This window comes from Paraburkholderia guartelaensis (assembly GCF_004353905.1).
Taxonomy (GTDB): domain Bacteria; phylum Pseudomonadota; class Gammaproteobacteria; order Burkholderiales; family Burkholderiaceae; genus Paraburkholderia; species Paraburkholderia guartelaensis.
Genome location: NZ_SMOD01000014.1, coordinates 170,293 through 226,709, shown reverse-complemented (window position 1 = coordinate 226,709; position 56,417 = coordinate 170,293). Strand labels below are relative to the sequence as shown.

Here is a 56,417-nt window from a genome sequence, read left to right as displayed (position 1 = left end):
CAGCTCTACGATTCCGCCGATTCGGTCATCCAGCAGCAGCTCTCGCAGGTGGACGGCGTGGGCCAGATCACGCTGGGCGGCGGCGCGCTGCCCTCGGTGCGCGTGGAGCTGGAGCCGGGCAAACTCAACAGCTACGGCATCGGCCTCGAAGACGTGCGCGCGTCGATCGGCGCGGCCAACGCGAACAGCGCGAAAGGCCATATCGACCAGGGCAACCAGCGCTACACGGTGCTCTCGAACGACCAGATCAGCAAGGCCGCGCCGTTTCGCGACGTCGTGATCGCCTACCGCAACGGCTCGCCCGTGTTGCTGCGAGACGTGGCTTCCGTCATCGACTCCAACGAAAACATCCGCAACGCGGGCCTCTACAACGGCAAGTCGTCCGTGCTCGTGATCGTCTATCCGATGCCCGGCAGCAACGTCGTGAAGACGGTGCAGCAGATCCGCGCTCGCCTGCCCTCCATCGAGGCCGCGCTGCCCGCCACGATCAAGGTGGACGTGGCGATCGACCGCTCCGAATCCGTGCGCGCCTCCGTGGCCGACACCGAGCGCACCCTCTTCATCGCCGTGCTGCTCGTGATCGGCGTGGTGTTTGTGTTCCTGCTCTCGCCGCGCGCCACGCTCATCCCCGCCGTGGCGCTGCCGCTTTCCATCGTGGGCACGTTCGGGCCCATGTACCTGCTCGGCTACAGCATCGACAATCTCTCGCTCATGGCGCTCACCATCGGCACGGGCTTCGTGGTGGACGACGCCGTGGTGGTGCTCGAGAACATCGTGCGCCACATCGAGGCCGGCATGGAGCCGAAGGAAGCGGCGCTCAAAGGCGCGGGCGAAGTGGGCTTCACGGTGCTGTCGATGAGCCTTTCGCTCATCGCCGTGTTCCTGCCGATTCTGCTCATGCCCGGCATCGTGGGCCTGCTCTTTCACGAGTTCGCGATGACGCTCTCCATCGCGATCCTCATCTCGCTCGTGATCTCGCTCACCGTCACGCCCACGATGTGCGCCTATGTACTCAAGCGCGAGGCGCTGCATCGCAAGCCCTCGCGCGCGGCCGTGTGGATCGACGCGCAGTTCGAGCGCTTCAAGCAGTTCTACTCGCGCACGCTCGACGTCGCGCTCAATCATGCGCGGCTCACGATCTTCATCCTGTTCGCGCTGCTGGTCGGCAACGTGTTTCTTGCGCGGCTGCTTTCCGGCACGTTCTTCCCCGAGCAGGACACCGGCATTCTGATCGGGCAGATCATCGCGGACCAGAGCATTTCGTTCACGGCGATGGAGAAGAAGCTCGCGCAGTTGCAGGCCATCGTGAAGGCCGATCCGGCCGTGCAATCGGTGGCGGGCTTCACGGGCGGCCGCGCGCTCAACACGGCCACCGTGTTCGTCGAACTGAAGCCGATTTCCGAGCGCCGCCTTTCGGCCACCGAGGTCGTGAACCGCCTGCGTCCCAAGCTCAATGCCGTTTCGGGCGCACGGCTTTTCATGCAGGCCCAGCAGGACCTGCAGATCGGCGGGCGGCAGTCGGCGGCCGAGTATCAGTACACGCTCACGAGCGACGACGCGGACGCCCTCTTCACCTGGGTGCCGCGCCTCGTGGACGAGCTGAACAAGCACCGCGGCCAGATGTCGGATGTGAACTCGGACCTGCAGCAAAACGGTCTGGAGGCCTACATGACGGTGCAGCGCACGACCGCCAAGCGCTACGGGTTCGACCCGAACCAGGTGGACAACGTGCTCTACGACGCCTTCGGCCAGCGCACCGTTTCGACCATCTACAACGCGATCAACCAGTACTTCGTCGTGATGGAAGTGGCGCCGCAATACTGGCAGTTTCCGCAGTCGTTCCAGGATATCTGGCTGAGCACGGCGGCGGGCAACGCCAGCGGCGCCGCGCAAACGCAGATGCCGTCGAGCGTCATCTCGGGCGTCACGCCCTTCACGGCCGTGACCACGGCCACCACGGCGAACGGCAACACCAACGAGCGCAACGCCAACGCTGTGGCCAACCAGCAGAACAACGCGATCGCGAACAGCAAGGGCGGCAGCTCCAGCGGCAGCGCGGACAGCACTGCCGCCGAAACCATGGTGCCGCTCATGGCGCTCATGGACTGGAAAACGCGCCATACGGCCACGCAGGTCAATCACCAGGGCACGGAAGTGGCGGGCACGATTTCGTTCAATCTGCCCAAGGGCGGCTCGCTTTCCGAGGCCGGCAAGATCATCGAGCAGGCCGAGCGCGACATCGGCATGCCCGCCTCCATCCACGGCGCGTTCGCGGGCGCGGCGCAGGCCTACGCGCAATCGATGGGCGTCGTGCCGCTGCTCATTCTCGCCGCGCTCGCCGTGGTCTATATCGTGCTGGGCGTGCTGTACGAAAACACCATCCACCCGCTCACGATCCTCTCCACGCTGCCTTCCGCCGGCATTGGCGCGATTCTCGCCATGCTGATCTTCGGCACGCCGTTCTCGGTGATCGCGATGATCGGCATTATCCTGCTCATTGGTATCGTGAAGAAGAACGGCATCATGATGGTCGACGTCGCCATCCAGTTGCAGCGCAACGAAGGCATGGAGGCGCGCCGCGCGATTCACGAAGCCGCCGTGGTGCGCCTGCGCCCGATCATGATGACGACCTTCGCGGCCGTGCTCGGCGCGCTGCCGCTCGCCATCGGCATTGGCCAGGGCGCTTCGCTGCGCCAGCCGCTCGGCGTGACGGTGATGGGCGGCCTGCTCCTGAGCCAGGTCTTTACCCTGTACACCACGCCGGTGATTTACCTGTTCCTCGACCGCCTGCGCGCCCGCCTCGCGCGCTGGGCCGCGCGCCTGCCGTGGAATCGCCAGGCCGATGAGAGCGCATCATGATGAACACACGCCTTAATCCATCGCTCATGCGAATGCTGATCTCCGCCGCCGCAAGCGCTGCCACGCGCGCGTTGCCGCTTGCGCCCCTCACCGCCGCGCTGCTGCTCGCGGGCTGCATGGTCGGGCCGGACTACCACCGGCCGCAGGTCACCGTGCCCGCCACGTGGAAAGAACTGCCCGGCTGGACCCAGGCCGAGCCCGAAGCTGCCCAGGGCCCCAAGGGCGAATGGTGGACCGCCTTCCAGGACCCGCTGCTCGATGAACTGGAACCGCTCGTCCAGGTATCGAACCAGACCGTGCGGCAGAGCTACGCGAACTACCAGCAAGCGCTCGCCGAAGTGCGCGTCGCGCGTGCGAGCCTCTTCCCGACCATCGGCATCACCGGCTCGCTCGCGCGCGAGCGCTCCTCCACGGGCACGCTCAGCAGCGTGAGCAGCATCACGTCCACGCCGAGCGGCGCGCGTATCGTCAACGGCGGCACGCTCGAAGCGAACGCGAGCTGGGACATCGACCTCTGGGGCCAGGTGCGCCGCCAGATCGAGGAACAGTCGGCCACGGCCCAGGCGAGCGAGGCGACGCTGGCGAACGCTACGCTCTCCGAACAAATCGCGCTGGCGAACGCCGTGATCGATCTACGCATCACCGATGCCGATATCGACCTGCTCACGCATACCGTCCAGGCGTACTCGGACTTTCTGCGCGTGGTGGCCAACCAGGACCAGGCGGGCACCGTGCCGCCTTCCGACCTGATTTCCGCGCGCACGCAGCTAGAATCCGCGCGTGCGAGCCTGATCGCCCTGGGCGTGGCGCGCGCGCAATACGAGCACGCCATCGCGGTGCTCGTGGGCCGCAACCCCGAAGAGGTCGATATCCCGCACAGTACGCAGCTTCCCGCGCTGCCCACTATTCCCGCGGGCGTGCCCTCCACGCTGCTGCAGCGGCGGCCCGACATTGCGACCGCCGAACGCCAGATGGCGTCGGCCAATGCGTCGATCGGCGTGGCGGTGGCCGCGTACTATCCGACGATCTCGCTCACCGCGCTCGACGGCTTCACGCAGTCGCCGCTTTCGGGCTTGCTGCACATGAGCAACTATGTGTGGTCGCTCGGCGCGAGCGCGACCCAGACGATCTTCGACGGCGGCCAGCGCAGCGGCCAGGTGGCAGCCGCGCGGGCGAGCTACGACGCGGCGGTGGCGAACTATCGCGGTACGGTGCTGACGGCGTTCCAGGGGGTGGAGAACGATCTCTCGGGACTGCGCATCCTCGCGCAGCAGGCCGACGTGCTCGACGGCGCCGTGCGCGACGCCATCCGCGGTGCGCAGATCGCGCAAAACGAATACGAGGCAGGCACGGTGGACTACACGACGGTGGCCACGGCGCTGGCCACGCAGGTGACCAATCAGCAGAGCGCGCTCAACGTGCATCAGCAGCGGCTGCTCGATACGGCTTCGCTGATCGGCGACCTGGGCGGCGGCTGGTCCGGGCAACTGCACGATGCGCAGGATCCGGCGCGTGCGGTGACGCCGGCTTCCGACGCCGCGGCGGCGGGCGCGAGCGCAAGCGGTCCGGCAAACGTGGAAGCGAGCAGGACGCAAGGCGCCGCCGCGAGCCCCTGACCGGGAGAAGCTGCGCTACGCGCGCGGCTCCCGTTCCGAAGCCGTCGTCACCGGCATGGCGGAGGCCGGCAGGCCGAACACGGCATCGAATATCAGGTTGTAGACGTAGTTGTAGACGAGAAAGAACACCGAGAGGCCGATATCCATCGCGAACGCCTCCATCAACGTCACTTGCAGCGTGAGCGCGATCATCGGCACGAGGAGCACCACGAGCCCGCCCTCGAAGCCGACCGCATGCGCAATACGGCGCGCGACACTGCGGCCGCGTTTCGTCTGGCGCGCTTCCCAGCGCTCGAACAGCAGGTTGTAGACGAAGTTCCAGCCCACCGCGATCAGCGATGAAAGCACCGCCGCCGCGCCCGCGCGGTTCATGCCGCTGCCCGAGAGCGAGGCGAAGCTCGTGCTGGTAATCAGGATCGCGATGCCTTCGAACAGCGTGACGTACACGATCCGGCGTTTGATGCCCTGCATGGACCCTTGCTCCTGATGCGGCTCCCGCGTCGCTTCGGGCCGCGTCAATCGCCGCGCTTGCTGCGAGCGCGGCGAAAACCTGCGCGAATCAACCGAGATCGGTGAATACCGAAGCTGCGGACAAACGCGACTTCGGCAGCTTCGCGTTGAAGTCGTCGGCGCTGCGGTAGCCGAGACCGACCACCACGAGCGCGGTGAGGCCCTGCTCGCGCAGGCCCAGCTCCTCGTCGAGCGCCTGTGCGTCGAAGCCTTCCATCGGGCAGGCGTCGATTTCGAGCGTCGACGCGCCGATCAGCAGCGTGCCGAGCGCGAGATACGCCTGTTTCTCCAGCCACGCCGGCAGGTCGTTGCGCTCGCGATGCAGGTTCACATAGAACGCGCGCGTCTTTTCCTGACCCGCCTTGGCCTCGGCATTGGCGAAGCGGCCGTCCGCTTCTTCCTGCGCGATCACTTCGGCGAGGTGCGCTTCGTCCATGTCGGTGCGCACGCACAGCACCACCACGTGCGAGGCGCGCGTGACCTTCGGCTCGTTGTACGCGAAACCTTCCATACCCCTGGCGATGCGGGCACGCGCAGCGTCGCTTTCGGCCACCACGAAATGCCACGGCTGCGAATTCACCGACGAGGGGCTGAAGCGGATCAGCTCCTTGAGTTCGTCGATGACGGCGGCGGGAATCTTGCGGGCGGGATCGAACGCCTTGGTGGCGTGGCGAGCTTTCGCGAAGCGGGTGAGGTTCAAGCGGTTTTCTCCTTCGTATGCGGTCAGCCGGGGCAGAACCCGGCAAGGCCGACATCGTACCAGCATCGTGCGCCGGCCGCGGGGGCGGTCTGCGCGCCCGCCGCGCCTGCGCTATGCTTGAAGGCTGAAATCGCCGCGACGGCTCAGCAGCCACGCGCCGCCGCCAGCAAGGAGACCGATCATGCGCCAGGCCATCCATCATCTGCCGGTGAGCACGCGCAAGCGCGGGCTCGTCGAAATCAGCCATGAGGTGCGCGCGTTCGTGCGCGAACAGCGCATCGCCACCGGCTTGCTCACCCTCTTTTGCCGCCACACTTCAGCGTCGCTCGTCATTCAGGAAAACGCCGACCCATCGGTACGCCGCGATCTCGAACGCTACTTCGAGCAGCTCGCGCCCGAAGATCCGCAGCGCTACGAGCACGACACCGAAGGCCCCGACGACATGCCCGCGCATTTGCGCACGGCGCTCACGCACACGCACCTCGCCATTCCGGTCGAGCACGGCAATCCCGTGCTGGGCACGTGGCAGGGCATCTATGTGTTCGAACATCGGCGCGCGGCGCACACACGCGACATCGTGTTGCATCTGATCGGCGAATGAGCAGGTCAGGCGCATACACGCAAATCCCGTACGCAAGCGCTATGCTTGCGTCTTTCGTTCAACCGACTCACCGAGGGTTGCCCCAAATGAAACAGTCCGCCGGATCCATGATTTCCTTCACCCGCCCTGACGGCCAGTCGCTCCAGGGTTATCTCGCCAAACCGGAAAAGACCGAAGGCGCGCCCGCCATCGTCGTGATCCAGGAATGGTGGGGCTTGAACGACCAGATCCGCGGCGTGGCCGACCGGCTCGCACAGGCTGGCTACTTCGCGCTCGTCCCCGACCTCTATCGCGGCAAGAGCACGGTCGAACAGGAAGAGGCCCACCATCTGATGACGGGCCTCGACTTCGCGGACGCGGCCTCGCAGGACGTGTACGGCGCGGTCACCTATCTGAAGACGCTCACGGACCGCGTGAGCGTGACGGGCTACTGCATGGGCGGCGCGCTCACGCTGCTCGCGGCCACCATGGTCCCGGGCCTTACGAGCGCCGTGGTGTGGTACGGCTTCCCGCCGCTCGAATACATCGACGCGAGCAAGATCACGGCGCCCATCCTCGGCCACTTCGCGACCCAGGACCAGGCGTTCAACATCGAAACCGTGGCGGAGCTCGAAACGAAGCTCAAGGGCGCCAACGTCGACGTCGAATTCCATCGCTATCTCGCCCACCACGCGTTTGCGAACGAGACCGCCGTGGGCCCGAACCGCATCCCCATCACGCAGTACGATCCGGTCTGGGCGCAGCTCGCGTGGGACCGCTCGCTGACGTTCTGGGGCCGCACGATGTGGGCGCAGCGCGCGGCGCGCTGAAGCGTCGGCAGCGGCCCGCGCCGCCGCGCGGAACTGTCGTAGAATCGGCGTCGCCCCGCCTCGCGCGGGCGACGCCGATTTGCATTGCAGCGCCTTCGTCCCTCTCACGCTTTTCGCGGAGACTCCATGACGCCGCTCATCCTCCAGCGCCCCGCGCTACTGTTCATCGTGCTGATCCTGGTGCTGCCGCTTGCCGCCGCACTCGGCGCAAACGTGCTGCACAGATACTTCCCGCTCGCCGAGGAGGCGCGCGAGAACTACAAGATCGTGCAGGGCGCGACGCTCACGCTGCTCGCGCTCCTGATCGGCTTTACGCTCTCGATGGCCGTGAGCCGCTACGACCAGCGCAAGAACCTGGAGGAGGAGGAAGCCAACGCGATCGGCACGGAGTATCTGCGCGCCGAGCTTCTTGGCGGCGAGGCGGCTGCCCAGACCAAGGCGCTGCTTGCGCGCTACCTTCAGGCGCGCATCCACTTCTACGTCGTGCACGAGCCCGGCGCGCTCGATCAGATCAACCGCGACACCGGCGAGCTCCAGACGCAGCTCTGGGCGAGCGTGCGCGATCCCGCGAAGGCGCAGCCGAATCCGGTGATGGCGCTCGTGGTCTCCGGAATGAACGACGTCATCAACACGCAGGGCTACACGCAGGCCGCGTGGATCAACCGCATTCCCGTTGCCGCGTGGGTGCTGATGATCATCATCGCCATCTTCAGCAACCTGATGCAGGGCTACGGCGCGCACGGCCAGGTCGGCCGGCGGGTGCTGTTGCTCATCCTGCCCATCACGGTGACGCTGTCGCTCACGCTCATCGCCGATATCGACAGCCCGCGCGGCGGCCTCATTCGCGTCGCGCCGCTCAATCTGATGAGTCTTGCGCAATCCATGCCTGCCAATCCCTGAACCCCGCTCCAAGGCGCCGCACGATCACGTCCAAGCCCGTACAGCCATGAAAGTCATCCGCTCGAAAGCCTTCACCGCCACCCGCCCCTGGGGCGCGCTCGACATCGCCAACATGAACGGCACCACCGTGCGCCTGCACTGGACCGACCAGCCGTACAAATGGCACGTCAACGATGGCGAGGAGGTATTCGCCGTGCTCGACGGCGTGGTCGACATGCATTACCGCGAAGACGGCGTGGAGCAGATCGCGGTGCTCGAAGCCGGCGATGTGTTCTTCGCGGGCGTGGGCTGCGAGCACGTCGCGCATCCGCGCGGCGAGGCGCGCATTCTCGTGGTCGAGCGCGAAGGTAGCGTGTAGCAGCGGGTAAGCCGCGCCTTGCGGCGAAAAGACGGCTCGCGCCATTTCCACTAAACTTGGCGGCCTGACTCCACTCCCGCCTGTCGATCAGGCCGCGGCGCGCCTTGCACGGCCTGCGCCGCGCCGCTGAATGCCTTCAAGGAACCGCATGAACGACCTTTCCGCATTTCCCATCACCCGCAAGTGGCCGGCGCTCCACCCCGAGCGCATCCAGCTCTATTCGCTGCCCACGCCCAATGGCGTCAAGGTCTCGATCATGCTGGAGGAAAGCGGCCTGCCCTACGAGCCGCATCTGGTGCGCTTCGACACGAACGACCAGATGTCGCCGGAATTCCTCTCGCTGAACCCCAACAACAAGATTCCCGCGATCCTCGATCCGAACGGCCCGGGCGGCGAGCCGCTCGCGCTCTTCGAATCGGGCGCGATCCTCATCTATCTCGCCGACAAGAGCGGCCGCTTCCTCGCCCGTGAAGGCGCGGCGCGCTACGAGACGATCCAGTGGGTCATGTTCCAGATGGGCGGCATTGGCCCGATGTTCGGCCAGGTGGGCTTCTTCCACAAGTTCGCGGGCAAGGAGTATGAGGACAAGCGTCCGCGCGACCGCTACGTCGCCGAGTCGCGTCGCCTGCTCGCCGTGCTCGACCAGCGCCTCGAAGGGCGCAAGTGGATCATGGGCGACGAGTACACCATCGCCGACATCGCCACGTTTGGTTGGGTGCGCAACCTCGTTGGCTTCTACGAAGCGGGTGATCTCGTCGGTTACGCCGATTTCAAAAACGTCGCGCGCGTGCTCGGAGCATTCGTCGCGCGCCCGGCAGTCGAGCGCGGGCTCAACATTCCGCCGCGCGGCTAAGGCGCGCCCGCGGCGTCATTGCGGCGCCGCTTTCACACGCGCCGCAACCGAGTCGGCCACTTCGGCCGCCGCGCGGTCCACGTTCTTGCGGTCATCGGCGCGCGCCAGCACGAATTTGGCTGCCGCCACATACGGATTGAGCGCGATGGCCGCGCCGGCGCCCGGCTTCGCGTGGCTCGACTGGCTGTCGATCACCTGATAAAGCGGCTGCGGCGCCTGGGTGGCGAGGTTGTCCACCGCCACCGCCAGCTCGATCTGGCTCGCGCCCGAGCCGAAACCCACCACCGCGCGCCGCATGCTGTTGCCTTCGTCCACGCTCAGGAAGACGCCGCGCACCAGCCAGCCCTGCGCGGGCAGCGGCGTGCCGCTGGGCAGGCGGCGCGCGTCGAGGCCCTTCTCGCGCAGGTCGTTCACCAGCGCATCGGCCATTTTCGTGACGACCTGATCGGCCTGCTGCTGCGGGTCGCGATGGCGCAATAGCGGTCGTGGCAGCAAGCCGCCCATGTGCTCGCGTGCATTCTCCACAGGATTCGAATCCTGCTTGACGTTGGCCGCGTCGAGTTCGAAGTCCGTCACGTAGACGAGCGGCGCGCCCGGTTGTTGAGCCGCGGCGAGCGGCGCGAACGCGCACAGGCAGAGTGTCGCGACCAGCTTCCAGTTCCATTGCATCTTCATCGCAAGCTCCCGTACGTTCGCCAGCCATCCATTCATTCACGCCGTGGCCGCGCGTGCGGCACGGCCATCAAGCGTCGATCAGCCCGAGCCGCGCCAGGTCGCTCGCGAGCGATTCGGCTTCGACGAAGTGGCACGCCTGCAACCCCGCGTCGAGCGCGCCCGTTACGTTCGCTTCGCTGTCGTCGATGAAGAGCGTTTCCTGTGGCTGCGCGCCGAGCTGTGCAACGCAGCCAAGGTAGGTCTGCGCGGCCGGCTTGACCGCGCCGAACGTCGCCGACGAATAGATCTGCGAGCCGAAAAGCCGCGCAACGGGCGGATTCAGATAGTCGAGGTGATGCGTGACGAGCGAGCAGTTATTGGTCAGCACAGCGATGCGGCATCGCACGGCCACACGCTGCGCCAGCGCGAGCGCCGCCTCGTTCGGCGTGATCGACGCGCGCCGCGACGCGAGCCACACGTCGCGGCCCACCTCGCAGCCGAGCATCGCGCCCAGTGCGCGCAGATAAGCTTCGGGGTCGATCTCGCCCGCGTCGGCGCGCGCTTCGAGACCCGAGCCCCAGATCGCGTGACGCACCGATTCGGGCGGCGCGCCGGTGGCGGCCGCGAGGCTCGCCACGCGCGCGTCGCGATCGTAGTGGGACAGCACGCCTTCCATGTCGAACATGGACTACGCCGATCGCCGCCATCTGCCGCTCCCGCCACGATATTTCGCACCGCGGTCCCGCCACATCCGCAGCCGATCATACCGCCGGCCCGCGCCGGGCGGCGCACGAATGGCACACGTGCGGCGCGCGCTGATCGCACCCCTAAAACCACCCATCGATTTTGGGTAAACTGGGACGCATGGACACCTGCCGTTACTGCGGAAAACTGCGCGACGAATGGGATTGCCACGGGCCAGCGTGCCGCCAGGCGATCGCGCAGGCGCTGCACCGCCAGCGCAAGGGGCTGCCGATGGTCGCGAACGTGATCCGCAACGAAATCCCCGCCGACGCCACCACCGGCCAGATCATCACCGTGCTTTCGCGCCAACGCCAGCGTGCGAGGCGCGGCAACGAGGAACGACGCGAGCGCAAGGCGCTCGATCTCCCCGAGAGCGAGTAAGGCACCCGCGGAACCCGGTCAGCGCCCGCTCTCGTCCTCGTTTGCAGGCGCGGAAATACCGATGCGCGCGAACGTTTCCTCCAGATGATTCACGCACACGCGCACTTTCGCCGACTGCGCGAGGCGCGCCGGGTACACGGCCCAGACATTGGCCGGCTGCGTCACGCCCGGCAGCACGCGCTGCAGGCGCCCGCTCTCCAGCAATGGCGCGACATCCCACATCGAGCGCAGCACGATGCCGCGGCCCGCCAGCGCCCACTGCACCGCCACCTCGCCGTGATTGGTCGAGAGCGGCCCGGCCACCTTCACCGAAACCGCTTCGCCGTGCGTGTTCAAGCGCCATACGCCGAACGGATGATCGCGCTCCTTGATCGCGAGACACGCGTGTTCGGCCAGATCGGCGACCTCCTGTGGGGCGCCGCGCCGCGCGAGATACGCAGGCGCGGCGCATAGCACGCGATAGTTCGTGGCGAGACGCCGCGCGATCAGATGGCCGGCGATCTCGTCGCCGATACGCACGTCGAGATCGAAGCCTTCGCCCGCCACGTCGACGAGCCGGTCGAACAGTTCGAGGCGCACGCTCAGTTGCGGATACCGCTCCGAAAGCCCCGCGAGCGCGGGCGCGACGAAATTGCGGCCAAAGCCGAAGCTGCTCGACACGCGCAACGTGCCGCGCGGAATGCGCCGCGTGGTGGAGACGTCGTCCACGAGGCGCTCGACGTCGTCGAGGATCTTGCCCGCCGACGCATAGACGCGCTCGCCCGCCTCGGTCATCGCGACGCGCCGCGTCGAGCGGTGCAACAGGCGCGTGCCGAGGCGCGCCTCGAGCACGCCCACGCGCTTGCTCACATAGGCCGGCGACGCCGAAAGCGCTTCGGCCGCGGCGCTGAAACTCGCCTTGCGCGCGACCATGCAGAACACGCGCAAGTCGTCGAGTTCCGGCGACGCGACGGATTTTGGCGCTTTCGGTTCGTCCGGCATGTCCGTTACAGCGCGGCGGCGACCGCTTCGCCCAGTTCCGTCGTGTTTGCCGTGCCGCCCATGTCGGGCGTGCGCGGGCCTTCCACCAGCACCTTCTCGATGGCCTGCATGATCGCGTCGTGCGCGGCCTTGTATTGCGCGTCGCCGTTGCCGAGGAAGTCGAGCATCATCGCGCCCGACCAGATCATCGCGATGGGGTTGGCGATCTTCTTGCCGAAGATGTCGGGCGCCGAGCCGTGCACCGGCTCGAACAGCGAGGGGAACTTGCGCTCGGGATTCAGGTTCGACGAAGCCGCCAGACCGATCGTGCCCGTGCATGCGGGGCCGAGGTCCGAAAGAATGTCGCCGAAGAGGTTCGAGGCGACGACCACGTCGAAGCGGTCCGGCTGCAGCACGAAGCGCGCGCACAGAATATCGATGTGCTGCTTGTCCCACTTCACGTCGGGATACGCCTCGCCCATCGCCGCCACGCGCTCGTCCCAGTACGGCATGCTGATCGAGATGCCGTTGGACTTCGTAGCCGCCGTGAGCTTCTTGCGGCCGCGCTGGTTCGCGAGTTCGAACGCGTACTTGAGAATGCGGTCCACGCCGTGGCGCGTGAACACCGACTCCTGCAACACGAACTCGCGGTCGGTGCCTTCGAACATCTTGCCGCCCACCGAGCTGTACTCGCCCTCGGTGTTCTCGCGCACCACGAGGAAGTCGATGTCGCCAGGCTTGCGGTTCGCAAGCGGGCACGGCACGCCGGGCAGCAGACGCACCGGGCGCAGGTTCACGTACTGGTCGAACTCGCGGCGGAACTTCAGGAGCGAGCCCCACAGCGAAATGTGATCGGGCACCTTGTCGGGCCAGCCGACCGCGCCGAAATAGATCGCATCGAAACCCTTGAGCGTGGCAAACCAGTCGTCGGGCATCATCTTGCCGTGCTGCAGGTAGTAATCGCAGCTTGCCCAGTCGAAATGCGTGATTTCGAGGTTCAGGCCGAACTTCGCGGCCGCCGCCTCGACCACGCGCACGCCCTCGGGCATCACTTCCTGGCCGATACCGTCGCCGGCGATGGCGGCGATTTTGAATGTCTTGCTCATGTCGCGTTCTCCGTTTCTGTGTTGATTCTGTGCTGATGCGCCAGCATGCCTGAAAACCCGCCAGCGACCAGCCCCGCAGGCGTGGATAGATTCAACACGAAACGTGAATAATCGCACGAGTGCGCGCTACGGTCCATGGACACGCCGTATTCAGCGCCCGGCGATTTCCTGCCGATAGCCGATCTCGCCTAAAATCTCGTTTGGCTCCACCGCGCCTTTCGCTGGAACGGCGCATATCCAGATCGACCGACTTATGTTCTCGCTTTCCGACACCCTTCCCTCCGACAAACCCGCCCTCTACGAATCGCTGGCCGCACAGGCGCGCTCGCTGATCGAAGGCGAAACCGACGTCATCGCGAACGCGGCGAACTTCGCTTCGCTCGTGTTTCATTCGCTCGAAGGCCTGAACTGGGCGGGCTTTTATTCGTTCGACGGCACCGAACTCGTGGTCGGTCCGTTCCAGGGCAAACCGGCGTGCGTGCGCATTCCCCTGGGCAAGGGCGTATGCGGCACGGCGGCGGCCACGCGGCAAACGCAGGTGGTGCCCGACGTGCACGCGTTCGCGGGCCACATTGCGTGCGATTCGGCTTCGCAGTCGGAAATCGTCGTGCCCCTCGTCACGCCGGACGGCGAGCTGATCGGCGTCTGGGACGTGGACAGCCCGCATCTCGCGCGCTTCGACGAAGAGGACGCGAAAGGCATGGAATTGCTGTGCCGCACGTTCATCGAGTATGGGATGAAGCGTCGCTGAGCGCTGTTACGCGCCCTTATACGGGGCGCTCGACGCGTACTCAGGATCCCGAATCGTCTTGCGCGTTCGCCTTGACGAAGTCGACGAACGCGCGCAGCGGCGCCGGCAGGTGCCGCCGCCCAGGGTAGTAGAGAAACGGCCCCGGAAACGACACGTCCCAGTCGTCGAGCAAGCGCACGAGCGCGCCGCTTCGGATATGCGGCAGCAACATCTCTTCGAACAGATACACGATGCCGACGCCATCGAGCGCCATGTCGATCAACAGATCGAGCGCGGCGCCGGGACGCACGACGAGCACCGTGGGCGGGTCGAGGCGCAGCACTTCGCCGTCGCGCTCGAAATGCCAGAGCGGCATCGCACCGCCCGCGAACTGCACGCGCAGGCAAGCGTGGCCGAGCAACTCGCGCGGGTCTTCAGGCCGCCCGCGCGCCGCGAGATACGCGGGCGAAGCGACCGTCGCGAAGCGCTCCACGCGCGGACCGATGGGAATCGCGATCATGTCCTGCTCCAGCCGCTCGTCGTAGCGGATACCGGCGTCGCAGCCGATCTGCAGCACGTCGACGAAGCCGTCCTCCACCACCACCTCGACGCGGATCTCGGGATACGCGCGGTGAAACGGCGCGAGCACGCCTGGCAGGATGGTGCGCGCCGCGCTCGCAGGCACGTTGAGCTTGAGCGTGCCCGCCGGCTTTTCGCGGTAGCCGTTGAGCACGTCGAGCGCCGCTTCCATCTCGCTGAAAAGCGGCGTGATCGATTCGAGCAGACGCTGCCCCGCCTCGGTCGGCGCGACGCTGCGCGTGGTGCGGTTCAACAGGCGCAGCCCGAGCTTCGCCTCCAGCCTGCGCACCGCGGCACTCAGGCTCGATGCCGAAACGCCGCCCACGCGCGCCGCATCGCGAAAGCCGCCCGCGCGCGCCACCGAAACAAAAGCGGCCAGATCGTTCATTTCCATCGGCATGGTTCACCCCGCACTGTTCGATTTTCCGCACAGCCTGTTCTGATCAGATGGGATTATCGGACAATTCGAAGGCGCCCATACTGCGGACATTCGTCAACCGAGGAGTACGCAATGCCGAACCGCAAACCCGCAAGCACGTTTGAACTGGCTGGCCGCCAGGTGAGCCGCATGGGCTATGGCGCCATGCAACTGGCCGGCCCCGGCGTGTTCGGGCCTCCGAAGGACCGGGCGCAAGCCGTCGCGGTGCTGCGCGAGGCCATCGCGCTGGGCATCGATCACATCGACACGAGCGACTTCTATGGCCCGCACGTGACGAACCAGATCATCCGCGAGGCGCTGCATCCGTATGCGGCGAACCTCACGATCGTCACCAAGGTGGGCGCCGTGCGCGACGACAAGGGCGCCTGGCTGCCGGCACTGGAACCCGCCGACATCGAGCGCGCCGTGCACGACAATCTGCGCAACCTGGGTCTCGACGCGCTCGACGTGGTCAACCTGCGCATCATGGGTGACGTCCACAAGCCGTCCGAAGGCCCCGTGGAAAAGCAGGTCGAGGCGCTGGCCCGGCTGCGCGAACGCGGTCTCGTGCGCAACGTCGGCATGTCCAACGCGACCGCCGCGCAAATCGCGGCAGCGCAGCGCATCGTGCCGATCGTGTGCGTGCAGAACCACTACAACCTCGTGCACCGTGATGACGACGCGCTGATCGACGCCCTGGCCGAGCAAGGCATCGCCTACGTGCCGTTCTTTCCGCTCGGCGGCTTTACGCCGATTCAGTCTTCGTCGCTTTCCTCGGTTGCCGCGCGCCTCGAAGTCACGCCGATGGCGCTCGCGCTGGCGTGGCTCCTGCGCCGCTCGCCCAACATCCTGCTGATTCCGGGAACGTCCACGCTTTCGCATCTGCGCGAGAACGTGGCGGCCGCGAAGCTCGACCTGAACGACGAAGTGCTCGCCGAACTCGACGCCATCGGCAGCAGCGGCAACGGCGGCCACGCCTGAGCGCGAGGCGCTGCGCCGTCACGCCACTTCGGCCATCTCCAGCTTGTTAGCCAGCGCATCGCGGATCAGCGCGACCGGCCGCACGAGGCGCCCCGGCAGCGCCCCGTGCACGAGCCACACATTCAGGCCCGAGCGGAAGTCGGTTGCGTCGATGATCTGCAGCTGGTCGCGCAGAGGGCTGCGGGCGAGCGCTTGCGGCGCGGCGAGCCCGACGCCCATGCCGCGCGCGACCAGCGAAAGCTGCAGTTCCGAGCCGAAGGCCTCGACCGCAACGTTGAACGGCAGGCCCGCCATGCCCATGGCGCGGCTCAGCGCCGAACGCATCCCGCAGCCGTCCTGGTTCAGCACCCACGGATGGTGCGCGAGCGCGGCGAGCGTGGTGGGCTCGTCGGGCAAACCAAACGACCGCGCCGCGACGACGAGGGTCGGTGTGTAGCCGAGCTGGGTCGCGACCACGCCCTCCGGCGGCATCACCGCGGCGGGCAGCAGGATTACGGCCGCATCGAGTCGTGCGCGCTCGACCTCGTCGAGCAGGCCTGGCGACCAGCCCGCCCTCACGCGCAGCGTCAGCTTGGGAAACTCGCCACGCAATTGATCGACGGGCTGTTCGAGCGCCAGTTCCGAGAGAAACGGCGGCACGCCAAGCTTCAGTTCGCCGACCGGCTCGCTCTCCGGCGAGGCGACCGACATCAGGTCATCGACGGCGCGCAGCACCGAGCGCGCAAGGCCGTACACCTCGTTGCCCGCGGCCGTCGGCTTGAGGGGCTTGCTCTGGCGGTCGAGAAGCTCGATGCCGAGCGTCGCCTCCAGGTTCTGTACGCGGCGCGTGAGGCCCGGCTGCGTCAGGAACAGCCGCTCCGACGCCCGCACGAGCGAGCCGCTTTCGACCACCGCCACGAAGGCTTCCAGATCTCGAGTGTTCACAACGACTCCGCATAAAGATTATCGCGATAATTCAATTGTCGCATAACGTGATGCTCCCTACGATACCTGGACTTGCCACGTTGCGGAGCCAATCGATGGAGCACCCTGCTGAAACCTGTACACGTGTGATGGCGCGCGAACCTACCCCCGCGAGCCACGCCGAGCACGCCAATCACGCCACGCTCACGCTGCCGATGACGCTATTCTTCGCCGCCGCAGTCGGTGTGATCGTCGTCAATCTGTCTGCGGCCCAGCCGCTCGCCGGGCTCGTGAGCCAATCGCTGCATTTGCGCCCGGAATTCGTCGGCGCGGTCGCCATGCTGCCGCAGCTCGGCTACGCGGCCGGCCTGCTGCTGCTCGTGCCGCTCTGCGATCTGCTCGAAAACCGGCGCCTGATTTTCCGCACGCTGCTTGCCTGTTCGGTCTTTCTGGCGCTCGCGGCGCTGGCGCGCTCGGGCCCGCTCTTTCTCGCCGCGGCATTCCTCGCGGGCGCGACCTCCAGCGTGATCCAGATGCTCGTGCCGATGGCCGCGTCGATGGCGCCCGAAAGCCGGCGTGGGCGGGCCGTCGGCAACGTGATGAGTGGCCTGATGCTGGGCATTCTGCTGTCACGGCCGCTCGCGAGCCTGATTGCGGGAACGCTAGGCTGGCGCGCGTTCTACGGCATCGAAGCGGTGGCGGATGCCCTGCTCGCCGTGGTCCTCTTTCTGCGCACGCCACACCGCATGCCGACCGTGACGGCCCGCTATGCCGATCTGCTCTATTCGCTCTGGACGTTGCTGCGCACCGAGCGCGTTCTGCGGCGCAGTGCCTTCCTTGCGGCGCTTGCGCTGGGCGCCTTCTCCGCTTTCTGGACCGCGGTCGCCCTGCTGCTTTCGCAGCCGCCGTTTTCGCTCGGCATGAACGGCATTGCCGCGTTCGCGCTGGCGGGTGCGAGCGGCGCGATCGTCACGCCGCTCGCGGGCCGGCTGGGCGATCATGGCGCAGGACGCGCGGTGCAATACGCCGCGCACGCGACGATGCTCGGCGCGGTCGTGCTGCTGGGCGTGGCGGGCGCGGGCTGGGGCGGCTTTGCACCCGCGGCGCATCCAGCGCTGGCGCTCGGCCTGCTCGTCGTAGGCGCGGCTGCGCTCGATGCGGGTGTCATCGCCGACCAGACGCTCGGGCGGCGAGCGATCAACCTGCTCAACCCCGCCGCGCGCGGCCGGCTCAATGCGATTTTCGTGGGGATGTTCTTCATTGGCGGCGCGGCCGGCGCGCTCATGGCCGGCGCTGCGTGGGCCACGGCGCGCTGGAGCGGCGTGTGCCTCGTCGCCCTCGGCTTCACGGTTGCGGTGATCGCGCTGGGCTTCGTTTATCGCGCGTCGCCGGCCTCTGGCCGCTAGCGGCCTGCCTGGTGGTTGGTCCAATGAAAAAGCCGCGGCTGATCCAGCCGCGGCTTTCCTGTATCTGTACTGCCACTCGCGTATCTGACACTACGAAGCGAAGCGCGCGCGACTCCCCGGTCAAACCGTCATGCGCGCGGCGATGCGCTCACGTCTGCTGATCCGACCCATCCGCGGGTTGCGCGGTGTTGTCGTCGGCGGGCTTTTCGTCTTCCTTCTTCTCGACTAGCTGCTCGACTTCCTTGGCGCCCTCGAAACCGGCAACCGCGGCGGCTGCCTTGGTCAGAAAGCCCGCGTTCGGATCGAGCTTCTCGGCGCCTTCCACAGCGGCAACCGCACCGGCAATTTCACCCACCTTGTCCAGAATGCCCATTTCATCCCTCCAGTTGAAACCCGCTCCGGGCTGACGAGGCGATGTCTCGCCCCCCGTGCGCCGCACCGTCCATCCAGCGACGCGCCGCTTCATTGTGTGCCTGCTCGATGGCCGCATCAATCACTAACTCATTAATCTGACAATGATTAACGATGTTATATACGAACGTATATTGCGATGCGTCAATTGTTTGACTATAGTGAAGTCGTCTCCTCCATGTCTCCATTGGCATGGTTCAAGCCCGCATTCGCTGCGGGCTTTTCTTTTTCCCGCCCCGCATTCTCACCGGACGCCGGATCACCCTTGGCTTGCCGGCTGCGGCCAGGCTCGGGCCGTCCGCTGGCATAATCTTCCCTTCGCCGTTTTCCAGCCCTCTTTGATCTCGCCGCTGCAATGAATCTGCATACCTGGTGGCTGTTCCTCGTCACCGTCTTCGTCGTCTGCGCCATCCCTGGTCCCAACATGTTGCTCATCATGTCGCACGGCGCGCAGTACGGACTGCGCCGCACGAGCGCGACCATGGCCGGTTGCCTATCCGCACTGATTCTGATGCTCGCCGTTTCGGCGGCCGGGCTCGGCGTGTTCCTGCAAGCGTGGCCGACCATGTTCAACGCACTGCGCTTCATCGGCGCCGCGTACCTCGTGTACCTGGGCATCAAGGCGTGGGGCGCACCCGTGCCCGAAGCCGCGGCCGACGTTGCCGAACGTGTGGCCGCGCGCCCCGTGCGCTCGCCGCTCGCGCTCTATCGCAACGGCTTTCTCGTCGGCGGCAGCAACCCGAAGGCGATCCTTTTCGCGGCGGCGCTTCTGCCGCAGTTCATCGACGCGACCCGGCCGGTGCTGCCGCAGTTCGGCGTGCTCGTTGCAACCTTCGCCGTGTGCGAAGTGAGCTGGTATCTCGTCTACGCGGGTTTCGGCACGCGCATCGGCGCAACGCTCAAGAGCCGCCGCGTGGCAAAGGCGTTCAACCGCGTGACGGGCGGTGTGTTCGTCGGGTTTGGCGCGATGATGGCTCTGATTCGGCAGTAGAGCTGGCCGGGCGGCGCGATGGTCGTGGCGCGCTTTCCCGGATGCATGCACCAGGTCGGCCAGCCGGTAGTCGCTGGTCCGACCTGTGGAGATGAGAAACACTTCCAATCACGCGCAAATTAGTCTGGACTACTACTGATATGTAGCTACCCTGCTCCAGGCCGAAGAGACTGGCATCGCACGTCGGCGAAGCCAGGGTTTTCCCACGTTATGCGAGTCTCGCATAGGGACATGCCACCCCCGCATCGTCCTTTTTTTGACCGCTTCTACCATCCGGTCTGACTCTGGTGTGAGGTGTGAGGCGTGATCCATCCCGCTACCAATCGAATTCGGAGTCGTGGGATCGCCCGCTTTGTTCAGTTCATCAACGAGCCGGTGAGTTAGCCGTTCCTTCCGTCTAAGGTCTCTTCCGTTTGCACACGATCATGAATAAATTCGCGCACCCCGTTTCGACTCAATTTCGTACGACCGTTGCAGCCGCACTGGCCATCTTCCTTGCCCTTCCACTCTATTGCGCGTCCGCCGCAGCCGCGGACACCGGCGCCGAACAACAAACAAATGCCACCAGCCAAGCAAAACAACTTCCACGCGTCGTCGTGCTTGCAACCGGAGGCACGATCTCGGGAACGGCGGATGCCCGTTCGGCAATCGGATACAACTCGGGCGAGCGCACCGGGAAGCAGCTGATCAAGGATGTACCTGGCATCGAGAAATTCGCCACGATCTCGGCGGAGCAGATTTCGAATATCGGCTCGCAAGACATGAACGACAAGGTCTGGTTTCAACTGGCCAAACGCATCAATGAGATTTTTGATCGCGGCGAGGCCGACGGTGTCGTGATCACGCATGGCACGGACACGATGGAGGAAACCGCGTTCTTTCTGAAGAACGTTATCCATTCCACCAAGCCTGTCGTGCTCGTGGGATCGATGCGACCGGGCGGTGTCACCAGTGCTGATGGGCCCAATAACCTCCTCGAAGCCGTTGAAGTTGCTGCCAGCCCGCAGTCGCAGGGGCGGGGCGTGATGGTGGTCATGAACGACACGATTCATGATCCGCGTTGGATCACCAAGACGAATACCACTTCCCTTCAGACGTTTCTGTCTCCCAACGCCGGGCCAATCGGCTACGTGGACCCGGCGTCGATCCGCTTCGTTGCGCCCGTTCTCGCCGCTCGCAAGCCTCCGTACACGCTGCCCGTAGACGGGCAACTGCCGCGGGTCGAGATCATCTTCGCGCACAGCAACATGGACGCGACACAGATCGACCATGCGATCGCAGACAAGGCGAAGGGGATCGTGATCGCCGGGGTCGGCGACGGCGACGTTTCCAATGCCGCCATGCTTGCCATGCAGCGTGCCGCAAAAATGGGCGTCGTTGTCGTCCGGTCCTCGCGGGTTGGATCGGGCTTCGTGAACCGCAACGTCGAAGTCGACGATGACAAGAGCGGGTTTGTCGCGTCCCTCGATCTCAATCCTGAGAAAGCCCGTTTGCTGACCCAACTGTTGATCGCCAATGGGATCACGTCGCCCGACCAGGTACAGGCAGCGTTTTCTGCGACTTACTGACCGCAACCGATGAGGATTGCGTCTGCATTGGGTTAGTGCGGGCGCAATTCGCGTCGACACCATCGCGAGCCTTCGCCAGGTCAGGCACAGTCCTCGACGCGACCTGGTGCAACGGTACCGGCGTAAGATCGGAGCTTCCCGAAAACGGCATTTCGCGTCCCAGAAGGCGGGCCATACGTATGGAAATCAAGTGGGTCGAGGACTTCATCGCTCTTGCTCAATACCAGAGCTTTTCACGCGCAGCGGAGTTCCGCAATGTGACCCAGTCCGGGTTCAGCCGGCGCATTCAATCGCTGGAGCAATGGGTCGGGGCGGAATTGATCGATCGCAGCAGCTTCCCTCCCGTGTTGACGCCCGCAGGACAACTCTTCCGCGAAGTCGCTGAAGATATCCTGAACAAACTCTTCGATACACGCGCCATCATCCGGACTGAAAAACGGATCGGCGGCAAGAGCCTCCAGATTGCCGCCGGCCACACCATCGCGCTGAATTTTCTGCCTGCGTGGCTCAAGGCGCTTTCCGCACACTTTGGGGACGTGCGCGCGCGCGTGGTACCGGCCAATGTGCACGACTCGATCCTGACGCTCGTGAATGGCAACTGCGAGTTGATGTTCGCCTACCACCACCCCGAACTGCCCTTGCATCTCGATCCCGCGAAGTATGAGCATCTCACGGTGGGTATCGACACGCTCATGCCTGCCAGCAGACCCAACCTGCGTTCCGCGCCGATGTATCGACTGCCGGGAACGGCAAAACAGCCATTGCCTCACATTTCATACACGGAAACGAGTTATTTCGGCCGCTGCCTTGCGGTGCTGCTCGCTCGAGCGCCCTCTGCGCCTTCCTTGTTGCTTCACTATGAATCGGACATGGCCGAGGTGCTCAAAAAAATGGTCATGGAAGGCGAAGGGATGGCGTGGCTGCCAAAGAGCGCGATAGCCGCGGAACTGGACGCGGGTGAACTCGTCCCTGCAGGCCCGACGCACTGGAATCTGGATATCGAGCTGCGCGTCTACCGCGACGCATCGAATCGCAGTGAGTTTCTCGATACGCTCTGGCAGCATCTTCGCGCGGTTCTACAGACCGGCGTCTAGGGTTTTCCCGCGTTATGCAAAATTCGCATACGCACATGCAACAACGGCATCATCGCTTCTTTTGGCACCCCTAATATGCCTCCCAACGCTTGGCCGAGGTCGCAGTCGATCTCGCTCCAGGCGTCTCTCAACGTACACCGGTCATGTCTCGACCACCTTGCGTCACTCAAGGACAGACGGAAATGAAAAATCGCCTCACCGTTTATATTGCCGTTGGCATGATACTGGGCGTCATTGCGGGCTACGCGTGCCACGCCAGCACATCCGACCCGGCGGCACTCAAAGCCATTGCAGGATACTTCTCGATCATCACGGACATCTTCCTGCGTCTCATCAAGATGATCATCGCGCCACTGGTGTTCGTCACGCTGGTGTCGGGCCTCGCCGGCATGGACAGCGGCCAGGACGTCGGCCGCATCGGTTTGCGTTCGGTGGGCTGGTTCGTTTGCGCGTCGCTGATTTCGCTTACGGTGGGCCTCGTCTTCGCCAATCTCCTGCAGCCGGGGGCTGGCCTGCACATGGTGGCGGGTACCGGTGAAGTCGATACCGGCCTGAATACCTCGGCGCTGAACTTCAGGGACGTCCTGACCCACGCCTTTCCCACCAGCCTGCTCGACGCCATGGCGCGTAACGATATCCTGCAGATCCTGGTCTTCTCTGTCTTCCTCGGCCTGGGTCTGAGCGCAACGAAGCGGGACGCGCGCGTCAAGGTCGTGATCGAGATGATTGAAGGCATGGTGCCCGTCATGCTGCGCGTGACGAACTACGTCATGCGTGCGGCGCCCTTCGGCGTGTTCGGTGCGATCGCTTCGGCGGTGACGCTGCGCGGCCTCGACGTCATCTACACGTATGGCAAGCTGATTGGCTCCTTCTATCTGGGGCTGGTCGTGCTGTGGGCGATCCTGGTTTTTGTCGGGTATTTGTTCCTCGGCCGTCGTGTCGGCGCCTTGCTCAAGGCGGTGCGCGAACCCGCCATGATCGCGTTTGCAACGGCGAGCAGCGAGGCGGCCTATCCGCGGCTGACCGAGCAGCTGGAGCGCTTTGGCGTCGACAAGAAAGTCGTCGGCTTCACGCTGCCGTTGGGCTATGCGTTCAATCTGGACGGCTCGATGATGTATCAGGCGTTTGCGGCCATCTTTATCGCCCAGGCGTTCGGGGTCAACATGCCGATCTCGCAGCAATTCTTCATGCTGCTCGTACTGATGCTCAGCAGCAAGGGCATGGCCAGCGTGCCGCGCGGCTCGGTGGTGGTGGTCGCCGCGGTGGCGCCGATGTTCCATTTGCCGGTCGAAGGGGTAGCCATGGTGCTCGCGATCGACCAGATCCTCGATATGGGCCGCACGATGACCAATGTGATCGGCAACAGCGTGGCGACCGCCGTGATCGCGAAGTGGGAAGGCGCGCGCGACAGCAACGCTTCCGACTTCATTGAGGATGGCGAACAGATTTTCGGTCCGGCGCAGGGTGGAGCGAAATGACTTCCGATGTCGCCGGCCACAAGCGCAAGTTCGGTATTGTCGGCGGCCTGGGGCCGCTGGCAAGCGCAGATGTCTTCTTCAAACTGGTGAAGGCGACGCCCGCATCGACCGATGCCGAGCACTTCGACGCAATCTTTCAGCAGTCGCCTTTTCCCAACTCGGGCTCCGGAAGCACCGCGACGACGGAACGCAAGCTGTATATCTTCGAGATGATCCGGGACTTCGAGAAGCGCGGCGTGACAACTGTGGTGCTGCCGTGCTTTCTCAGTCATACCTTCATCGACGAACTGCGCGCAAACACGCGCCTGCAGATCGTGGACATGATCGAGGCAGTTCGCAGCCATGTTCGGCGCAAGTTCCCGGGCGCAAGCCGTATCGGCATACTCGCCTCCGACTACACGCGGGAAAAGCGCTTGTTTGAACGGTACTTTGCGCCCCCCGAGTCCGAAGTCATCCACCCCCGATGCGACGAAGGATTCGATCCGGTTACGGAAGCGGTATATGGATCGGATGGTATCAAGAGCGGCAACCTGCGCGGGCGTCCGGTCGAACTGCTGCGCGAGGCTTGCCGGGATCTGGTCGAGCAAGGCGCCCAGGTGATCGTCCCCGGCATGACGGAAATCGCCCTGGTTGCGGATGAAATCGGCCTGCTGGGCGTGCCGCTCGTCGATGCCAACCTCGCGTATGCGCAGTACGTCGTCTCCGGCGGTTACGGTTCGCCGTCGCATGCCTTCAAGGTTGGGGTCGTGGGCGGTGTGGGTCCCGCGGCGACGGTCGATTTTCTGCAGAAGATTGTCCGCAATACGCCCGCCACGCGCGACCAGGACCACATCAAGCTGCTGGTCGAACAAAACCCGCAGATTCCGGATCGCACCGATAATCTAATTGGCGACGGCGCGGACCCAACGGTCTCGCTGTACGCGACGTGCAAGCGGCTCGAAGACGGCGGCGCGGATATCATCGCGATTCCGTGCAACACCGCGCATGCATTCGTCGAGCGCATCCAGCCGTACCTCAACATTCCGATTGTGAACATGTTGACGGTCACGGTTGGCTATCTGCGCGAGACGTATCCGGCGCTTCGTGATGTCGGCGTGCTCGCGACATCGGGCACGATCGAGAGCGGGGTCTATCGGAAGGCGCTCGAATCGCAGGATCTTCGTCAGGTCGTGCCCTCCCCTGCGCTACAGGAGCGCGTGATGGAAGCCATCTACGGCAAACATGGCGTCAAGGCGGGATTGACGACGGGGCAGTGTCAGGAGGACATCGCTGCCGCGATGGAAGGACTGATTGCCGAAGGCGTCGAAGTCGTCGTCCTTGGGTGCACTGAACTCCCGCTCCTGTTGACCGGGAGTGAATTCGTGGGCAGCGGCGGCGCGCGCGTCAGGCTGGTTGACCCGACCGACGTTCTCGCGCGACGATGCATCGCGTACGCATTGTCGGCGGACGCGACCCTCGCTTGACCCGAATACTCTCCAACGGAGCAAAGCAATGTCCAATCGTTCTGAACGCATCGAACACGACCTTCTCGGCGACCTTGCCGTGCCCAATGAAGTCTATTACGGAGTCCATACGCTTCGCGCGCTCGCCAATTTCCCGATTACCGGCATTCCAATCTCGACTTATCCGAATCTGGTCAACGCCCTGGCGTATGTGAAAGAGGCCGCGGCGATTGCGAACTGCGAGTTGCGGCTGCTCCCCGAGCACAAGATGAAGGCCATCGTTCACGCTTGCCAGCAAATTCGCCAGGGGGTTGCGCACGACCAGTTCGTCGTCGACGTGATTCAGGGCGGCGCCGGCACGTCGACCAACATGAACGCGAACGAGGTGATCGCCAATCTCGCGCTCGAACATCTTGGCCACGAACGAGGGGACTACGCGGCGCTGCACCCAAACGAAGATGTGAATCTGGGGCAAAGCACCAACGACGTTTACCCGACCGCGCTGAAAATCGCCACGCATATGGGCATCGCGCAACTGGTCGATGCGATGGGTGTCCTGCGCGCCTCGTTCGAACGGAAGGCAGTGGAGTTTCACGACGATCTGAAGATGGGGCGAACCCAGTTGCAGGACGCGGTCCCCATGACCCTGGGACAGGAGTTCAGCACCTTTGCAGTCATGCTCGAGGAAGATCAGGAACGTCTGAGGGAAGCGTCGAAACTGATTTGCGAAATCAACCTCGGCGCCACGGCGATCGGCACGGGCATCAACACGTCGCCCGACTATGCGCCGCTCGTCTGCCGCCATTTGGCGAGCGTGACGGGTATCCCTGTGACGACGTCGCCCAATCTCGTGGAGGCGACCCAGGACGTCGGCTCGTTCGTGCAACTGTCGGGCGTGCTCAAGCGCGTGGCGGTCAAGCTCTCGAAGACCTGCAATGACCTTCGCCTGCTTTCGAGCGGCCCGCGTGCAGGCCTTGGTGAAATCAACCTGCCGCCGGTTCAGGCGGGCTCCAGCATCATGCCGGGCAAGGTCAACCCGGTCATTCCGGAAGTCGTGAACCAGATCGCTTTCGAAGTCATCGGCAATGACGTGACGGTCACCTTTGCTGCGGAGGCCGGTCAATTGCAGTTGAATGCGTTCGAGCCGATCATTGCGCACAGCCTGTTCAAGAGCGTGGCGCACCTGCGTGCGGGATGTCTGACCCTGGCATCGAGATGCGTCGACGGGATCACGGCCAATCGCGAGCGGCTTCGCTCGCTCGTTGAAAATTCGATCGGCATCGTGACTGCGCTGAATCCGTACATCGGCTATACCAATGCGACCCAGGTAGCCCAGGAAGCACTCGTATCGGGAAGGAGTGTCGCCGACATTGTCATCGAGAGAGGCTTGCTCACGCGGGCGCAACTCGAAGACATTCTCAAGCCCACGATGCTGACGCAGCCGAGGCATCACCTGCCGCTTGCGTAGTTAGCGTACGCCGCGAGGCGAGCACCGCCAGCGTATTCTAGTTGCGACCTTGCGTACGGTAGAGTTCGTTGGCGCGGCTAAGATGGGCGCGCATCGCCGCCTCGGCGGCGTCGCCGTCACGGGCGGCGATCGCATCGACGATGCGTTGATGTTCGGTGAGCGTGAGTTCCTCGACGCCTGGCGCACGCACGAGCGGCTGGTAGTATTCGCCCGCCCAACGAAACAGCGACTCCACGATCGAAGGGAAAATCGGATTGCCGCTGATCTTCGCAATTTCGCGGTGGAACGCCATGTCCCTCTCGATGAATTCCGCGAGATTGACCATGGACGCGCGATGCTGCGCCACGCTCAACTGAAGCCGTGCGACGTCTTCTTCCGTGGCCCGCTCGGCCGCCATGCGTGCGGTGCCGGTCTCGAGAAAAAGCCGCGCGTGCTTGAGGTGCTCAAGCATGTCCGGTTGGGTGCGCAGCAGATGCAGCGCGCCGCCGGCGATCTGGGCAATCAGGCGGTCTGCGGTCGGCACGACCACGCGGGCGCGCTCACCATGCACGATCTCGACGATGCCGGAACGCTCGAGCGCCTGCAGCGCTTCGCGCACCGCCGGCCGGCCGACGCCGTAAATCTCCATCAACTCGCGCTCGGACGGCAACTGCGCGCCGGGCGCGATTTCGCCCGCACGAATGCGTTCCATGAGCCGGTCGACGACTTCCTGGTATAGCTTGCGACGTGGAATGATCTCGCCCATTGCATTGGTGCTGTAAACGTCTGGTGTAATGACAATACCACACCGCGCCGCCGGCCACCACGTCACCGCTGGATCACTTCGCCTGCCCTTCGCGCACGGCGCCAAAGAAGTCGGCCTGGCCGATCTGTCCGCCCTTGAGCACGATTTCGAGGCCATCGCGCCCAGCAGCGCTCGACCATGCCCTGCAAAGCGGCGCACCGGGCGCCACGCCCGCCGCCACGCTGAGCGCATCGATGCCCAGCGCGCTCGCGACCTCGCCCGAACTGTCACCGCCCGCAACGACCACGCGAGAAACGCCGGTGCGATCGAGCATGCGCCGCATCACCTCCGCGAGCGCGCGGCCGACCTCGCGGGCGGCGTCCTGGCGCGTGCGTCCGCAGCGCCGCGCGATCTCGTCGAAGCCGCGCACGACCGGGTCGTCCGGACCTTCCGCGCTGTGCACGACAGCGCTGCAGCCGCGGCGAATGGCATGTGCAGCCACCTCCGCGGCCCGTTCGATTTCAGCGGGGCCCGCCTGCCGATCGAGAGCACGCGCAAGGTCGAGCCGATCCACGTAAAAACCGTGCTGGCGTGCCCAGCCAATCTGCGCCGCGGTGACCGGCGAACAACTGCCGCTCACCACGCCAATCGCATCGACCGGACGCGCCGCGGGCAACGACGGCGCAGCGGGCAGCCAGCCTCGCGAGCGCCAGTACGCGGCAAGCGCGTACTGGAGGCCCGATGACGAAGCCGTGAACACTCCTTCGCCGCGCGCTTCCCAAACGAGGCGGCCCGCTTCTGTCAACGTTTCGTCGTCGAGCACATCGATCAACACGACGGGGGTATCTTCCGCGGATAGCATGCCCACGCGTAAGGCACTATCCCCGGCGCGCAACTGAAGCATGTCGACGAGTTCGATGCGGCGTGCCGTCTGCCGCGCGAGATGGCGGCGCAGATCCGCTTCGTCCATCGGCGTCACGGGGTGGCGCGACATCGTCGGATGACGGTCGAGGCGATAGCCGACGCCGTCGACGGCTGCGAAGAGATTGCCGAACACCTGATAGCGTTTGAGGCGCGGCGCGCCGATCACCATCGGCGACCAGCTCCCCGGCATGTACTGCGTGCCGATGTCGATCGCGGCGCCAATCGAACCCACCTCGGGCGACGAATCGAACGTGGAGCACACCTTGTACTGCAGCACCGGCGGGCCAAGCGCGGCGAGGCTCGCGAACGCTTGCGGCAGCGCTTCGCGCATCCACGCGGCGCTGCGCCCGCGCGACGATCCCGCGATACCCACGCAGCGCGCCTCGGGAAAGCGCGCGAGCGCCTCGGGCGCTGGCGTGTCGAGAAAAAGGATGGTGGGGATGCCCGCGGCCGTCATGGCCTCCATCGCATCGGTCGACCCCGTGAAGTCGTCGCCGTAATACGCGAGCAGCAGGCCGTCGGGCAGGGACGCGTTGTTTGTTTCAGCCATCCCGCTGCTCACTTCCAGAAGCCGAGCGCGGCACGCAATGACGGATGCCTTTGCGCGTGCTGCTCCAGCGGTATGCCTTCGATGGCGGCACACCAGGCTTCGCGCAACGCATCGACGCCCGCCGCGACGCCCTGGGGGTGTCCGAATATGCCGCCGCCCGCCGTGTGGATGAGATCCGCGCAGCCGAGTGCAGCGTAGGTATCGGCGGCCTGCAGGCCGGTCTGCCCCGAGCTGAAAACAGGCATGGCCGGCATGGGGGCGCTCGCCATCACCGGCGCGAGCACGGCGCGCGCCGCGGCGATCACGCTGTCGTCGGGTTCGCTGAACTTGTTGCGCAAGCCGTTCACGTGCATGTGGTCCGCTCCGGCGAGACGCCAGATCATCTGCCACGGCGCGTAGTCCCAACCGAGCGCCGGACTGCGCGAGAGATAGCCCCAGCCCGCCCGATGCGCGTGGATAGGCAACTGCGAATGCCGCCGCAATTCATGCAGGCCCACGATACCCACGGAATTGAGCACCGCCATTACGCACGTTCCGCCATGCGCGAGCACGAGATCGTGGCGCCGGCGCATCTGGTCGAGGTCGCCCGTGAGATTGAACGCCACCATCGCCTTCTTGCCGGTGCGATCGGCGTGCTCGTTGACGACGCGCATCACGGCCTTCACGCGTTCGTCGAAGGGACAATGGGAGCCGTCGGCCTGTAGTTCGTCATCCTTGATAAAGTCGATGCCACCCTGCACGAGCTCACGCACCTGCTGTGCGGTTTCATCGGGCGAGAGCCCCACACTCGGCTTGATGATCGTGCCGATCAGCGGACCGTGCGCCACGCCCGTGAGCCGCCGCGTGCCCTCGATGCCGAACGCTGGCCCTGGATAGGCCGCCGCGAACGACTCAGGCAGTCGCAGCCCGGTGAGCCTCAGGCCCGACACCTGGCGCAGCTCGAACAGGTTGCCCGCAACGGTCGACATCAGATTTGGCAGCGACGCGCCGAAATTCTCGATCGGCCAGGAGAGTTCGAGCGTGCAGCGCGTGTACGTGTCTGAGCGCATGCCGCCGGGCAGGCTCGGCGCATCCACGGTTTCGAGCACGTCGAGGCGCTCGACCCGCGCGCCCGAGCGCGCCTTCAGCTCGGGGGTTTCGTTTGGCAGTGCGACGAAAGTGCCGCTCGACTGCTCTCCGGCGATGACGTCGGCGGCACGCCGCGGATCATCACCGGTTTCCAGCCAGTAAGTCGCGTGAATACGTTCGGTCACGGTGCGATTCCTGTTTCGGGTCACGTGATACGGCGAATGCTCTCGGCGATTTCGGCGCGGTCGAATACGCCCTTCCAATCGTCGCGCATGAGGCGCGGCTTGCCGAATTCGATCGCCTTGTTGCAGGCGTCGGAGAACGCACCGGGTATCTCGTTGAAGATCACCGCGCTCAGGATGTTCATGTGGCCGAGCAGGAAGTCGCGCGCAGCTTCCTTGGGCACACCGCGCTGGATGGTCTCGTCCATCGCTTCTCGCATCACGTACAGCAGCGTCGCGCAGACGGTTTCGGAAAGACCCGGCTCCAGCATCGCCATCTGGTCCACGCTCAGGCGATACGAGCGCAGGATCGGCGCGTAGATCGTTTTCGCCACATCCTCGCCGAGATCGAACGCCGAGTCCGGGCCCTGCATCAGCGCGCTCGTGATCGACTGCTTTGCGTATGCGCCACCGAAATGATCGTGAAGTGACTTTTCATCGACATCGTAGTTAAAGATGATCGGATGGCACGGATGCGCAACGAAGTACGTGAGATCGGGCCGCTCCGGCAGATGGCCCGCAAACGGCGCGGCCGCGTCGAGCGTCATCACCATCGTGCCGGCCTTCAGCATGGGCGAGATTTCGTGGCTCAGCTTGCCGATCAGCGTATCGGGCACGGCGAGGATGACGACCTGCGCGCCATCGAGCGCCGCTTCGACTGGCACGCAGTCAATGTTCAGTTCGTCCTTGAGGCGTTTGCGGCCTGCCTCGCCGACTTCGACGTGCGCCACGCGGTAGTCCGACTTCTGCAGGTTGCCCGAAAGGCGAAAGCCCATCTTTCCGCCCGCGCCAAAGAGCGCAATTTTCTCTTTCATGTCCATCCTCCTTGCCAGGTCCGTGAGTCCAGGTTCGATCAATTCGCAGCGAGCGCGCGCTCGCGCTCACGCGATGCGCGCGGCTCGCGGGCAAAGGCCAGCGCGAGCACGGCGCTCAGCAGCATCAAGGCGCCGACGACGAACATCGGCGCGTGGTAAGAGCCGGTTGCATCGTGCATGGCGCCCGTCACGTAAGGGGCGACGAAGCCCGCCACATTGCCGACCGTGTTGATGAGCGCGATGCCCGCAGCGGCGCCCGCGCCCGAGAGCGAGCGGGCCGGCAGCGTCCAGAAGCACGGCAGCGCGGCGAACACGGCGCAGGCCGTCACCGTGATGACGGCGATGCTTGCGGCCGGCGACTTCATGTAGAGCGCGAGCGGAATGCTCAGCGCGCCGAGCAGCGCAGGAATCCCGACGTGCCAGCCGCGCACGCCGCGGCGCGTGGCGTCGCGGCTCCAGACGAAGAGTGCGATGGCGGCGGGCAGATACGGAATGGCCGTAATGAGCCCCTTCTGGAACACGTTGAAGTGTGTGCCGAACTGCCCTTCGAATCCGCCGATGATGGTCGGCAGGAAAAACGCGAGCGCATAGAGGCCGTAGACGAGCCCGAAGTACATCAGCGAAAACATCCACACGCGAGGGCTCAGCAAGGCCGCTCCCGCATGCGCGCCGTGGCGCACGGCGCCCGCTTCTTTCGTGCGCGCCTCCGCTTCGAGTTCCGCGTTGAGCCACGCCTGTTCGTCGCGTGTGAGCCAACGCGCCTGCGAGGGACGGTCGCTCAGATAGAACCACGCGATCACGCCCACCACAATGGCCGGCAAAGCCACGCCGATGAACATCACGCGCCACCCCGCGAGCCCGAACAAGCCATGCGCTCCGATGAGCAGCGCGGCGAACGGCGCACCGATCACGATGGTGAGCGGTTGCGCGAGATAGAACAGCGCGAGGATATGGCTGCGATGGCGCTGCGGGACCCAGTTGCTGAGAAAGAGGATCGCGCCGGGGAAAAAGCCCGCCTCCGCCACGCCCAGCAGGAAGCGCAGCACGTAGAGCGAGGTCGCGCTGTTGACCCACGCAAGCAGGAGCGCGACCACGCCCCACGTCACCATGATGCGCGCGAGCCAGCGGCGCGCGCCGTAGCGATGCAGCGCCAGGTTGCTCGGCACTTCGAGAAAGATGTAGCCGATGAAGAACACGCCCGCCGCGAAACCGAACTGCGCCGCGTCGAGACCGAGGTCGTGCGCCATGCCGTTCGGGCCGGCAAACGAGATCGCGGTGCGGTCGAGGAAGTTGATGAAGAACATCAAGGCGACGAACGGCACGAGGCGCAGCGAGACCTTGCGGATCGTCGGACGTTCGAAAGCGGATTCGGCTTTTCCTGAAACGGCTTGCATGCGTTTGCTCCCGCGAGATGATCTGCTGCCGGGGCAACAGATCATATGTGCTGGTATGATGAGTAGACCATCATGACGGAACGACTACACCTGGTATTTCCACCGACATGCGTGCATGCCGTTACGCAAACACCTCGCGCGAAGACGCGAACACACAGGCAAACGGACGCAGCGTTACCGGAACGCCGGGCGACAGCGTCCACGGCGAGGGCGCGCCGGGTCGTCCGCTCGACGAGCATTCGTCGAGGCTCGTCGCAAGCAGCGACGTGTGTATTGCCTCGTCGAATTCGAGCTGAACCTCGCGTGGCTCGCTCGTCAGATTGGCCAGCACGACTTCGATCGCGCCGTCGGCGTGACGTACTGCAAGACACGCGATACCGGCGGCATCTTCGCTTCGCGTGACGCGCAAACGCACCGCTCCCGCCACGCGAGCCAATGCCTTCGCGACATCGAGAACCGGATAGCGTGCGGGCGTGTCGGCTTGCACATCGGCAAGCCCGCGCGGCCCCGTCAAGGCACCGAGCGTGAGCGTTTCGATTCCCGCGCCTTCGAGCGCAGCCGCATATCCGGCGAGCCAGGCCGCACCGAATAACGCGTGCTGGCGCGGATCGTCGGCGGCCATGGCCACGCGTTCGCCAGCGGGATTCGGCATCACGCGCGAACCGTACGGGTTCTGCCGCATGCCGATCGAGACCGGCCCGATCGCGTAGGGCTGCCCACCGATCAGCGCGCGGCAAGAGCGTGTGATGTGGGGAATGGCCTCGAGCGTCTGCATCACACTGCGATCGTCGGCGGCGTGCACGATGGGACACGTCGCGTGGGTAACCCAGTCGACCATGTCGAGCGGCGGCCGCTTGCGGTTCAGCTCCGTGAAGTAGCTCAGCATGCCGCCGCCAAGGCGTAGCTTGGGGAACGCACGGCGCGCCTCGCGATAGACCTCGTCGAGCGCGGGACACGGCGGGCTCACGCTGCCCGGCGGGTTCGACTGCCGATGCACGGCCGGGCTCACGACGAGGCCCGTCAACGCGAGACCCGCCTGATCGATCTGGGCGGCTAGACGCGCGAGTTCCGCACGCGGCGCCTCCACACCCGGCAACGCAAACTCCAGCACGGCCGCCACGCCGCTTTTGCGCTGCAGCTGCGCAAAGCGCTCAAGCTCGGCCACGCCATCGCCCGCAAGCGGGTCGAAGCTCAGCGTCAATTGCTGCGGCCCAAGCTCTGCGAGCAACGCGAGATTCGCGAGCGCCGATGCAGCATCGTGTGCAGCAATCGCTACGCCGATCGCCGGCATGGTTTCGTGCTGCACGAGATTTCCAGAAGCGATTTCGATCTTGTCGGCATGCGCCTCTCGTGTGGCTTCTGCTCGCCCCGTCGTCTGATGCGTACCCGCCACGCTTAGTGTCACCGTCTGCGCGAACGCCGCGCCCTTTTCCAGCGTATAGGGCCACGGCAGTTCAAGCGGGCGTGAATAGGTCTTGAACGAAGCATCGGACCAGTTGCGCTGGTCTTCCATTTCGAACACATCGCCCGTGAAGGTGCAACGCACCGTCAATCCATTCGCCAGATCATGTTCGATTGCCGCGATGTCCTTGAAGGGCTGCCATGGATCGATCAGCGCCGGGAAGGCCGCGCTTTCGCGACTGCCATCGCCGTGCTCCACGCGCGCGGGCGCACCGGCTACGCCTTCGATGGGATGGAGCACGCAAAATCCGCAGCGGGCCGCGAGAAAGTCAGAATACACAGTGACGTCGCTGCGAAACGAGAGCGCGCCATGGCCAGATGCATCGATGGCAATTGCAAAGCTGAGCGCATCTCCGTCCGGATTCGCGCAGCGTGCCTCGTACGCAACGTGAAAACCGCCCACCGTCTCTTCGACGTCGATGCGCTCGATGTCGGGGCGGCACGTGCCCCAGTCCTTGTCCCGCACGAGAAACGAGACGGCGCGTATGACTTCGGTGCCTTGATAGCGGATGTCACGCAATGCGCCGTCGATCAGCCACGCCGACCACGGTCCCGCTTCGAGGCGGCGCGCCGGGGTCACTGGCTGCTCCGTGCCGTAGTAGACCGCGTTGTTCATACCTTCGCTCATGACGCCGCCTCTCCCGGCACGACGCTGCGCCCCTCGCGCGCCGAAAGATACGTAGCCTCCACAAGCTCAAGCGTACGCAGATTGTCGCGACCGCTCGTGGCCGGCTCGACGCCGCGCCGCAGGCAATCCACCCAGTGCGACTGGATGCTGACCACGCTGCCCTGGATCGCTACCCAGGGCTCGCTCGTCCATGAGAGCGCACGCGGTGCGACGCTGCGCAGTTCCGTGCCGCCACGCGTGTGGATCTGCAACTGGTAGTCGGCGAAGAGCCGCAGCGAGCCCCCGGCGCCGTCGACTTCGATGAGCGTCTGCGGAAAGAGCTCGCGCGGCAACTGCGTCGCGTAGCTGCAATCCACCACGCTGCTCACGCCGCTTTCATGTGCGAGCAGGATCGTCGCGACGTCCTCGCCGCGAATCGAAGGGTTCACGCGCGCGGTCGTGGCGCTCACACGCGCCACGTCGCCGAACAGGAAGCGCGCGACGTCGAGAATGTGTATGCCGAGATCTTCGACGATGAAGCGCTCGCCCTGCGCCAGATAGGGCTGACCGCTAAACACATCATATGCAGAACGAAACGACACGCGCCCCCAGAACGGCTGCCCGATCGCGCCCTCGCGCAGCGCCCTTCCCACGGCCTGAATCGCGCGCTGCCAGCGAAAGTTTTCGTGCACCATCAGCGGCACGCCGGCTTCGTGACACGTTTGAACCATTGCGCGCGCATCGGTGAGCGAGGAAGCGAACGGCTTCTGGCAGATCGTGGCCACGCCGGCCGCCGCCGCAAGCTCCACGAGCGCGCGGTGACTCGGCACGGTGGTCGCGATATCGACGAAGTCGAGCCGCTCTTCGCGCAGCATCGTGGCCGCGTCCGTGTAACGCCGCTCGATGCCAAACCGGTCGCCGACTTCATCGAGCCGCGTACGGTTCGCGTCACACAGCGCGACGATCCGTGCGCCGTCGATGTCCTGCCACGCATGCAGATGATTGAGCGAGAAGAATCCGCAGCCGATCAACGCGCCCCTCAATTGCGCCGGTGCTGCACTCGTGGTCACACTCATCGGTCACGCCCCCGTTGCAGCCTGCTTTTGCAGCGCAAAGCGCTGCTGCGCGCGCCGCTGGATCTGGTCGACGACCACCGCCGCCACGATGACGACGCCCTTGATCACGGTCTGCCAGAACGAACTCACACCCATCATCACGAGCCCATCCGAAAGCATGCCGATCACGAACGCGCCGACGATGGTGCCGCCGATCTTGCCGCGTCCGCCCGACATCGACGTGCCGCCCAGCACGGCCGCCGCGATCGCGTTGAGTTCGAACGTCTCGCCGCTCATGGGGTGCGAAGCGACGAGTTCGGACGAAATGATCAACCCGACGATCGCCGCGCAGAAGCCGGAAAACATATAGACGAACATCTTCACGCGATTGACGCGTACACCCGACAGCTGGGCGGCGCGCTCGTTGGCGCCGACCGCGTAGATCTGCCGGCCGAGCGGCGTGCGCGCGGCGATATACGCGGCGACCACGCCCACCACGACGAGCAACCACACCGTGAGCGGGATGCCAAGTATCGTCGCGCTGCCGAGAACGGGGAAGCCGCTCGTACCATAGGCTGGATTGCCCGTGAGGTTCGGGAAGGTCTCGCCGCCCGAGGACAGCAACGCTGCGCCTCGCGCGATATAGAGCGTGCCGAGCGTCGCGATGAACGGCGCGACGTTCAGCCGGGTGATGAGCAGGCCGTTGATCGCGCCTACCAGCACGCCCACGATCAGCGCCACGACGATCACGGCAGGCACGCTCAGAAAGAGCGTGTACTCGCTGCCGATGGGAATGCCCTTGAGGATGAGCCCGCCTGCCACCATGCCCGTCAGCCCCACGACCGAGCCCACCGAAAGGTCGATGCCGCCCGCCACGATCACAAACGTCATGCCGATCGCGAGGAAGGCATTGAGCGCGACGTGCCGCGACATGATGAGCAGGTTCTCGATGCTCAGAAAGTTATGGGCAGCGAACGAAAAGAAGACCACGACCGCGAACAATGCGATGAACGTGCGCAGCTTCAGCAGCAGGAGCAGCGGCGCCTCGCTGAAGCTCGCTCCGGGTGCCGTGCTCTTGATGGCCAGCGACATGAATGCTCTCCAGATGAATGCAGGCTAAACGTTGGAACCGAGACAACTGTTGTTGAACGCGCGTGCTCAGGCCGCCTGTTCGTGCGCTGCCGCGTGGGCGGCGTGCGCCGTCCTGTGCCCGACTGCGGAGGCGGCGACGAGCGCGTCCTGCGTAGCGTCGGCGGCATCGAATTCAGCGGTGACACGGCCGTTCGACATCACGAGAATACGATCGGACAAGGCCATGACCTCTTCCAGATCGGACGTCACGAACAGCACGCCCAGTCCCCGGCCGGCGAGGTCGCGCATGACCTTGAAAATGTCCGCCTTCGCGCCGACGTCGATGCCGCGGCTGGGCTCGTCCATCAGCAGCACTTTTGGCGTGGTCATCAGCGCACGCGCGATCACCACCTTCTGCTGATTGCCGCCGGAGAGCGAGCTGACCGGCAGCCGCCAGTCGGCGACCTTGATCGCGAGGTCGCGAATGTAATCGAGCACGGAGCGCTGCTCGCGCCGCGGATCGATGTGGAAACCTCGCGCATGTGCCGCGAGACTGGACAGCGTCATGTTCTCGCCAATCGACATGATGGGCAGCAGTGCGTCGGCCTTACGGTCCTCGGGAATGAGCGCAAGGCCCTGCACGACGCGCCCCGCGATCGGCTTGCCGTCGAGCGCCTTGCCGTCGAGCACGACGCTGCCGGTTGCGTGAGGATGCACGCCCAGGATGCATTCGAACAGCTCGGAGCGCCCCGCCCCCATCAGTCCGTAGATGCCGACGATCTCGCCCGCGTGAAGCGATAGCGACACGTGATCCACGAGCAAGCCACTGCCCTTGCGCGGCAGCGTGACGTCGCGCAGCGTCAGCACCTCGGCGCCGCGCGTGTGGCCGACGGGGCGCGAAAAGTCCTTCGTTTCGCGGCCCACCATTTGCCGCACGATCCACGGCACGTCGATCTGCGCCATCGGTTGATGGCCCGTGATGAGGCCGTCGCGCAGCACCGTGATGTAGTCGCCGATCCTGACCAGTTCTTCGAGCCGGTGCGAGATGTAGACGATCGAGACGCCCTGCGCCTTCAGCTCCGCGATCACGCGAAACAACACGGCCACTTCCGCCGCGCTGAGCGCCGAGGTGGGTTCGTCGAGGATCAGCACGCGCGCGTCGTGGGCGAGTGCCTTCGCGATCTCCACAAGTTGCTGCTGTCCGATGCGCAGATCCTCGACCAGCGTGTCGGGGCTGAGGTCGAGTTCGAGCCGCGCGAGCAACGCGCGCACTTTCTCGCGCTGTGCGTCGGCGTCGATATCGATGCCGCCACGCGTGATTTCGTGCGCGATGAAGATGTTCTCGGCGATCGTGAGGTTCGGAAACAGGTTGAGTTCCTGAAAGACGATGCCGATGCCGAGGCGCAGTGCCTCTGCGCTGCTGGCCGGTGCGACAGGCTTGCCGTCCAGAACGAGATTCCCGCTGGTTGGCTGCTCCGCGCCCGCGATGATCTTCATGAGCGTGGATTTTCCCGCGCCGTTCTCGCCCACGAGCACATTGACTGCGCCACGCCGCACCGCGAAGTTCACGCCCTTCAGGGCAACCGTGCCGGGATAGACCTTGGTGACGTCCTCGACCTGGAGGATCACGTCCGCATTGCTCGCACCGGTCATGACTTGCCCCCGACCGTGACCGCGAGCGGCACGATCTCCGGCTGGTCGCTCGACGAGTCGTACGAGAACGACCCTGTTACGGTAATCGGCTTGCCTTTCAGATCGTTGCGCGGCAGCGGCTTCAAGACGTGATTCGCTGCGTACGCATTGAGCGCCGTGCCAAACTGCGCATACTCGATCTGGTTGCGGAAATTGCTGAACGAAATGAAATCGAGCGAATCGCGCAGTGTGGTGCCGAGCACCGTCGGGCCGATGTCGACGATCACGCTCGCCTGCCCGCTGCCGTCGACGTCCACGCCCACGGTGCCCTGGCTCGACTGCGTGTCCACGTCCACGATGGTGCCGTGAAGTGTGGTCGGAAAATTCCACGGCGCGCCGTCGTCCTTGCCGCGGTAACCGTACTTGTGGCCTGCGGCGTCGGGGTCCGCCTTGATCGCGTCGCGCAGCGTCCGATAGTCCACCGCGCGCTTTTCGATGTCGGGCACGATCTTCGTACTCCACATCGACGCCACCATGGCGTTCGGGTCGTAGCCCGCCGACGCATAGTTGTCGTGCGATCCACCCGAGCCCTGCAGATCACTGTTCTTCACCAGCTTGCAACCGTGCAGCGCACCGCTCGCCACAACGGCAATGACCGCGTACCGAAGCACTCCCATGCATAACCCCATGTGGTTACGGATGTCCTTGCGGAGCGCGCCGCGCCCCGCTCGTGCAATGCTTGTGCTACCGATGCGCGCCTTAACGCAAGGCGAACATGTCGAGCTTGCCGGCGTTCGTCTTCGTGATGAGCGAGCAGTTGATGAGCTGCTTTTCGGGCTTGCCCGTCGCGCCGGTCTTCAGATACTTGTCGGCCTGATCGACCGCGTCGTTGGCCGCTTCGGCCGCTGGCTGCAACACCGTCGCGCGGATGTCGCCACGCTTGATCGCGTCGCGCACATCGTTGCTGCCGTCGAAGCCCACCACGATGATGTCGTTGCGCTTCGCAGCTTTCAACGCGGCTGTTGCGCCCATCGCCATGGTGTCGTTGCCGGCTATCACGCCCTTGATGTCGGGGTGACTCTGCAGGATCGATTCCATTACCGTGTAGGCTTCAGTCTGACTCCAGTTCGCCGATTGACGCTCGACCATCTTCATGTTCGAAAACTGGTCGATCACGTCGTGATAGCCCTTCGAGCGGATGCCGGCATTGATATCCGCCTCGCGGCCGACGAGCTCCACGTAGTTGCCTTTCTCGCCCATCGCCTTGACGAAGGCGCGCGCGCCGAGCTGCGCACCCTGGTAGTTGTTCGAAACGATCTGTGAGATCGCGATGCCGGTCGCGTTGATTTCACGATCGATCAGGAACGCCGGAATTTTTGCGTCCTTCGCCTTCTGGACTGCGGCGATGGACGCCTCCGAGCCGGCGTTGTCGAGAATGATCGCCTTCGCCCCGCGGGCGATGGCGGTGTCGATGAGTTGCGATTGCTTATTGGCGTCGTCGTCGTGGACCAGCACGATGGTGTCGTAGCCGAGCGCCTTGGCGCGCGCATTCGCCGTGTCGGCTTCCGCCTTGAAGAAGGGATTGTCGTGAGAGGGGGTGATGATGGCGATGAGATTGGCCGCTTGCGCGACGCCCGCCGTGCCGAGAACCGCAAATGACATCAACGTCGACGCAAGCCAACGCTTGGGTGCCTTCATGATGCTGTCTCCTGTCTGGTTAAACGCCTTTGTCTGACTACAACCAGCTGACGGTCGCGATTGCTTTGCAACACTCATCACTTATGCCGTCATGAGGTCATCATACCAGTAGGCGCGGGTTCCGCTATGTTTTTAGATCCAGGGTTTTCTCTCATCTCGCACAAGTGGCAGAATCGGCACTTATATCCTGCCCAGGTTAAAGACTGATAGGTCCCGGGCCCGCTCGGCGCGCAGCCCGCTTGCGCGCCCATCGCGCGCCTTCTACGCTTTTTATTCCACTTCCCACTTCCGGCCTGCAATGAAGTCCCATCGGCATACCATTTTCACGGCGCTGCTCGCGGCCGCCCTGTTCGGCATCACCACACCGCTCGCCAAGGCGCTGCTCGGCAGCATGTCGCCGTTCATGCTCGCGGGACTCTTCTATCTCGGCAGCGGCTCGGGGCTCGCGGTCGTGCTGCTGTTGCGCCGCCTTTCGGCGCGCCGCAGCGACTCAACCGCCGCGAATCAGCCCGCACACGACCCGCTGCGCCTGGCCGAACTGCCATGGCTTGCCGGTGCGATCGCCGCGGGCGGCGTGGCGGCTCCCGCCCTGCTCATGCTCGGCCTGAACACCACACCCGCCGCCACGAGCGCGCTGCTGCTGAACCTCGAAGGCGTGCTGACGGCGCTCATCGCCTGGGTCTGCTTTCGTGAAAACTTCGATGCGCAGATCGCCCTGGGCATGCTGGCGATCGTGGCGGGCGGTGTGCTGCTTTCGTGGCCCGGCGCGCATGCTGGCGCTGCTGTGTCCGGCATCGCGCCCGGCGCGCTGCTCGTCGCGCTCGCGTGCCTGTGCTGGGCCATCGACAACAACCTCACGCGCAAGGTTTCGACCAATGACGCGATGGTCGTCGCCTGCACCAAAGGGCTCGTCGCCGGGCCGGTGAATATCGGGATTGCGCTCGCCGCGGGCGCGCACTGGCCCGCCTGGCAGGCGGTCAGCGGCGCCATGGCCGTGGGTTTCGCGGGCTATGGCGTAAGCCTCGTGCTTTTCGTCATCTCGCTGCGCCATCTCGGCACGGCGCGCACCGGCGCCTATTTCTCCGTGGCGCCGCTCTTCGGCGTGGCGCTGTCACTGCTGCTGTGGCCGGAACGCCCGGCGCTCGCCTTCTGGCTCGCGCTCGCGTTGATGGCGTTTGGCGTCTGGCTGCACGTGCGCGAACGTCACGACCACACGCACACACACGAGCCACTCGATCACACCCACGCACACCGGCACGACGAACACCATCAGCACGAGCACGACTTCGCGTGGGACGGCTCGGAGCCGCACACGCACGCGCATCGTCACCTGCCGATCACGCATAGCCACGCGCACTACCCCGACGTGCACCATCGGCACGCGCACTGAGGGCCGCACGCGTCGCGGCCACTTCCTTCGCAAACGACGTCAAGATTTCCCAGGACCGCCACACGTGGCGCGCGCACGATGCACTCTTCACACAAAACGAAGGAGACAAGTGCGATGGCTACCGTCTACCGGGACATTCCCGTTGAAGCCTCGGCGCAAGACGTCTGGGCCGCGCTGCGCGATCCCGCCAATGTCGACCGCGTGTTTGCCGGCGTGCTGACCGGCGTGCGCATGGAAAACGACGTGCGATGGGTGACGTTCGCCGACGGCACCGTGATCGAGGAGCGCGTGATCGTCGTCGACGACGCGCACATGCGCCTCGCCTACACCGTGTGCGGCGGACGCTTCGAGCATCATCACGCGACGCTTCAGGTCGTGCCGGATTCACCCGCTTCGCCCCAGCGTTGCCGCGTGGTCTGGGTCAGCGACTTCAAACCCGACGAGCGAATCCAGTTGGTCGAGCCGCTCACGGATGCGGGCTGCGCGGCGCTCCAGCGCAATCTGGCACAACGGTGAGGGTGTCCGCCGGGGGTGGTCGTCGTCGCGAAACGCCACGACACGCTCGCTCGGGCATTTACACCGCTCACCCTGGAGACGGGTTTCATTCATCGCGCCAATGATTGGCGCTTTTGCGGTTGCGCAGGCCAAACTCAGGGACGTTGGGCGCGCTGGACAGTTAGTTGCGAACGTAGGTTGCAACCAAGCTGACAAAACGCCGAGCCCAGGCGGCGGGCTATCCCGAAACACACTGTGCGACGGCGCCCATACCGGCACGCCATTTGCGATCACAATAGTGCCAGATGACTCGACACTGGGAGCCGCAATGCGGGTAGGTAAATTAACGTTAGCCGTGCAATCCATCGCCGTCTGCGCGGGCCTTGCGGGAACACCGGCGGCACACGCCGCAGGCACCTTCGACGGCGACTGGAACGTGACGCTCACCTGCCCCAAGGGCGCCGACGGTGCATCGGGCTACCGGTATCAGTTTCCCGTCGAAATCCAGCAAAACGTTCTCCACGGCGAACATGGCGAACGAGATGCGCGCGGCTGGCTCACGCTGGACGGCAAGCTCGAACCCGACGGGTCTGCCACGCTCGTCGCCCAAGGTCTGACCGTCTCACCCCCCCACGCCAACACTCAGGCGCCCTATTCGTATGAAGTCAGCGCGCAGTTCGACGCGACTTCAGGTAGCGGCTCGCGTACGACTTCGCGCAAGTGCGACTTTGTGTTCGTAAAGGAATGACTGCGAGGATGGCTGGCGGCCCGGGCAAATCGGCGCCAGAAAAGAAAAAGCCCGCTGAGAGAGCGGGCTGAATCCATATCAGGAGGAGACATGGAGGAGACGGGTTAAGTGTAGGGTTTTCCCCTAAGCTGTGCAACTGTTTTTTTCACGATCTTGCCGCAGCCTGCTTCGGCCTCAATCGGCGCGCTTTTCCCGCTGAACCGCGCCGAAATGGAACGCAAGAAAAAGCCCCATAACGAGCCCGCCAGCCAGCACCGCCACGATGTCTTCGCGCGTTGCAGGCTGCTGAAGACGATGCGCGCCCAGCGCGAGCGCAATCGCGATATTCACGAAGCCCCAGACCACATTCACGATGGGCGACGAGTCGCCCCGCCCTCTCGGACGCGCGAAGGGCGTGGGAAAAGGCAGCCCCTGCAGGCCGGAAGCCAGATGTGGGATCGCGTTGCAAAAGAACGCGCCAGCGAAAAAGAGCCACACGTACGGCATGTCGTAACCTCGAACGTTCAACAGAAAGGGGCAGCGTGACGACGGCATCGGCGGCGACCGCCGCACCATAATGCGAGGATATTCTCGCAAATTATAGTAGAGAGTAACCTCGCATAAGTCAATTCACCGGGAAGCGGCAGGCCCATATCTATCGGTTCTTGCGCTTGTCTATGGAAGGCATCCCACGTGCTAATATGCGAGGAATTCCTCTCATATCCTCGCATTTGAAGAAAACGCCATGACGTCCTCCACACCCGCTGCGGAAACCGCGCGCCGCACCGAGCCCAAACGCGAACGCGGCCGTCAGCGCGTGGCCGCGATCATGGACGCCGCGGTCGCCGTCTTCACAGAGAAGGGTTACGACGCTGCCACCATGACCGAAATTGCGGCGCGCTCGTCGACGGCGACCGGCTCGCTGTACCGCTTCTTCCCGACCAAGGAGGCGCTGGCCGAAGCGCTGCTGCTGCGCTACGCACAGCAGGCGAAGAACGGACTCGCCGAACTGGAGCAACAGGTTCCGGAGATGACGCTCGCGGCCGTTGCCGATGCGCTCGTCGATTTCGTGCTGCTGTTGCAGTCACAACGCAGCTTCGCCGTTGCACTCGTCGATGCCCGCAGCGGCAGCGACGACCACCGCAAGCGCTTTCGCGAAGCGATGCGCGGTGGCGTCGCCGGCATCCTGACCCGCGCGATAGCGCATCTCAAACCGGCCAGGGCAAAAGTCATGGCGATCGTGCTGATCCATATGCTCAAGGGCGTCGCCGGCATCGTCAACGAAGAACCATCGGCGCGCGCCGTGCTCATGGCCGAACTGCGTGATCTCGTGCGCCTGTACCTCGTTTCGGCCGCGGAGCGCGCTGGCGACAAATAGCCTGCCGTCGGGGCAAAGCCGCTTCAGACGCGCATGATCTTTGTGCGCTACCATCGCTGCATGCCCGAACAACCGCTACCTGCACGCGCGGCTGCCGTGCCGCTCACCGCCACGGCGCAGCCCCAAAGCCCCTACGCCACCGCATTGGCGGGTGTGATCGCGCTGCTCGCGTGGGGAGCGCTCGCTGCGCAAACCGACATTACGATCCAGCGCATGGTGCTGCGCGGCTTCGACACGTTCGAGGCCATCGGCAGGCTTTCGGCCTACCTGACCAATCTCACCGTGTTGCTCGTCGCGCTCACCTTCACCTGCATCGCGCTACGCGCTCGCTCGTGGCCGGCACGCTTGCTCCGCGCCCCGGCCACAGTGAGCGCGGTAACCGTGTATATCGTGTTCGTTGGCATTGCTTACAATCTACTGCTGCGGCATCTCTGGACGCCGCACGGTTATCGCGCGCTGCTCAACGAGAGCCTGCACAGCCTGATCCCGCTGCTATGCACGGCGTATTGGCTGCTGTTCGTGCCGCGCTTCACCCTTAGCGCTCGCGATCGCCTCGCCTGGCTCGTCTATCCGTTGGGCTACCTTGTTGTCACCTTCTGGCGCGGCAGCGAGACCGACTTCTACCCCTATCCGTTCATCGACGTCGCTCAGCTCGGCTATGCGCACGTGCTCGTCAACAGCGCCTTGCTGCTCGCCGCCTTCATGGTGCTGATGACGGTCTTCGTGACGATCAACGCGCGCAGGCACCCCGCCGTCGTGGCAAACGAAGGCCTCGCCGTGACCGACTTGCAGCGCCCTCACTAACTCGCGGCTTCCTGACCGATCCCATGCCTGTCTATATCGCCCTGCTACGCGCCGTGAATGTCGGCGGAACCGGCAAGCTCCCCATGCCCGAACTTCGCGGCATGTGCGAAGCACTCGGGTTCACGCAAGTGCGCACCTATATCGCGAGCGGCAACGTGGTGTTCGAGAGCCGGCTGGGCGAAGCATCGGTGAAAAAGAAGCTCGAGCAGATCCTTGAGGCTTATGCAGGCAAGCCCGTTGGCGTGGTGGTGCGTACGGCCGTGGAATTGGCCTCGGTGCTGCAGGGCAACCCGTTTCCCGCTGCCGCGCCTGATCGCACCGTCGCCATCTTTCTCGACACGCCGCCGCCCGCGGACGCATTCGATAACGTGAGCGGCCAGGCGGCGGAGGAATTCCGCCTGGGCACCCGCGAGATCTATGTGTTCTACAAGGACGGCATCGGGCGCTCGAAGCTCAAGATCGCGGCAGCAAAGGCTGGAACGGCACGCAACATGAATACCGTGGCGAAGCTTCTGGAGATGGCGCAAGCGTGAGCCGCCCTGTGAAGCACAGCCAAGCCCTCACTTCAACGACCAAAAGAAAGGCCCATGATTACCTGCTACCTGCGTTACGTCATCGATCCATACCAGCTCGTAGAATTCGAAACGTACGCCAAAATGTGGATTCCGCTCGTGGAGAAGTTTGGCGGCACGCATCACGGCTACTTCCTGCCTTCCGAGGGCGCCAACAACATTGCGCTCGCGCTCTTTTCGTTTCCGAGCCTCGCAGCCTATGAAACGTACCGCGCCGATTCGATGAAAGACGCCGAATGCCAGGCCGCATTCCGCTATGCCGCCGATACGCGTTGTATCGTGAGTTACGAGCGGAGTTTCTTCAGGCCGGTGTTAGCGTAGCGTAAATGCAGCGACGCATCGCAGCCGATACAGTGTGTGACCCGCTACGCGTCACCCTCGGCCAGTCGCCGCCGCCAAAGCCCCCTGCCGCGCCTCCCCGCTCGCCTGCGCCGGATCGCCTTCGCTCGTATCGTGCAGACGGTCCGGAATGAACAGCGCCATCACGCCGCTCAGGAAAAACACCGCGCCAACCACGAGAAAGCCCATGCCGATCGAAAACTGCGTCGCGATATAACCGATCACGACAGGCGCCGCGCCCGAACAAAAGCGCCCCACGTTGTACGAACCGCCCACAGCGGTGCCGCGAATGCGCGTTTCGAAGCTCTCCGACATGAACGTGCCGATCGTGCCCAGCGGCACGCCATAGAGAAAGCCGAACGCGAGCATCAGCCACGCAATGTTCTCGCGGGTATGCAACAGCACGATCACGGGAAGAAAGACGGCCGCGCCGATACAGCCCAGCACATACACGCCACGACGGCTCCAGCGATCGCCCAGCCAGCCCGCCACGATCTTGCCGATGAACGCAACGACCCACGTCGCCGTCATGTAGCCCGTCATCGCACTGAATTTGATGTGCAGTTCGCTTTCCAGATACGTCGGCAACCAGTTATTCAAGCCGTAGAACCCCGACAGCGCGAACACGGAAGCGAGCGACCAGAAGATGAACATCCTGCGCGCCTCACGGTCCGCGAAAATCAATGCGTAGCGGTTGTCGTGCCAGCGGCGGCCGCTCGGGCGCGCCGCGGCCTCGCTCATGCGCCAGCTCGGCGGCTCGGGCACGAAGAAGTGAATCGCCACCGCGAGCAACACGGGCGCCGCCGCCACATAAAACAGCATGCGCCAGCCGTAGTGCGGCAGGATCCAGGTGCTGAGCGCGATCACCGTGATATAGCCAGCGGAAATCGCCGTCTGCAACATGCCGAGTATCAGCGAGCGCCGCGCCATGGGCACGTATTCGGCCACGAGCGTGCTCACCAGCACCATGCAGCCAATGCCCATCGAACTGATGAAGCGCACGACCGCGAATTCGAAGAAGCTGTGCGTGAGACCGAGCAGGCCCGCGCCCACCGAGAACAGCATCATCGCCCAGACCACCACGCGCACGCGCCCGAACGAGTCGCTCGCCCAGCCGCCAAGAATCCCCCCAATCGCCATGCCGAGCAGCGTCAGGCTGCCGAGCGCGCCCGCCTCGACATTGGTCAAGCCGAATTCGCTCTTGATACGCGTGAGCGTGAGGCCGTACATCATGACGTCCGCACCGTCGACCAGCAGCGCGAGATAGCCGAGCGCGAAAACGAGCAGCCAGCGATTGGCGTTGCCTGCGGATGTCGTTGTCTTCATCAACATGGGTCCTGCGATCAGGGGCTTCAATGAGCAGCAAAAGACATGCCGTGCGCGACGAGCGCCGGCGCGAGAAACGCACCGAGCAGCAGGCCCATTTCCTCGTGTTGCGCGGCGTACCAGCCCTCCACGTGCGTCAGGTTCATCGTCCCGACACAACGGCCGTTATAGGCAACGGGTATGTTCAGTATCGAGCCTAACCCCATCGCCGTCATCACCGCGTGATCGTCGAAGGCATCGCGCAGGCCCTCAGGCGTCGTCGCGCGAAACGGTTCGAGATCCGAAAGAATGCGCTGTGCCCAGGGCGTGCCGCTTTTCCGCTTGCGTCCGCCCGGAGGGTAGACATCAGGCATGTTCGTGAACACGCGCTCCACCTCCTGGTTCCCGGCGTCATAGGCCATAATCGTGAAGAGGCGAAAACCGATGGCTTCGGCGGCGACGGCGCACACTTCGCGGAAAATCGCGTCCGGTTGCCCGGGCTGGCGAATGACGTGCGAAAGGCGCGCGAGTGCGGCGATTTCGCGTTGCAGCGCATAGGGCTCGTTCACGTGCGAAGGGGGCGTTTGCATGGGGCGTCCGAGAGTGAGAGTGGCGCGTGCTCAGCCGCGCAGCCCGTCGCGGGCGAGCGGCTTGGGCGCATCGAAGTCCGCTTGTGCACCGCTCGCCTCGATGTCTTCGAGCGAGCGATTGCGGGTTTCGATGCCGAGGAAAAACACGACGCAAGCGCCCGCTAGCAGCACAGCGGTCGTCATGGCGAACACACCGAAGAAGCCGAACGCCGGATACACGAGACCGACCAGAATCGGCGCGCTCACCGAGCCGATACGACCGAACGAAGACGAAGATCCCGTGCCGGTCGTGCGCACGGCTGTAGGGAAGACCTCCGGCGTATAGGCATAGACGCCCGCAAAAGCACCATTCATGAAGAACGAGAGACACACGCCCGCCGCCGTGATCTGCACGCCCGTATGCGAGAAAGCCAGCGCAATCGCGGCGAGGCCGCCAAGCGTCATGTAAGAGGCCACGACGCCCTTGCGCCCAATACGCTCATTGAGCCATGCCGCCGAGAAATAGCCGGGAATCTGCGCGCCGTAGATGGCAATCGAATACCCAAAGCTCTTCGTGAGCGTCAGACCTTCCTTGACGAGCAGGCTCGGAATCCAGGAGAAGAACGAGTAGTACGCGAACGCCACAGAGAACCACATTAGCCAGCTCACCGCGGTCGTGCCCACAAGGCGGCGCGAAAACAGCGTCAGCACGTTCTGCACTGCGCTGCCGCTGCCCTGCGCTGCGGCGGGAATCGCGCCCACGGAACCGGGCGGCGCGAGCGCTATGCCTTCCTGCTCGTAGCGCGACTCGATCGCCCGCACGATGCTGTCGGCTTCGGCGGAGCGTCCGCGGCTTTCGAGCCAGCGCGGCGACTCGGGCAACGTCCTGCGCCACCAGAGCAGCATCACGACAGGGAGCGAGGTCAGCACGGCGAGATAGCGCCACCCGTCCGCGAAATTGCGCACGACGGTATAACCAAGAATCGACGAACTTAGATATCCGAACGACATGAAGCCGACGAGCGCGCCGCAGAACATGCCGCGATAGCGCCGCGGCACGAATTCCGCGAGGAACGGCGCGATAACGACCGTTTCCGCGCCCGAACCGAAGCCCGCGAGCATGCGCAGCCCGAAAAACGTGTGCCAGTCGTGCGCCGTAGCACTTGCCATGGATGCCGCGCAATAGATTGCCAGCGCGCTCATCATGATGCGGCGACGGCCAATCACGTCGGCCAGCACGCCCGAGAGAAACGCACCGAAAAAGTAACCGATATACGTGCTGCTGGCGACGAGTCCCGTCTCGGCGCTCGTCAAATGCCATAGCTTGCTCACGACAGGCAGCAAAAAGGCGAGCGACGAAGAGTCCAGCCCGTCGAACATGTAGCCGAGCCCGCCGATCAGCAGCAGTTTGCGATGGAAGCCCGCGAGCGGCAGTCTTTCGAGTCGGGCAGCGACGGTGGACATGGTGGGTCGGTTCCGGTTGAGCGTGGCGGGTGTTCAGCGGCCGATCGCGTAAGCCTGCATCTGGCGCGGCGTCGCCGCGCCGCGCATGAGTCCGTTGCGGATGCCCACCGCGCACACGCGCCCAAGCCCCCATGGCTCGGCCACAGTGAGATCGTGGCCACGCGAGCGCAGTTCGGCGAGCGTCGCTTCGGGAAAGCGCGACTCGGCCGACATCTTGCCGAGCTGCATCGAGCGCGGATAAAACGAGCCGGGGAAATGCGCGGTCTGGAACGAAGGCGCATCCACGGCGGCCTGCAGATTCATGCCCGCATGCACGTGCCGCAGGAATAGCTGCATCGACCATTGATCCTGCTGATCGCCGCCGGGCGTACCAAATGCCGCATAGGGCTTGCCCTCGCGCGTGATGAGCGTGGGCGAGAGTGTCGTGCGTGGACGCCGGCCCGGCCCGAGCGACGAAGGCAAGCCCTCTTCCATCCAGAACATCTGCGCGCGCGTGGTGACGTTGAAGCCGAGACCGGGAACCGCCGGCGACGCCTGCAGCCACCCGCCCGATGGCGTGGCCGACACCATGTTGCCCCAGCGGTCGACCACGTCGAGATGAACGGTATCGCCGCGCAATTCGGGCAGCGGCGCGAACGTCGGCTCGCCCTGCCCGAAGCCGCCTGGCTGCTGCCGGCCCGCGTTGGCGAGGATGCGTGCCGCGCGCGTTTCGCTGTCGAGAAGCGGCCCGGGGCGGAACTCGAACGAGGCCTTGTGCGGATCGACAAGACGTCGACGCGCGTCGTTGTATGCGTCGCTCAGCAGCGTTTCCATCGGCACGTCGGCAAAGCGCGGATCGCCATAGAACACGTCGCGGTCGGCAAACGCGAGCTTCGACGTTTCGATGACCGTATGCACGAAATCCGCACCGAACGGATCCATCGCGTCCAGATCGAAGCCCTTGAGGAGCGCAAGCTGTTGCAGGAACATCGGCCCCTGGCCCCACGGTCCTGTCTTGTGCACACGCAGGCCGGCGTAGTCGTACGAGAGCGCTTCCTCGTAGGTGGGCTCCCAGCGCGCGAGATCGTCCGCGTTGAGCAGGCCGCGATTGCGGCGACCCGAGGTGTCGAGCACGTCGGTCGAGCGGAAATATTGGTCGATTGCGTCGGCCACAAAGCCGCGGTAGAACGCCGAGCGCGCGAGCTCGCACTGTTCGGCGCGGTCGCTTTTCGCGCTCGCCTCCCGCAGGATGCGGCGGTACGTGGCTGCAATGGCGGGATTGGCGAACAGCGCGTTCGGGGCGGGGGCGTCGCCGTTGCGCAGCCATTGCGCGGCGGAGGTCGTCCATTCGCTGAGGAAGAAGTCCTTGATCGCGAGAATCGAGGCGCACATGCGCGGCAGCACGGGGTAACCGTTCTCCGCATAGCCGATCGCGTAGCTCAGCACGTCTTCGAGCGGCAGTTGCCCGTAGTCGCGCAGCATCGTCATCCATGCGCCGAATGCGCCTGGCACCACGGCGGGCAACAGGCCGGTGCCCGGCACGACTTCGAGCCCGAGCGCGCGCATGCGTTCGATCGTCATGGCTGCCGGCGTCACACCCTGGCCGCACAACACGCGCACGCGGTCTTCGCGCACGCTGTAGAACACGACGGGCAACTCGCCACCGGGACCGTTGAGATGTGGCTCGACGATCTGCAGCACGAAGCCGGCAGCCGCCGCCGCGTCGAACGCGTTGCCGCCCTTCTCGAGCACCGCCATCGCCGACGCGCTGGCGAGCCAATGCGTGGACGCCACCATCCCGAAGGTCCCAATCAGCTCCGGACGCGTTGTGAACGACATCTTCCACTCCCTGTACGAAAGGTTCGGCTCGCAAGTCGAACCTTTCATGATTGGTTCCAAAACCTTTCACAATCAGGATACGAAGGAAGATTTTTTGCCGCATCCGGTGTTAACCCTGTAATTTCGACGGAATCTCACAGCTCCAGTCGATTTTGGCGATCTCGCGGTTGCGCGCCGCAGCACCGCTGCTAGAATCAAACCAATTCACATTGGTACACGTTACATTATGGAAAGGTCCGCGCTCGACAGCCTGCTTGCCTACATCGCACAACACCGGTTGAAAGACGGCGACGTGCTGCCTCCCGAACGCAAGCTCGCCGAGGACCTCGGCATGAGCCGCCGCGAACTGCGCGCGGCGCTTGCCTCGCTGGAGGCGTCGGGCCGAATCTGGCGCGGCGTGGGGCGCGGCACTTATCTGGGCGCCCGGCCGCTGAAGTTCGCGCCCACGCTGCGTGGCCTGCGCTCACGTACGAGCCCGGCAGACATCGCGGAGATGCGACTGATGTTCGAACCGGCATTAGCCGGCCTTGCCGCCACCAAGGCCACGCCCGAGGATCTGACCGAACTGGAGAAGTGCGCAAAAAGAAATGCGACGGCGAAAGACGATCACGAGTGGCAACTATGGGACCAGCGCTTTCACCTGCTGATCGCTCAGGCCTCGCGCAATCCCGCGATCATCGCGCTCATGGAAGTGATCAACGGCATGCGGATCAAGCCGACCCAGCGTGAAAAGACCACGGATCAGGCTACGCGCCACCATTTCGCGCAGCAGCACCAGTCCATCGTCGACGCGATTCTCGCCCGCGACGGCGAGACCGCCGCGCGCTGCATGCGCGAGCATCTACTGAATGTACAGGGATACGGCTCGCCGCATTGACTGAAGAAGTGACTGGCTTCGCGCGTTCACTTCACCGTGGAAGCCGCAGCCTTGCACGCTACGGCATCCTGATCACCCGTGCCGCCGCTGCAGCCGATCGCACCGATCACCTTGCCGTCCTCGACTAGCGGAAAGCCGCCGGGCGAAGCCACGAGGCCCGGCTCGAGCGTGGCCACGTAGGCGTGGCCGCTCTCGAACTGGTTATAGAACACGCGGGTCTCGCGGCGAAAGCGTGCGGACGTGCGTGCCTTGTTCTGCGAGACCTCGACGGAGGCGTATTGCGCGCCGTCCATGCGCTCGAAGGCGACGAGCTCGCCATGCGGATCGACCACGGCGATGTTCATTTTCCAGTCGTGCCTGCGCGCCTCGGCTTCGGCGAGCGCAAGCAGATGCTTCGCTGCATCAAGCCCGATAGGCGCACCGTAAGGAATGTCATAAGGCATGCGCTCTGGCACAGCAGCCGCAGGCGGCTCGGAAGCTGACGTTTGAGCCTGCACGCAGGTTACAAAAACGAGACAGGCTGCACCTGCAATCTGAACAGAGTGATGCATTGCACACCCTCCTTCATCGGCGGGCCCAAGGCGTTACGCGCGTCCAGCCCTTGCCAGTCAACATACTCGCGCGATACGCCATGTGCAAGGCCGATGAATCAGCCCTCCTTACCATCGACACGCGGCGCCATGAGCCAGCCTGCGTAGCGATAGCAATAGGCTGCGAACGCAACGACCCAGCACGCGCCAGACGCTTCGATCCAGAAGGTCAGCCACTGCGGTGCGAGCCATGGGCCCGCCACACGAATCAGCGCGGCGATCACGAGCAGCGCATAGCAGGCGATATCGAAGCCGCCCGCCACCAGCTTGCGGCCCGTATGTCCGCGCGCCGTGCGTGTGATCATCGCCATGATCGCGCAGCCGATCGCCCCCACCGTGAACGCGTGAATGGCGAGCGTATGCGCGACTAAACCCAATGCAGCGAGCGCGAGCAGCACGAAGCCGACGGGTATCCACACATAGGCGATGTGCAGGATGCTCAGGATCGGCCGGTTGCCGACCTGCCACGAACGCCAGCCCCAGATCCGCGCACCTTGTGCGCCCGCCGCCGCGAACGCGGCTATCGCGACGAGCACGCCGGAGCCTAGCGCGGCGTCGAGCACGAACGCCAGCATGCTGAGCGGCATCACCGCGCGCTCGACCGCATCCCAGCGCTGCACCGCGTAGCCGGGCACGGCATTGGCCGTGAACGACGGAATGATGCGCCCGCCGATGATCGTAATGAACAGCACCAGCATGCCCACGGCGAGATACGCGCTGTGCAGCGCCCAGTCCGCGCGACCGGCCAGCATCGAAAGATGGAACGCCACGTTCAGCGCGGCGAGCATGCCGAGCGCGACCGGCAAAAAGATGTTGTGGCTATTCTTGGCGCCGATGAGCACGCGCAGCAACACGAGCGCGCACGCAGGGAGAAAGAGGCTGTCGACCACGGCGGCAACGCCAGGCGGCGCGTAGGCAACGGTGATGCGCCCCGCGAGCCACAGCAACCATAGCGCCGCCAGCGACTTGCCCTGCGCCGGCGTAACCGACGTCCACGCGCGCACGGCGGTCAGCAAAAAACCCGCCACGATCGCTGCGCCAAAGCCGAAGATCATCTCGTGCGCGTGCCAGAACATGCCCGGCAGGTACGAACTGAGACCCGGCAACGGATGGCCGGCATACGCGGCCATCCAGGCCAGCAGCGCCGCGCCGCCAAAGAGCGCGCCACCCAGGTAGAACGGCCGGAAACCAAGCGCCCACAGCGCGAAACCACCGCGAGCCGCCGGGGTGGGTTCTTCGATTCGGAAGACGGTCATGATCGCTCTCGCCAATACATTCATTTTCAATGCATCTTATACGGACTGGCGGAGAAATGCCGCTGGGAATGCTGAAAACGCGATGTAATGCCGCAGGTCCGACTCCGCCCGCTCCCGGAGCAGCGCCGGGTGAACTCATGCGTGCTTGTACGTTAGCAAAGGTCGCAACGTGCGATGTCCGTCGCAAACTGGGCTACGTGTATGCGGGAAAAGCGCGAGGCGTAGTGCCGCCCACTTGAAACAGGCATCGAAGAATCGTGTATGCAATCAAGAGTATTGTGCTAACACCTATTCGATGCGCGTGCCATTGTAGGTAGCTAGCCATCACAGGAGGGCAATATGCTGAACACGCGCAAGCTTGGACGTGAAGGACTCGTCGTTTCGGAGATCGGGCTGGGGTGCATGGGGATGTCCTACGCGTACGGCACACCCGACGACGCCGAGTCGATCGCCACGATCCAACGTGCGATCGAACTGGGTTGCACGTTCCTCGATACAGCGGAGATCTATGGTCCTTTCGCCAACGAAGAACTACTCGGACGCGCGCTAAAAGGGCGTCGTGACTCGGTGACGATCGCGACGAAATTCGGCTTCAGGTTCGACAACGGGGTACGCGGCCTCGACAGCCGCCCCGCCCATATCAAGGAGGTGATCGACGCGTCGCTCGTCCGGTTGCAGACCGATCACATCGATCTGCTCTACCAGCATCGCGTGGATCCCGCCGTGCCGATCGAGGACGTGGCCGGCGCGGTCAAGGACGCGATCGCGGCAGGCAAGGTTCGCTATTTCGGCTTGTCGGAAGCGAGCGTCGAGACCATCCGGCGCGCCCATGCCGTGCAACCGGTCTCGGCCGTGCAAAGCGAGTATTCGCTGTTTGAACGCGGCGTCGAAGAGAAGGTGTTGCCGGCGCTGCGCGAACTGGGTATCGGCTTCGTTCCGTACAGCCCGCTAGGCCGGGGCTTCCTGACCGGCAATTCCAGGCGGGCGGAGGACCTTCCCGCCGACGACTGGCGTGCAGCCAATGATCCGCGCATCCAGGGCAGCAACTTCGACACGAACGCCAAGCTCGCAGATTTCGTCAAGAAACTTGCAGACGAAAAGTCCGTGACACCGGGCCAGCTTGCGCTCGCCTGGCTGCTGAAGCAAGGCGACGATCTGGTCCCGATCCCTGGGACCAAACGGCGCAAATACCTCGAAGAGAACGTGAACGCAGCTTCCGTTCGTCTGACGCCAGCGGATCTGGATCGCATCGGGGGCTTCCTTGCTGAGCACCAGACCGCGGGCACACGTTACCTGCCGCCCATGCTGTCTCATCTTGACCGCTAACGGCTGTCACACGAACGTATGGACGAGAACGCATCGGGCCCGAGCTCCACGATGCGTTCAAGCGATCGAATCAATGCGCGTGGCCCCGTTAGCGGACGCCAACAATCATCGAGTTTTGCCCGGCCAGCGGTTCGACTCTGATCTCCCGGAAGCCCGCCTCGGTCATCCATTCACGGCACTGCCTGGCGGTATAGTCGAAGCCACCAGGCGTCTCGATCAGCATGTTCAAACTCATTAGCATACCGAACGCATTGTGCCTGCGCTCGTCGTCAATCATCGCGTCGTAGACGATCACACATCCGCCCGCGGGCAACGCCTGATAGCTCCTCGCGAGCAATTCGCGCTTCTGTTCGAGATTCCAGTCGTGAAGAATGTGCCCCATCACCAGAACGTCGGCTGAAGGCATGGCGTCCTTGAAGAAGTCGCCTGGCTGAAAGTGAATTCGATCCTGTAGCCCGTTCGCCGCGATGTAGTCGTTGAACATCGGAGCGACGGCGGGCAGGTCGAATCCAATTCCCGAAAGATGCTCGTGCGCACGCGCAACCTCCGCCACCAGGGCGCCCTGCGCGGTGCCGACGTCAACGACCGAGCGATAGTTCTGCCACGGAAATTTTTGCGCAATCTCCTTTGCCAGATCCAGGCTCACACCAGTCATCGCGCCCAGAAACTCACGTAGCCCGCGTTCGTCACGATAGATTGCCTCGAACGCGTTGCCGCCCTGCCTGGCTTCGTTCTGCGGCAGACCCGTGCGCAGCGCTTCGGTCAGCGAACCCCAGAACGGATATAGGCGGTTGTTAGCCATGAGCAGCATTCCGGCGATACAGCCTGGCTTTGCTCTGTCCAGAAATGCACCGGCATCGGCGGAATTCCGGTACAGGCCGTCGTCTCGATCCAGGACTCCTAGCGCAACCAGAGCATCGAGAAAGTCGTGTGCCGATCTCGGATGCAATTGCAGTTGCTCCATCAATTGCGTGGCTGTGCGCGGGCCTTTGCCCAAGACGGTGAACAGGTCGAGTTCGACCGCGGATAGCAGCGCCTTCGAGGCCCAAAAACCCATGGCCAACTGAAGGAGTTTTTGTGGGGAAGCGGCGGATGCGCTCCCGGTTTCAGGCGTGAAGGTACTCGTTTGCGCTTCCATTGTCTCTTCTCCTTTCGCAGGGGTATCAAGGTTCTCGATGGCTTTGCTTCGCTGCGCTACGCGAATCTACTTTCCGTCAACAGAACACCTTGCGGGCGAACACTATTCCGCGCCTGCCTCAACTGCCCGAGACCGTGCGCTTTCCCGCAGAGTCCTGGTAGACGCGTCCGGTAGCCATCCGCTTTTCGGTAATGGCTTGCGCACGTTCGGTCACCGTCGCCAGGATGTGCGCCGGCGCCGTTTCAGGAGAACCGGACTGGAATGGCGGCTTCGGGTCATAGGCCATATACAGTTGCAGTTCCTGGGCGACTGTCTCTCCCCGCAGCAGCGAGACCACGATCAACGAACCATCGATTCCCGACGTCACGCCACCTGCGCTGATCAGTTGTCCGTCGATCACCACCCGCTCGCCGCTTGGGATCGCGCCATATAGCGGGAGGACGCCCATTGCCGTCCAGTGCGTAGTGGCACGCTTGCCGTGCAGCAGGCCCGCCGCACCGCAGAGCAGCGCGCCGGTACAGACCGAATAAACGTAGCGCGCCCCGGCTGCCTGACTGCGGATGAACGACAGAAAGGTTTCGTCGTGCATCAACGCCTCCTGGCCATGTCCGCCCGGCACCAGGAGGACG

At 64.5% G+C, this 56,417-nt stretch carries 55 protein-coding genes (2 of these 55 only partly in view); 26 read left to right on the top strand and 29 right to left on the bottom strand.

Going from position 1 to position 56,417, the window contains the following annotated elements; genetic code table 11:
* Together E1N52_RS20350 and E1N52_RS20345 are read left to right on the top strand one after the other, a co-directional pair.
* On the top strand, positions 1-2,859 hold the 3' portion of the coding sequence (locus E1N52_RS20350) for an efflux RND transporter permease subunit (protein WP_133184524.1). It extends 456 nt beyond the left edge of the window; 2,859 of the gene's 3,315 nt are visible here — the last part of the coding sequence; its start codon lies beyond the left edge, outside the window; it ends in the stop codon at positions 2,857-2,859.
* Between the two features lie 32 nt (positions 2,860-2,891).
* Positions 2,892-4,475 carry an efflux transporter outer membrane subunit gene (locus E1N52_RS20345; RefSeq protein WP_205965639.1) on the top strand — a complete coding sequence of 528 codons (1,584 nt, stop codon included), beginning with the start codon at positions 2,892-2,894 and terminating at the stop codon, positions 4,473-4,475.
* Between the two features lie 15 nt (positions 4,476-4,490).
* Here the strand turns inward: E1N52_RS20345 and E1N52_RS20340 are convergent, their stop codons facing one another.
* Both E1N52_RS20340 and nfsB read right to left on the bottom strand, forming a co-directional pair.
* Positions 4,491-4,946: a PACE efflux transporter gene (locus E1N52_RS20340; protein ID WP_133184523.1), complete on the bottom strand. Its 456-nt coding sequence runs from the start codon at positions 4,944-4,946 to the stop codon at positions 4,491-4,493.
* Between the two features lie 88 nt (positions 4,947-5,034).
* Complete coding sequence (nfsB, locus tag E1N52_RS20335; protein ID WP_133184522.1) at positions 5,035-5,685, bottom strand: oxygen-insensitive NAD(P)H nitroreductase; 651 nt, start codon at positions 5,683-5,685, stop codon at positions 5,035-5,037.
* A 181-nt stretch (positions 5,686-5,866) separates the two neighbouring features.
* Between nfsB and E1N52_RS20330 the strand changes: the two genes are divergently transcribed.
* The 5 genes from E1N52_RS20330 (at position 5,867) to E1N52_RS20310 (ending at position 9,206) form a co-directional block, all read left to right on the top strand.
* Positions 5,867-6,286: a secondary thiamine-phosphate synthase enzyme YjbQ gene (locus E1N52_RS20330; RefSeq protein ID WP_133184521.1), complete on the top strand. Its 420-nt coding sequence runs from the start codon at positions 5,867-5,869 to the stop codon at positions 6,284-6,286.
* Between the two features lie 86 nt (positions 6,287-6,372).
* Positions 6,373-7,095, top strand: a complete 723-nt coding sequence (locus E1N52_RS20325; RefSeq protein ID WP_133184520.1) for a dienelactone hydrolase family protein — start codon at positions 6,373-6,375, stop codon at positions 7,093-7,095.
* Positions 7,096-7,221: 126 nt separating this feature from the next.
* Entirely contained in the window at positions 7,222-7,995 is a 774-nt protein-coding gene (locus E1N52_RS20320) for a bestrophin-like domain (protein WP_133184519.1), read from the top strand.
* A 46-nt stretch (positions 7,996-8,041) separates the two neighbouring features.
* On the top strand, positions 8,042-8,353 hold the full coding sequence (locus E1N52_RS20315; protein ID WP_133184518.1) for a cupin domain-containing protein: 312 nt from the start codon (positions 8,042-8,044) through the stop codon (positions 8,351-8,353).
* Between the two features lie 148 nt (positions 8,354-8,501).
* Positions 8,502-9,206 (top strand): glutathione S-transferase N-terminal domain-containing protein, encoded by a 705-nt coding sequence (locus E1N52_RS20310; RefSeq protein WP_133184517.1) that lies wholly within the window; start codon positions 8,502-8,504, stop codon positions 9,204-9,206.
* 15 nt (positions 9,207-9,221) lie between these two features.
* Here the strand turns inward: E1N52_RS20310 and E1N52_RS20305 are convergent, their stop codons facing one another.
* Both E1N52_RS20305 and E1N52_RS20300 read right to left on the bottom strand, forming a co-directional pair.
* Positions 9,222-9,881, bottom strand: a complete 660-nt coding sequence (locus tag E1N52_RS20305; protein WP_133184516.1) for a DUF4410 domain-containing protein — start codon at positions 9,879-9,881, stop codon at positions 9,222-9,224.
* Positions 9,882-9,948: 67 nt separating this feature from the next.
* Positions 9,949-10,545: an HAD family hydrolase gene (locus E1N52_RS20300; protein ID WP_133184515.1), complete on the bottom strand. Its 597-nt coding sequence runs from the start codon at positions 10,543-10,545 to the stop codon at positions 9,949-9,951.
* A 179-nt stretch (positions 10,546-10,724) separates the two neighbouring features.
* On the opposite strand from E1N52_RS20300, the gene E1N52_RS20295 reads away from it, so the two are divergent.
* Entirely contained in the window at positions 10,725-10,985 is a 261-nt protein-coding gene (locus E1N52_RS20295) for a hypothetical protein (RefSeq protein WP_069268628.1), read from the top strand.
* Positions 10,986-11,003: 18 nt separating this feature from the next.
* Here E1N52_RS20295 and E1N52_RS20290 read toward each other — a convergent pair whose 3' ends face one another.
* Both E1N52_RS20290 and E1N52_RS20285 read right to left on the bottom strand, forming a co-directional pair.
* Positions 11,004-11,966 carry a LysR family transcriptional regulator gene (locus tag E1N52_RS20290; RefSeq protein WP_133184514.1) on the bottom strand — a complete coding sequence of 321 codons (963 nt, stop codon included), beginning with the start codon at positions 11,964-11,966 and terminating at the stop codon, positions 11,004-11,006.
* Between the two features lie 5 nt (positions 11,967-11,971).
* The gene (locus E1N52_RS20285) at positions 11,972-13,051 is read right to left on the bottom strand and encodes a tartrate dehydrogenase (RefSeq protein ID WP_133184513.1); all 1,080 of its coding nucleotides are present in this window, start codon (positions 13,049-13,051) and stop codon (positions 11,972-11,974) included.
* Between the two features lie 253 nt (positions 13,052-13,304).
* Between E1N52_RS20285 and E1N52_RS20280 the strand changes: the two genes are divergently transcribed.
* The gene (locus E1N52_RS20280; RefSeq protein ID WP_069268631.1) at positions 13,305-13,802 is read left to right on the top strand and encodes a GAF domain-containing protein; all 498 of its coding nucleotides are present in this window, start codon (positions 13,305-13,307) and stop codon (positions 13,800-13,802) included.
* Between the two features lie 40 nt (positions 13,803-13,842).
* Here the strand turns inward: E1N52_RS20280 and E1N52_RS20275 are convergent, their stop codons facing one another.
* Entirely contained in the window at positions 13,843-14,754 is a 912-nt protein-coding gene (locus E1N52_RS20275; RefSeq protein ID WP_133184536.1) for a LysR family transcriptional regulator, read from the bottom strand.
* A gap of 117 nt (positions 14,755-14,871) precedes the next feature.
* Between E1N52_RS20275 and E1N52_RS20270 the strand changes: the two genes are divergently transcribed.
* Positions 14,872-15,759: an aldo/keto reductase family oxidoreductase gene (locus tag E1N52_RS20270; protein WP_133184512.1), complete on the top strand. Its 888-nt coding sequence runs from the start codon at positions 14,872-14,874 to the stop codon at positions 15,757-15,759.
* Positions 15,760-15,777: 18 nt separating this feature from the next.
* On the opposite strand, the gene E1N52_RS20265 is transcribed toward E1N52_RS20270, so the two are convergent.
* Entirely contained in the window at positions 15,778-16,683 is a 906-nt protein-coding gene (locus tag E1N52_RS20265; RefSeq protein ID WP_133184511.1) for a LysR family transcriptional regulator, read from the bottom strand.
* A gap of 95 nt (positions 16,684-16,778) precedes the next feature.
* Between E1N52_RS20265 and E1N52_RS20260 the strand changes: the two genes are divergently transcribed.
* Positions 16,779-18,068 (top strand): MFS transporter, encoded by a 1,290-nt coding sequence (locus E1N52_RS20260; RefSeq protein WP_133184510.1) that lies wholly within the window; start codon positions 16,779-16,781, stop codon positions 18,066-18,068.
* A gap of 148 nt (positions 18,069-18,216) precedes the next feature.
* On the opposite strand, the gene E1N52_RS20255 is transcribed toward E1N52_RS20260, so the two are convergent.
* A complete protein-coding gene (locus E1N52_RS20255; RefSeq protein WP_028205419.1) occupies positions 18,217-18,441 on the bottom strand; it encodes a hypothetical protein in 225 nt (74 codons plus the stop codon).
* Between the two features lie 393 nt (positions 18,442-18,834).
* Between E1N52_RS20255 and E1N52_RS20250 the strand changes: the two genes are divergently transcribed.
* The 6 genes from E1N52_RS20250 (at position 18,835) to aspA (ending at position 26,520) form a co-directional block, all read left to right on the top strand.
* Entirely contained in the window at positions 18,835-19,470 is a 636-nt protein-coding gene (locus E1N52_RS20250) for a LysE family translocator (protein WP_133184509.1), read from the top strand.
* Positions 19,471-19,895: 425 nt separating this feature from the next.
* Complete coding sequence (locus E1N52_RS20245) at positions 19,896-21,038, top strand: asparaginase (RefSeq protein WP_133184508.1); 1,143 nt, start codon at positions 19,896-19,898, stop codon at positions 21,036-21,038.
* A gap of 179 nt (positions 21,039-21,217) precedes the next feature.
* A complete protein-coding gene (locus tag E1N52_RS20240) occupies positions 21,218-22,132 on the top strand; it encodes a LysR substrate-binding domain-containing protein (RefSeq protein WP_133184507.1) in 915 nt (304 codons plus the stop codon).
* A 182-nt stretch (positions 22,133-22,314) separates the two neighbouring features.
* Positions 22,315-23,610, top strand: coding sequence for a dicarboxylate/amino acid:cation symporter (locus tag E1N52_RS20235; protein WP_133184506.1), 1,296 nt, complete (start codon positions 22,315-22,317; stop codon positions 23,608-23,610).
* The gene (cuyB, locus tag E1N52_RS20230; protein ID WP_133184505.1) at positions 23,607-25,073 is read left to right on the top strand and encodes a cysteate racemase; all 1,467 of its coding nucleotides are present in this window, start codon (positions 23,607-23,609) and stop codon (positions 25,071-25,073) included. The genes E1N52_RS20235 and cuyB overlap by 4 nt, the downstream gene beginning before the upstream one ends.
* A 28-nt stretch (positions 25,074-25,101) precedes the next feature.
* A complete protein-coding gene (gene aspA, locus E1N52_RS20225) occupies positions 25,102-26,520 on the top strand; it encodes an aspartate ammonia-lyase (RefSeq protein ID WP_133184504.1) in 1,419 nt (472 codons plus the stop codon).
* 37 nt (positions 26,521-26,557) lie between these two features.
* Here aspA and E1N52_RS20220 read toward each other — a convergent pair whose 3' ends face one another.
* The 11 genes from E1N52_RS20220 to E1N52_RS20170 form a co-directional block, all read right to left on the bottom strand.
* Positions 26,558-27,265, bottom strand: coding sequence for a transcriptional regulator NanR (locus E1N52_RS20220; RefSeq protein WP_133184503.1), 708 nt, complete (start codon positions 27,263-27,265; stop codon positions 26,558-26,560).
* Positions 27,266-27,338: 73 nt separating this feature from the next.
* The gene (gene oiaK / locus E1N52_RS20215; RefSeq protein ID WP_133184502.1) at positions 27,339-28,718 is read right to left on the bottom strand and encodes a 3-oxo-isoapionate kinase OiaK; all 1,380 of its coding nucleotides are present in this window, start codon (positions 28,716-28,718) and stop codon (positions 27,339-27,341) included.
* 8 nt (positions 28,719-28,726) lie between these two features.
* Complete coding sequence (locus tag E1N52_RS20210) at positions 28,727-29,971, bottom strand: ribulose-bisphosphate carboxylase large subunit family protein (protein ID WP_133184501.1); 1,245 nt, start codon at positions 29,969-29,971, stop codon at positions 28,727-28,729.
* 20 nt (positions 29,972-29,991) lie between these two features.
* On the bottom strand, positions 29,992-30,822 hold the full coding sequence (locus E1N52_RS20205) for a phosphogluconate dehydrogenase C-terminal domain-containing protein (protein WP_133184500.1): 831 nt from the start codon (positions 30,820-30,822) through the stop codon (positions 29,992-29,994).
* Between the two features lie 38 nt (positions 30,823-30,860).
* A complete protein-coding gene (locus E1N52_RS20200) occupies positions 30,861-32,216 on the bottom strand; it encodes an MFS transporter (RefSeq protein WP_133184499.1) in 1,356 nt (451 codons plus the stop codon).
* Positions 32,217-32,337: 121 nt separating this feature from the next.
* The gene (gene apnL, locus E1N52_RS20195) at positions 32,338-34,305 is read right to left on the bottom strand and encodes a D-apionate lactonase (protein ID WP_133184498.1); all 1,968 of its coding nucleotides are present in this window, start codon (positions 34,303-34,305) and stop codon (positions 32,338-32,340) included.
* Positions 34,302-35,360 carry a Gfo/Idh/MocA family protein gene (locus E1N52_RS20190; protein WP_133184497.1) on the bottom strand — a complete coding sequence of 353 codons (1,059 nt, stop codon included), beginning with the start codon at positions 35,358-35,360 and terminating at the stop codon, positions 34,302-34,304. Before E1N52_RS20190 ends, apnL begins: the two co-directional genes overlap by 4 nt.
* 3 nt (positions 35,361-35,363) lie before the next feature.
* Positions 35,364-36,431 (bottom strand): ABC transporter permease, encoded by a 1,068-nt coding sequence (locus tag E1N52_RS20185; RefSeq protein WP_069266467.1) that lies wholly within the window; start codon positions 36,429-36,431, stop codon positions 35,364-35,366.
* Positions 36,432-36,497: 66 nt separating this feature from the next.
* Positions 36,498-38,063: a sugar ABC transporter ATP-binding protein gene (locus E1N52_RS20180; protein WP_133184496.1), complete on the bottom strand. Its 1,566-nt coding sequence runs from the start codon at positions 38,061-38,063 to the stop codon at positions 36,498-36,500.
* Entirely contained in the window at positions 38,060-38,719 is a 660-nt protein-coding gene (locus E1N52_RS20175; RefSeq protein ID WP_133184495.1) for a DUF2291 family protein, read from the bottom strand. Before E1N52_RS20175 ends, E1N52_RS20180 begins: the two co-directional genes overlap by 4 nt.
* Positions 38,720-38,801: 82 nt before the next feature.
* Positions 38,802-39,740, bottom strand: a complete 939-nt coding sequence (locus E1N52_RS20170; RefSeq protein ID WP_133184494.1) for a D-ribose ABC transporter substrate-binding protein — start codon at positions 39,738-39,740, stop codon at positions 38,802-38,804.
* A 298-nt stretch (positions 39,741-40,038) separates the two neighbouring features.
* Here E1N52_RS20170 and E1N52_RS20165 point away from each other — a divergent pair, with 298 nt between their 5' ends.
* The 3 genes from E1N52_RS20165 to E1N52_RS20155 all read left to right on the top strand — a co-directional run bounded on the left by E1N52_RS20165 (position 40,039) and on the right by E1N52_RS20155 (position 42,373).
* Positions 40,039-41,130, top strand: coding sequence for a DMT family transporter (locus E1N52_RS20165; protein WP_133184493.1), 1,092 nt, complete (start codon positions 40,039-40,041; stop codon positions 41,128-41,130).
* Positions 41,131-41,244: 114 nt separating this feature from the next.
* The gene (locus tag E1N52_RS20160; RefSeq protein ID WP_133184492.1) at positions 41,245-41,646 is read left to right on the top strand and encodes an SRPBCC family protein; all 402 of its coding nucleotides are present in this window, start codon (positions 41,245-41,247) and stop codon (positions 41,644-41,646) included.
* Positions 41,647-41,980: 334 nt separating this feature from the next.
* Positions 41,981-42,373 (top strand): hypothetical protein, encoded by a 393-nt coding sequence (locus E1N52_RS20155; protein WP_133184491.1) that lies wholly within the window; start codon positions 41,981-41,983, stop codon positions 42,371-42,373.
* A gap of 174 nt (positions 42,374-42,547) precedes the next feature.
* On the opposite strand, the gene E1N52_RS20150 is transcribed toward E1N52_RS20155, so the two are convergent.
* Positions 42,548-42,859, bottom strand: a complete 312-nt coding sequence (locus tag E1N52_RS20150; RefSeq protein WP_133184490.1) for a hypothetical protein — start codon at positions 42,857-42,859, stop codon at positions 42,548-42,550.
* Positions 42,860-43,097: 238 nt separating this feature from the next.
* Between E1N52_RS20150 and E1N52_RS20145 the strand changes: the two genes are divergently transcribed.
* From E1N52_RS20145 to E1N52_RS20130, 4 genes are read left to right on the top strand one after another with little or no spacing between them, the layout of a single operon-like run.
* Positions 43,098-43,730: a TetR/AcrR family transcriptional regulator gene (locus E1N52_RS20145; protein ID WP_133184489.1), complete on the top strand. Its 633-nt coding sequence runs from the start codon at positions 43,098-43,100 to the stop codon at positions 43,728-43,730.
* Positions 43,731-43,790: 60 nt separating this feature from the next.
* Positions 43,791-44,534, top strand: a complete 744-nt coding sequence (locus E1N52_RS20140) for a Pr6Pr family membrane protein (RefSeq protein ID WP_133184488.1) — start codon at positions 43,791-43,793, stop codon at positions 44,532-44,534.
* A 23-nt stretch (positions 44,535-44,557) separates the two neighbouring features.
* Positions 44,558-45,067, top strand: coding sequence for a DUF1697 domain-containing protein (locus E1N52_RS20135; RefSeq protein ID WP_133184487.1), 510 nt, complete (start codon positions 44,558-44,560; stop codon positions 45,065-45,067).
* 54 nt (positions 45,068-45,121) lie between these two features.
* The gene (locus E1N52_RS20130) at positions 45,122-45,427 is read left to right on the top strand and encodes an NIPSNAP family protein (RefSeq protein WP_133184486.1); all 306 of its coding nucleotides are present in this window, start codon (positions 45,122-45,124) and stop codon (positions 45,425-45,427) included.
* A gap of 51 nt (positions 45,428-45,478) precedes the next feature.
* Here E1N52_RS20130 and E1N52_RS20125 read toward each other — a convergent pair whose 3' ends face one another.
* The 4 genes from E1N52_RS20125 to E1N52_RS20110 are packed head-to-tail and all read right to left on the bottom strand — an operon-like array spanning position 45,479 to position 50,601.
* Positions 45,479-46,771 (bottom strand): MFS transporter, encoded by a 1,293-nt coding sequence (locus E1N52_RS20125; RefSeq protein ID WP_246089147.1) that lies wholly within the window; start codon positions 46,769-46,771, stop codon positions 45,479-45,481.
* A gap of 26 nt (positions 46,772-46,797) precedes the next feature.
* On the bottom strand, positions 46,798-47,340 hold the full coding sequence (locus E1N52_RS20120) for a GAF domain-containing protein (RefSeq protein WP_133184484.1): 543 nt from the start codon (positions 47,338-47,340) through the stop codon (positions 46,798-46,800).
* A 30-nt stretch (positions 47,341-47,370) separates the two neighbouring features.
* On the bottom strand, positions 47,371-48,783 hold the full coding sequence (locus tag E1N52_RS20115; RefSeq protein ID WP_133184483.1) for an MFS transporter: 1,413 nt from the start codon (positions 48,781-48,783) through the stop codon (positions 47,371-47,373).
* A gap of 33 nt (positions 48,784-48,816) precedes the next feature.
* Entirely contained in the window at positions 48,817-50,601 is a 1,785-nt protein-coding gene (locus E1N52_RS20110) for a gamma-glutamyltransferase family protein (RefSeq protein ID WP_133184535.1), read from the bottom strand.
* Between the two features lie 226 nt (positions 50,602-50,827).
* On the opposite strand from E1N52_RS20110, the gene E1N52_RS20105 reads away from it, so the two are divergent.
* Positions 50,828-51,478, top strand: a complete 651-nt coding sequence (locus E1N52_RS20105) for a FadR/GntR family transcriptional regulator (RefSeq protein WP_133184482.1) — start codon at positions 50,828-50,830, stop codon at positions 51,476-51,478.
* A gap of 26 nt (positions 51,479-51,504) precedes the next feature.
* Here the strand turns inward: E1N52_RS20105 and E1N52_RS20100 are convergent, their stop codons facing one another.
* Positions 51,505-51,921 (bottom strand): GlcG/HbpS family heme-binding protein, encoded by a 417-nt coding sequence (locus tag E1N52_RS20100; RefSeq protein ID WP_246089146.1) that lies wholly within the window; start codon positions 51,919-51,921, stop codon positions 51,505-51,507.
* 206 nt (positions 51,922-52,127) lie between these two features.
* Complete coding sequence (locus tag E1N52_RS20095; protein WP_246089145.1) at positions 52,128-53,324, bottom strand: NnrS family protein; 1,197 nt, start codon at positions 53,322-53,324, stop codon at positions 52,128-52,130.
* Between the two features lie 339 nt (positions 53,325-53,663).
* On the opposite strand from E1N52_RS20095, the gene E1N52_RS20090 reads away from it, so the two are divergent.
* Positions 53,664-54,650, top strand: coding sequence for an aldo/keto reductase (locus E1N52_RS20090; protein WP_133184479.1), 987 nt, complete (start codon positions 53,664-53,666; stop codon positions 54,648-54,650).
* Positions 54,651-54,738: 88 nt separating this feature from the next.
* On the opposite strand, the gene E1N52_RS20085 is transcribed toward E1N52_RS20090, so the two are convergent.
* The gene (locus E1N52_RS20085) at positions 54,739-55,788 is read right to left on the bottom strand and encodes a methyltransferase (RefSeq protein WP_133184478.1); all 1,050 of its coding nucleotides are present in this window, start codon (positions 55,786-55,788) and stop codon (positions 54,739-54,741) included.
* A 118-nt stretch (positions 55,789-55,906) separates the two neighbouring features.
* Positions 55,907-56,417, bottom strand: partial view of a DJ-1/PfpI family protein gene (locus E1N52_RS20080; protein WP_133184477.1) — the 3' portion only. The gene runs 209 nt beyond the window's last position; only the last 511 of its 720 coding nucleotides appear in the window; its start codon lies beyond the right edge, outside the window; the stop codon is at positions 55,907-55,909.

Coding starts and splice junctions, on each gene's coding strand:
- E1N52_RS20170 (WP_133184494.1), bottom strand. CDS start 39,740: ATGAAGGCACCCAAGCGTTGGCTTGCGTCGACGTTGATGTCATTTGCG.
- E1N52_RS20310 (WP_133184517.1), top strand. CDS start 8,502: ATGAACGACCTTTCCGCATTTCCCATCACCCGCAAGTGGCCGGCGCTC.
- E1N52_RS20165 (WP_133184493.1), top strand. CDS start 40,039: ATGAAGTCCCATCGGCATACCATTTTCACGGCGCTGCTCGCGGCCGCC.
- E1N52_RS20200 (WP_133184499.1), bottom strand. CDS start 32,216: ATGCAAGCCGTTTCAGGAAAAGCCGAATCCGCTTTCGAACGTCCGACG.
- E1N52_RS20275 (WP_133184536.1), bottom strand. CDS start 14,754: ATGGAAATGAACGATCTGGCCGCTTTTGTTTCGGTGGCGCGCGCGGGC.
- oiaK (WP_133184502.1), bottom strand. CDS start 28,718: ATGGCTGAAACAAACAACGCGTCCCTGCCCGACGGCCTGCTGCTCGCG.
- E1N52_RS20245 (WP_133184508.1), top strand. CDS start 19,896: ATGAATAAATTCGCGCACCCCGTTTCGACTCAATTTCGTACGACCGTT.
- E1N52_RS20220 (WP_133184503.1), bottom strand. CDS start 27,265: ATGGGCGAGATCATTCCACGTCGCAAGCTATACCAGGAAGTCGTCGAC.
- E1N52_RS20100 (WP_246089146.1), bottom strand. CDS start 51,921: ATGCCTTATGACATTCCTTACGGTGCGCCTATCGGGCTTGATGCAGCG.
- E1N52_RS20295 (WP_069268628.1), top strand. CDS start 10,725: ATGGACACCTGCCGTTACTGCGGAAAACTGCGCGACGAATGGGATTGC.
- E1N52_RS20260 (WP_133184510.1), top strand. CDS start 16,779: ATGGAGCACCCTGCTGAAACCTGTACACGTGTGATGGCGCGCGAACCT.
- E1N52_RS20340 (WP_133184523.1), bottom strand. CDS start 4,946: ATGCAGGGCATCAAACGCCGGATCGTGTACGTCACGCTGTTCGAAGGC.
- E1N52_RS20205 (WP_133184500.1), bottom strand. CDS start 30,822: ATGAAAGAGAAAATTGCGCTCTTTGGCGCGGGCGGAAAGATGGGCTTT.
- E1N52_RS20345 (WP_205965639.1), top strand. CDS start 2,892: ATGCTGATCTCCGCCGCCGCAAGCGCTGCCACGCGCGCGTTGCCGCTT.
- E1N52_RS20145 (WP_133184489.1), top strand. CDS start 43,098: ATGACGTCCTCCACACCCGCTGCGGAAACCGCGCGCCGCACCGAGCCC.
- E1N52_RS20130 (WP_133184486.1), top strand. CDS start 45,122: ATGATTACCTGCTACCTGCGTTACGTCATCGATCCATACCAGCTCGTA.
- E1N52_RS20095 (WP_246089145.1), bottom strand. CDS start 53,324: ATGACCGTCTTCCGAATCGAAGAACCCACCCCGGCGGCTCGCGGTGGT.
- E1N52_RS20305 (WP_133184516.1), bottom strand. CDS start 9,881: ATGAAGATGCAATGGAACTGGAAGCTGGTCGCGACACTCTGCCTGTGC.
- E1N52_RS20270 (WP_133184512.1), top strand. CDS start 14,872: ATGCCGAACCGCAAACCCGCAAGCACGTTTGAACTGGCTGGCCGCCAG.
- E1N52_RS20250 (WP_133184509.1), top strand. CDS start 18,835: ATGAATCTGCATACCTGGTGGCTGTTCCTCGTCACCGTCTTCGTCGTC.
- E1N52_RS20300 (WP_133184515.1), bottom strand. CDS start 10,545: ATGTTCGACATGGAAGGCGTGCTGTCCCACTACGATCGCGACGCGCGC.
- E1N52_RS20125 (WP_246089147.1), bottom strand. CDS start 46,771: ATGAAGACAACGACATCCGCAGGCAACGCCAATCGCTGGCTGCTCGTT.
- E1N52_RS20290 (WP_133184514.1), bottom strand. CDS start 11,966: ATGCCGGACGAACCGAAAGCGCCAAAATCCGTCGCGTCGCCGGAACTC.
- E1N52_RS20285 (WP_133184513.1), bottom strand. CDS start 13,051: ATGAGCAAGACATTCAAAATCGCCGCCATCGCCGGCGACGGTATCGGC.
- E1N52_RS20105 (WP_133184482.1), top strand. CDS start 50,828: ATGGAAAGGTCCGCGCTCGACAGCCTGCTTGCCTACATCGCACAACAC.
- E1N52_RS20150 (WP_133184490.1), bottom strand. CDS start 42,859: ATGCCGTACGTGTGGCTCTTTTTCGCTGGCGCGTTCTTTTGCAACGCG.
- E1N52_RS20140 (WP_133184488.1), top strand. CDS start 43,791: ATGCCCGAACAACCGCTACCTGCACGCGCGGCTGCCGTGCCGCTCACC.
- E1N52_RS20135 (WP_133184487.1), top strand. CDS start 44,558: ATGCCTGTCTATATCGCCCTGCTACGCGCCGTGAATGTCGGCGGAACC.
- aspA (WP_133184504.1), top strand. CDS start 25,102: ATGTCCAATCGTTCTGAACGCATCGAACACGACCTTCTCGGCGACCTT.
- E1N52_RS20185 (WP_069266467.1), bottom strand. CDS start 36,431: ATGTCGCTGGCCATCAAGAGCACGGCACCCGGAGCGAGCTTCAGCGAG.
- E1N52_RS20115 (WP_133184483.1), bottom strand. CDS start 48,783: ATGTCCACCGTCGCTGCCCGACTCGAAAGACTGCCGCTCGCGGGCTTC.
- cuyB (WP_133184505.1), top strand. CDS start 23,607: ATGACTTCCGATGTCGCCGGCCACAAGCGCAAGTTCGGTATTGTCGGC.
- E1N52_RS20330 (WP_133184521.1), top strand. CDS start 5,867: ATGCGCCAGGCCATCCATCATCTGCCGGTGAGCACGCGCAAGCGCGGG.
- E1N52_RS20175 (WP_133184495.1), bottom strand. CDS start 38,719: ATGGGAGTGCTTCGGTACGCGGTCATTGCCGTTGTGGCGAGCGGTGCG.
- E1N52_RS20160 (WP_133184492.1), top strand. CDS start 41,245: ATGGCTACCGTCTACCGGGACATTCCCGTTGAAGCCTCGGCGCAAGAC.
- E1N52_RS20110 (WP_133184535.1), bottom strand. CDS start 50,601: ATGTCGTTCACAACGCGTCCGGAGCTGATTGGGACCTTCGGGATGGTG.
- E1N52_RS20255 (WP_028205419.1), bottom strand. CDS start 18,441: ATGGGCATTCTGGACAAGGTGGGTGAAATTGCCGGTGCGGTTGCCGCT.
- E1N52_RS20120 (WP_133184484.1), bottom strand. CDS start 47,340: ATGCAAACGCCCCCTTCGCACGTGAACGAGCCCTATGCGCTGCAACGC.
- E1N52_RS20180 (WP_133184496.1), bottom strand. CDS start 38,063: ATGACCGGTGCGAGCAATGCGGACGTGATCCTCCAGGTCGAGGACGTC.
- apnL (WP_133184498.1), bottom strand. CDS start 34,305: ATGAGCGAAGGTATGAACAACGCGGTCTACTACGGCACGGAGCAGCCA.
- E1N52_RS20235 (WP_133184506.1), top strand. CDS start 22,315: ATGAAAAATCGCCTCACCGTTTATATTGCCGTTGGCATGATACTGGGC.
- E1N52_RS20090 (WP_133184479.1), top strand. CDS start 53,664: ATGCTGAACACGCGCAAGCTTGGACGTGAAGGACTCGTCGTTTCGGAG.
- E1N52_RS20240 (WP_133184507.1), top strand. CDS start 21,218: ATGGAAATCAAGTGGGTCGAGGACTTCATCGCTCTTGCTCAATACCAG.
- E1N52_RS20325 (WP_133184520.1), top strand. CDS start 6,373: ATGAAACAGTCCGCCGGATCCATGATTTCCTTCACCCGCCCTGACGGC.
- E1N52_RS20280 (WP_069268631.1), top strand. CDS start 13,305: ATGTTCTCGCTTTCCGACACCCTTCCCTCCGACAAACCCGCCCTCTAC.
- E1N52_RS20190 (WP_133184497.1), bottom strand. CDS start 35,360: ATGAGTGTGACCACGAGTGCAGCACCGGCGCAATTGAGGGGCGCGTTG.
- E1N52_RS20320 (WP_133184519.1), top strand. CDS start 7,222: ATGACGCCGCTCATCCTCCAGCGCCCCGCGCTACTGTTCATCGTGCTG.
- E1N52_RS20085 (WP_133184478.1), bottom strand. CDS start 55,788: ATGGAAGCGCAAACGAGTACCTTCACGCCTGAAACCGGGAGCGCATCC.
- E1N52_RS20315 (WP_133184518.1), top strand. CDS start 8,042: ATGAAAGTCATCCGCTCGAAAGCCTTCACCGCCACCCGCCCCTGGGGC.